37 protein-coding genes (2 of these 37 only partly in view) are annotated in these 57671 nt (G+C 74.0%); 23 read left to right on the forward strand and 14 right to left on the reverse strand.

All coding sequences use genetic code 11. The features are described 5' to 3' along the window. Nucleotides 1-332, reverse strand: the beginning of a protein-coding gene (locus BSL84_RS13940; protein WP_075970446.1) for an MFS transporter. It extends 1207 nt beyond the left edge of the window; the window shows 332 of its 1539 coding nt (coding positions 1-332); the start codon lies at nt 330-332; its stop codon lies beyond the left edge, outside the window. A 62-nt stretch (nt 333-394) separates the two neighbouring features. Next, a complete protein-coding gene (locus tag BSL84_RS13945; protein WP_079273189.1) occupies nt 395-1093 on the reverse strand; it encodes a TetR/AcrR family transcriptional regulator in 699 nt (232 codons plus the stop codon). 292 nt (nt 1094-1385) lie between these two features. On the opposite strand from BSL84_RS13945, the gene BSL84_RS13950 reads away from it, so the two are divergent. Together BSL84_RS13950 and BSL84_RS13955 are read left to right on the forward strand one after the other, a co-directional pair. Beyond that, nucleotides 1386-2663: a M6 family metalloprotease domain-containing protein gene (locus tag BSL84_RS13950; protein WP_030037127.1), complete on the forward strand. Its 1278-nt coding sequence runs from the start codon at nt 1386-1388 to the stop codon at nt 2661-2663. A 237-nt stretch (nt 2664-2900) separates the two neighbouring features. Continuing rightward, nucleotides 2901-3437, forward strand: a complete 537-nt coding sequence (locus tag BSL84_RS13955) for a hypothetical protein (protein ID WP_030037129.1) — start codon at nt 2901-2903, stop codon at nt 3435-3437. 72 nt (nt 3438-3509) lie between these two features. Here the strand turns inward: BSL84_RS13955 and BSL84_RS13960 are convergent, their stop codons facing one another. From BSL84_RS13960 to BSL84_RS13990, 7 genes are all read right to left on the reverse strand, one after another. Beyond that, a complete protein-coding gene (locus BSL84_RS13960) occupies nt 3510-5705 on the reverse strand; it encodes an FAD/NAD(P)-binding protein (RefSeq protein WP_075970447.1) in 2196 nt (731 codons plus the stop codon). Nucleotides 5706-5764: 59 nt separating this feature from the next. Then, nucleotides 5765-6880, reverse strand: coding sequence for a 2-aminoethylphosphonate aminotransferase (locus BSL84_RS13965; RefSeq protein ID WP_075970448.1), 1116 nt, complete (start codon nt 6878-6880; stop codon nt 5765-5767). Then, complete coding sequence (gene aepY / locus BSL84_RS13970) at nt 6877-8001, reverse strand: phosphonopyruvate decarboxylase (RefSeq protein WP_045321446.1); 1125 nt, start codon at nt 7999-8001, stop codon at nt 6877-6879. Before aepY ends, BSL84_RS13965 begins: the two co-directional genes overlap by 4 nt. After that, nucleotides 7998-9593, reverse strand: coding sequence for an isocitrate lyase/phosphoenolpyruvate mutase family protein (locus BSL84_RS36505; protein ID WP_075970449.1), 1596 nt, complete (start codon nt 9591-9593; stop codon nt 7998-8000). The genes aepY and BSL84_RS36505 overlap by 4 nt, the downstream gene beginning before the upstream one ends. A gap of 142 nt (nt 9594-9735) precedes the next feature. Further along, nucleotides 9736-10410, reverse strand: coding sequence for a 4'-phosphopantetheinyl transferase family protein (locus BSL84_RS13980; RefSeq protein WP_030032501.1), 675 nt, complete (start codon nt 10408-10410; stop codon nt 9736-9738). After that, a complete protein-coding gene (locus BSL84_RS13985; protein ID WP_075970450.1) occupies nt 10407-12011 on the reverse strand; it encodes an MFS transporter in 1605 nt (534 codons plus the stop codon). The genes BSL84_RS13980 and BSL84_RS13985 overlap by 4 nt, the downstream gene beginning before the upstream one ends. Next, nucleotides 12008-12961, reverse strand: a complete 954-nt coding sequence (locus BSL84_RS13990) for a sterol desaturase family protein (protein ID WP_045321443.1) — start codon at nt 12959-12961, stop codon at nt 12008-12010. The genes BSL84_RS13985 and BSL84_RS13990 overlap by 4 nt, the downstream gene beginning before the upstream one ends. A gap of 236 nt (nt 12962-13197) precedes the next feature. On the opposite strand from BSL84_RS13990, the gene BSL84_RS13995 reads away from it, so the two are divergent. The 10 genes from BSL84_RS13995 (at nt 13198) to BSL84_RS14040 (ending at nt 28592) form a co-directional block, all read left to right on the forward strand. After that, nucleotides 13198-14001, forward strand: a complete 804-nt coding sequence (locus BSL84_RS13995) for an alpha/beta fold hydrolase (protein WP_079273190.1) — start codon at nt 13198-13200, stop codon at nt 13999-14001. A 3-nt stretch (nt 14002-14004) separates the two neighbouring features. Beyond that, the gene (locus tag BSL84_RS14000) at nt 14005-15213 is read left to right on the forward strand and encodes a beta-ketoacyl-[acyl-carrier-protein] synthase family protein (RefSeq protein ID WP_045321442.1); all 1209 of its coding nucleotides are present in this window, start codon (nt 14005-14007) and stop codon (nt 15211-15213) included. Nucleotides 15214-15227: 14 nt separating this feature from the next. Continuing rightward, on the forward strand, nt 15228-16199 hold the full coding sequence (locus tag BSL84_RS14005; RefSeq protein ID WP_159393520.1) for a beta-ketoacyl synthase N-terminal-like domain-containing protein: 972 nt from the start codon (nt 15228-15230) through the stop codon (nt 16197-16199). A 9-nt stretch (nt 16200-16208) separates the two neighbouring features. Further along, nucleotides 16209-17003: an SDR family oxidoreductase gene (locus BSL84_RS14010; RefSeq protein WP_030032568.1), complete on the forward strand. Its 795-nt coding sequence runs from the start codon at nt 16209-16211 to the stop codon at nt 17001-17003. Nucleotides 17004-17047: 44 nt separating this feature from the next. Next, the gene (locus BSL84_RS14015) at nt 17048-17311 is read left to right on the forward strand and encodes an acyl carrier protein (RefSeq protein ID WP_030032567.1); all 264 of its coding nucleotides are present in this window, start codon (nt 17048-17050) and stop codon (nt 17309-17311) included. Continuing rightward, nucleotides 17311-18057: a 3-oxoacyl-ACP reductase FabG gene (gene fabG / locus BSL84_RS14020; RefSeq protein ID WP_030032566.1), complete on the forward strand. Its 747-nt coding sequence runs from the start codon at nt 17311-17313 to the stop codon at nt 18055-18057. The genes BSL84_RS14015 and fabG overlap by 1 nt, the downstream gene beginning before the upstream one ends. A 12-nt stretch (nt 18058-18069) precedes the next feature. Continuing rightward, entirely contained in the window at nt 18070-19293 is a 1224-nt protein-coding gene (locus BSL84_RS14025; RefSeq protein WP_045321441.1) for a beta-ketoacyl-[acyl-carrier-protein] synthase family protein, read from the forward strand. Further along, on the forward strand, nt 19290-20474 hold the full coding sequence (locus tag BSL84_RS14030) for a beta-ketoacyl synthase N-terminal-like domain-containing protein (RefSeq protein ID WP_075970452.1): 1185 nt from the start codon (nt 19290-19292) through the stop codon (nt 20472-20474). The genes BSL84_RS14025 and BSL84_RS14030 overlap by 4 nt, the downstream gene beginning before the upstream one ends. A gap of 121 nt (nt 20475-20595) precedes the next feature. Then, on the forward strand, nt 20596-26841 hold the full coding sequence (locus BSL84_RS14035) for a type I polyketide synthase (protein WP_107484795.1): 6246 nt from the start codon (nt 20596-20598) through the stop codon (nt 26839-26841). 2 nt (nt 26842-26843) lie between these two features. Beyond that, nucleotides 26844-28592 carry a beta-ketoacyl synthase N-terminal-like domain-containing protein gene (locus BSL84_RS14040; RefSeq protein ID WP_234308356.1) on the forward strand — a complete coding sequence of 583 codons (1749 nt, stop codon included), beginning with the start codon at nt 26844-26846 and terminating at the stop codon, nt 28590-28592. A 100-nt stretch (nt 28593-28692) separates the two neighbouring features. Here the strand turns inward: BSL84_RS14040 and BSL84_RS14045 are convergent, their stop codons facing one another. Further along, nucleotides 28693-28944, reverse strand: coding sequence for an acyl carrier protein (locus BSL84_RS14045; protein ID WP_075970453.1), 252 nt, complete (start codon nt 28942-28944; stop codon nt 28693-28695). 188 nt (nt 28945-29132) lie between these two features. On the opposite strand from BSL84_RS14045, the gene BSL84_RS14050 reads away from it, so the two are divergent. From BSL84_RS14050 to BSL84_RS14100, 11 genes are all read left to right on the forward strand, one after another. After that, a complete protein-coding gene (locus BSL84_RS14050; protein WP_075970454.1) occupies nt 29133-29843 on the forward strand; it encodes a lysophospholipid acyltransferase family protein in 711 nt (236 codons plus the stop codon). A 65-nt stretch (nt 29844-29908) separates the two neighbouring features. Further along, a complete protein-coding gene (gene scoE, locus BSL84_RS14055) occupies nt 29909-30799 on the forward strand; it encodes a TauD/TfdA dioxygenase family protein (protein WP_030027876.1) in 891 nt (296 codons plus the stop codon). A 39-nt stretch (nt 30800-30838) separates the two neighbouring features. Continuing rightward, nucleotides 30839-32038, forward strand: coding sequence for a cytochrome P450 family protein (locus tag BSL84_RS14060; protein WP_075970455.1), 1200 nt, complete (start codon nt 30839-30841; stop codon nt 32036-32038). A gap of 20 nt (nt 32039-32058) precedes the next feature. Next, on the forward strand, nt 32059-33297 hold the full coding sequence (locus BSL84_RS14065) for a cytochrome P450 family protein (protein ID WP_158879868.1): 1239 nt from the start codon (nt 32059-32061) through the stop codon (nt 33295-33297). A gap of 21 nt (nt 33298-33318) precedes the next feature. Then, entirely contained in the window at nt 33319-33903 is a 585-nt protein-coding gene (locus BSL84_RS14070; protein ID WP_199816123.1) for an FcoT family thioesterase, read from the forward strand. Then, nucleotides 33900-34295: an acyl carrier protein gene (locus BSL84_RS14075; protein WP_075970456.1), complete on the forward strand. Its 396-nt coding sequence runs from the start codon at nt 33900-33902 to the stop codon at nt 34293-34295. The genes BSL84_RS14070 and BSL84_RS14075 overlap by 4 nt, the downstream gene beginning before the upstream one ends. A gap of 52 nt (nt 34296-34347) precedes the next feature. Next, nucleotides 34348-40806 carry a type I polyketide synthase gene (locus BSL84_RS14080; RefSeq protein ID WP_199838722.1) on the forward strand — a complete coding sequence of 2153 codons (6459 nt, stop codon included), beginning with the start codon at nt 34348-34350 and terminating at the stop codon, nt 40804-40806. A gap of 4 nt (nt 40807-40810) precedes the next feature. Next, nucleotides 40811-42262 (forward strand): polyketide synthase, encoded by a 1452-nt coding sequence (locus BSL84_RS14085; protein WP_075970457.1) that lies wholly within the window; start codon nt 40811-40813, stop codon nt 42260-42262. A gap of 17 nt (nt 42263-42279) precedes the next feature. Then, complete coding sequence (locus BSL84_RS14090; protein WP_030028434.1) at nt 42280-43851, forward strand: long-chain-fatty-acid--CoA ligase; 1572 nt, start codon at nt 42280-42282, stop codon at nt 43849-43851. 73 nt (nt 43852-43924) lie between these two features. After that, a complete protein-coding gene (locus tag BSL84_RS14095) occupies nt 43925-44764 on the forward strand; it encodes an alpha/beta fold hydrolase (protein ID WP_030028436.1) in 840 nt (279 codons plus the stop codon). A 92-nt stretch (nt 44765-44856) separates the two neighbouring features. After that, the gene (locus BSL84_RS14100) at nt 44857-53265 is read left to right on the forward strand and encodes a type I polyketide synthase (protein ID WP_075970458.1); all 8409 of its coding nucleotides are present in this window, start codon (nt 44857-44859) and stop codon (nt 53263-53265) included. Between the two features lie 87 nt (nt 53266-53352). Here BSL84_RS14100 and BSL84_RS14105 read toward each other — a convergent pair whose 3' ends face one another. From BSL84_RS14105 to BSL84_RS14120, 4 genes are all read right to left on the reverse strand, one after another. Beyond that, nucleotides 53353-54129 carry a thioesterase II family protein gene (locus tag BSL84_RS14105; RefSeq protein WP_075970459.1) on the reverse strand — a complete coding sequence of 259 codons (777 nt, stop codon included), beginning with the start codon at nt 54127-54129 and terminating at the stop codon, nt 53353-53355. After that, nucleotides 54126-55064 (reverse strand): beta-ketoacyl-ACP synthase III, encoded by a 939-nt coding sequence (locus tag BSL84_RS14110; RefSeq protein ID WP_075970460.1) that lies wholly within the window; start codon nt 55062-55064, stop codon nt 54126-54128. The genes BSL84_RS14105 and BSL84_RS14110 overlap by 4 nt, the downstream gene beginning before the upstream one ends. An 81-nt stretch (nt 55065-55145) precedes the next feature. Then, nucleotides 55146-55946 carry an AfsR/SARP family transcriptional regulator gene (locus tag BSL84_RS14115; protein WP_045321436.1) on the reverse strand — a complete coding sequence of 267 codons (801 nt, stop codon included), beginning with the start codon at nt 55944-55946 and terminating at the stop codon, nt 55146-55148. 515 nt (nt 55947-56461) lie between these two features. Further along, nucleotides 56462-57671: the 3' portion of an acyltransferase family protein gene (locus tag BSL84_RS14120; RefSeq protein WP_075970461.1), read on the reverse strand. 167 nt of this gene lie beyond the right edge of the window; only the last 1210 of its 1377 coding nucleotides appear in the window; its start codon lies beyond the right edge, outside the window — the gene reads right to left on this strand; its stop codon occupies nt 56462-56464.

Genomic DNA, 57671 nt, shown 5'->3' on the forward strand with positions numbered 1-57671 from the left:
CCGAGCATCATGGCCTCGCCGGTCGCGGCGCCGCCGAGCGCGGAGGCCAGGGCGAAGCCGACGAGGCCGACGACGAAGGCGTTCTTGCGGCCCCACTTGTCGGCGATGCGGCCGCCGAAGAGGAGCAGTCCGCCGAAGGCCAGCGCGTACGCGGTGATGACCCACTGCCGGTTGCCGTCGGAGATGCCGAGGTCGGTCTGGGCGGAGGGGAGGGCGATGTTCACGATCGTCGCGTCCAGGACGACCATCAGCTGGGCCAGGGCTATGAAGACGAGCGCCTTCCAGCGGCTGGGATCGGCAGCCGACTCGGGTGTCGCGGCTGTTTTCGGCATGGGGATACCCACTTCACTGTGCGGAATGACTGGAAAATGCTAGTTCGTAAGCTTCTGCGGTGTCACATGGTTTTAAGCGTCAGGTCTTCCAACGTGGCTGCGGAGCCGGGCAGTTGGGAGCACGCCGGGGCTCGCAGCCCGTCCAGGAAGAGCTGGAGGTGGCGGTGGGCGAAGCTGTCGGTGTCGAAGCAGGCGGTGCCCGGGAGGGGGCGGCTGAGCTGGGAAAGGGCGACCATCAGGTCGCCGGCGCCGATGTCCGCGCGGACCAGTCCGGCCTCCTGCCCGGCGGTCAGCAGGGTCTCGACGGCCGCCGCCAGGGCGGTGCGCGCCGCGAGGAGTTCGGGGTGGTCGCGGTCGAAGCCGTCGGCGAGCATCGGGCACAGGGCGCCGATCCGCTCGTCGGCGGCGGTGTGCGTGAAGCGGCACAGCGCGGCGAAGGCGTCGGGCTCCTCGGCGAGGGAGGCCTCGGCCGAGGCCGTGACCCGCTCGGTGGTGAAGAGCACGACGTTTTGGACGAGGGTGTCGCGGTCGGGGAAGTGCCGGTAGAGGGTGGCGTTGCCGATGCCCGCCCGGCGGGCCACCTCGTCGAGGGGGGCCGCGGAGCCGAATTCGACGAAGGCCTCGCGGGCCGCCGCCAGGATCCGCTCACGGTTGCGGACCGCGTCGGCGCGCGGCCGCGGTACGGCACCCTCGCGGACGGCACGGGCGGCGCGGGCGCGGCCGGACCGCGGGGCCACGGCGGTCGTGGTGGGGCTCTGCATCGCGCGGCCTTCCTGGGGCGGTGACGGGCGGATCGGGTGTACGGGGGCGGCTCGCCGAACGGGTCGGCTCCCCAAACGGGGAGCTGTTCCCCGCTTGGCGGGACTCACGTACAAACGGGGAACAGCTCCCCGGTTATTTCACTCCTCCGTGTGAGCCGGGTCACGCGGGCGAGGGTCGCCCGTCACCGTTTGGCCTCTCCCGGCGCGCGGGCGCGGCGCGCCCGGCGGAGGGTGAGCGCACAGGGCGCAGACCGGACAGGGCCGGCTGCCGCGGGACCCGAAGGCGATCTCCATGACGCAGACCCGCCACCGGATACGCAGACCGCGCCTCGCCGGCGCGTACATCGGCCTGACCGCGCTGGCGATCGGCGTCGGCGCGACCGCGAGCACGGAGATGTCGGGCCGCGGCCAGTCCGCTGCCGGACCGGTGGCCACGACCGTCGAGTCGGCGCTCGCGCCGTGCCGGATCGCCGGGACGATGGGCGTGCAGATGTCCGAGGGCCTGCCGACCCCGCCCGGGTACTCGCGCTCGACGGGAGAGGTCCGGGCACTGAACCTGATGATCGACTTCCCTGACGCCAAGGGCGAGGGCACGGCCCTGGACCGGCTGGCGGAGTTCTTCCCCCAGACCTCCGACTGGTTCCGCACCAGCTCCTACGGCCGCATGACCTACCGGGCCGAGGCGCCGATACGGACCTGGCTGCGGATGCCGATGCCCTTCGCGGCGTACGGGATCGAGCGCGGCTCCTCGTACGAGCCGGGCTACCGCCAGCTCGTCGAGCACATCGCGAAGGCCGCCGACGACGAGGTGGACTTCAGCCGGTACGACCTGATCAACATCCTGGTCACGCCGAACGCCGGGCCGTCCGCCCTGGACACCGTCCTGTCGGTGACCTTCTCCGGCAACGGCGAGGCCCCGATGGCCGACGGGGTCCCGCTGTCCAACACGTCCTTCGTCTACAGCCGGCAGGACGACGGCTCGGGGACCTACCGGGAGACCGGCTACCGGGTGCTCCCGCACGAGAACGGCCACGTCTTCGGGCTGCCCGACCTCTACACCTCCGACGGCGGGAACACGGTCGGGCACTGGGACATCATGAGCGAGGACTGGGGTGCCAACAACGACCTCATGGGCTGGCACAAGTGGAAGCTGGGCTGGCTGGACAGCACGCAGATCTCCTGCGCGTCCAAGCCGGGTACCAGCGACCACGTCCTGACCCCGCTGGCGGCGGAGGGCGGTATGAAGCTGGCCTTCGTCCCTCTGTCGGAGAGCGTCGGATACGCCGTGGAGGTGCGGACCCGCGCGGGCAACGACGAGGCCGTCTGCCGGCCCGGGGTCCTCATCTACAAGGTGGACTCCGACGTGGACACCGGACACGGGCCGGTGACCGTGTCGGACAGCTCCGACGCGAGCGGCGGCTGCACCCGCCGGCCCAACGTGCACGCCGAGCTGTCGGACGCGCCGTTCCGGCCGGGCGAGACCTTCACCGACGAGAAGGCCGGCATCAGCGTCTCGGTGGTGGGGGAGCTGCGCGACGGCAGCTACCAGGTCCGCGTCACCCGCCCTTAGCGACGGATCAGGGCCGGGCCCGCGCAACTAAGGTTCGGCTAAAGCCGGTTCGTGCACGCCGGTTAAGCCCCCGGCCGCCCGACGACGGTATGCCTGCTATGCGGGCACCCTTCCGGAATCGGCGTTGGTAGCTTCCCCTGAGCGATCGTCGGGGGAGGCCGGCTGTCCCGGTCGTACGGCGGACCGCTCCTCCTGGCACGCACCACTTACGGGACGTTCATGAGGAGGGACCACCCCATGTCGACGAAGACCGCCCTGCGCCTCACCGTGGCCGCCGCGACCGCGTTCGCGGCGCTGGGCATCGCCCCGCAGGCCGCCGTGGCCGACACCCCCGGCCGCCATTTCACCGTCGCGCCCCAGGCCTCGGCCTCGACCGCGAGCCTGGTGGCGGCGAACCGGCAGGCCGCCGCCCTGGCCGGCAACGTCTGCGGCTCCGGCTACACCCAGATCCTCCTGGCGGAGCGGCTGCCGAGCGCCACCACCCGCTACGCCACGGTGTACGTCTACACCAACGGCAAGGAGACCGGTCCGCTGATCTACGACCAGCCGACCTGTGCCGTGCTCCACAACGACACCGGCTCGGCCCAGTACATGGGCGTGCGCCTGAAGGACAACTACACCTCCACCCCGGACACCGAGGACTTCGGCACCTTCAGCTCCTACGCCGGCCCCGTCTACCAGAACAAGGGCTACTGCGGCCACGTGTACGCGTACATGAAGAAGTCAGGCAAGGTCGTCGTCGACCACCTGCGTGGCGTCGGCTCCTGCAACTGACCGTGGCGGAAGGCGCCGGCGGGCCCCGCGGTGTGCGGGGCCCGCCGGTTTTCCCCGGGCCGCCGGGAGGGGTCAGCGGCCCGTGGCTCGGGGCCAGAAGGCGTCCAGCCATACGAGGGTGTCCCGCATGACGTAGTGGTCGGCGTTCGGGCGGAGCGCGGAGAGCAGGAAGGAGCGGGCGCCCTCGGAGGGCACCCCGAGGACGGTGAGGCGGGGGTCGGGGGCGCCCTCGGCGCCGACGGGGTGGAAGTCCGGGGTGAGGTCGAGGCCGCCCGGCTGGAAGACCTCGCCGTCGGCGGACTCGTTGCGCCACAGCCGCACCAGGCCCCGGCCGAGGAGGTTGCGGTAGAGCGGGAGGGCGTCGAGGCGCGGGTCGAAGCCGTGCATACGGGCCTCGACCAGGACGTCGACGGGCCGGGACAGACCGGTGTGCGGGCCGGTGACCACGGTCTTGCCCGTGGCCTCGTCGTAGCGGGCGCGTGCTCCCGGTCCGGCGCCGACGTCGACCAGTCCGCAGTCGACGAGGGCGGCCATCTTCGCCATGATCTCGGCGGCGGCGCCGTTCGCCAGCCGGTTGTGGTGGCGTACGTAGGTGCTTAGGAAGCGGCGCTGGGAGGCGGGGGTCAGGCCCGCGTGGTCCACGGCGTAGGAGATGACCTGGCGCAGGTCGCGCCACACGCCGTCGGCGGCGGCCTTGTGGGGGTTCCGCAGGTTGCCCTGCCGGGCCCACAGCTGGTCGCGGGCCATGAACGCGGCGACCGACGCGCGGAACTCCTCGGGAGAGGCGGCGGGCGGGACCGGGGAGACGGCGCGGTGCCAGTCGAAGCGGTTGCCGTGGAGGTAGGTCTCCAGGCCCCATGCGGAGTCGAGGGGGTCGGTGACCTGGCCGGGCGGAAGCGACCGGTCGACGCACCGGCGGACCCCGGCCTCGGCCGAGGGCCCGTACACGGTCCTCGTCCAGTGCAGCAGCACGTCGCGGACCGGCCAGGACACGGCGGCCTGGGCCCCGAACAGGGCGCACTTGCCGCGCAGTACGCCCTCCAGGACGTCGGCGATCTCGTCCACGGCGCGTTCCAGCGGGGCGGTCAGGGCGCCGGGTCCGCCGGCGGGCGTGCCGGTCACGAAGGCCAGGTATCCGGGGAGTGCGCGCTGGGTCAGCAGCAGCGCCGCGGCGGGGCCGAAGAGGGTGGTGTAGTGCAGGTGGGCCATCTCCAGGACGACCAGCGGCAGGAGGTCGCGTTCGAAGTCCAGCTGCCGGCGCCCGGTGCCGTCGCCGCCCGGCGGGCGGCCGACGTGGGCGCGCAGCTGGTCGACGGCCTCCCGCGTCAGGAAGGTGCCGGGGTGGTCGCCGCCGCCGTCGCTGGGCTTGTGGTTGTCGGGGCGGGCGAAGGTGAACAGCCCGGAGCCGCTGAACGCCACGACGGCGGCCGGTTCCCGGCCGGAGGGCCGGTAGACCAGGCGCGGGCCGTCCTGGTGGAAGGTGCCGCCGCGGCCCTCGGTGAGGTGCAGGATCGTGTCGATGGCGGTGAGGCCCATGCCGGCGCAGCCGACGACCGTGTCCGGTCCGCAGCTGTCGGCGTCGAGCTGCTCCTCCAGGGGGTACGGGTGCGGTACGTGGCGGGTCGCGCCGGCGGCGGCAAGGCGGTCGGCGGAGCGGTCCGGGTCGTGGTGCGAGTGGCCCGTCAGCAGGAGCACCTCGTCGGCGGTGCGGCGGTCGCCGTCGGCGGTGACGACCTCCAGGCGGTTGCCGCCGGCGGGGGCGATGTCCACGACCTCGGCGTGGTGCAGGTGGAGTTCGGCGCCGGGGTGGCGGCGCAGGTCCGCGGCGAAGGCGTCGAACATGTCGCGCAGGGCCAGCCCGTGGACGTAGCGCTTGGGCCAGTCCTCGGGGCCGAGGTCGAAGTCCGGGTCGCCGGTCTCCTCGTGGCGTCGGCGGCACCACTCGTGCAGGGTGGGGCGCTCGGCGGGCGGACGCAGCGGTCCGGCGCCGGTCACCGTCTCGTCGGCGGCGAAGCCCACCTGGGCGCCGATGCGGTTGAGGTAGCTGGTGCGTGCCTGGTCGGGTGCGTGCGCGCGGCCCGCGCCGAACGCTCCGGTGCGTTCGTAGAGGTGGACCTCCAGGCGGTGGGCCTCCCCCAGCCGGTCGATCGTCGCCGACAGCCGCTCCAGGGCGTACGTGGCCCTGGGCCCGCCACCCACCACGGCGAGCCGGTAGGGCTCGGGCGTCGCCGCGGGTGGGCCGGATGCGTCAGCTCGGGGCGTGGTCACGGGCACCTCATTCGGGGGTCGGGAGAAGATCTGCCGGGGCGCGGCGGCCGGTCGGTCCGTCAGCGGCGGGCCGGCAGGATGCCGGCGAGCGCGGTGAGGAAGCGGTCGATGTCCTGCTCCGTCATCTGGCCCATCGTGGAGAGCCGGAAGAAGTCGGCCGCCAGCTGTTCCTGGGCGCTGTAGATGACGAAGCCCTCCGCGCGCAGGCCGCGGTGCAGTTCGGCGTAGCCGCAGCCGTCGGGGATGCGGACCGCGGTCAGGGAGGCGGCCCGCTGCCCGGGCGGGAGCAGGATCTCCAGGCCGAGTGCTTCCAGGCCGTCGCGCAGCCGCCGCGCGAGGGCGGTGTAGCGGGCGTGGCGGGCCTCCCAGCCCTCGGTGAGGGCCAGGTCGAGGGCGGCGTCGAAGGCGTAGAAGCCGGGGATGGCCGGGGTGAAGGCGGGGGCGTGGGCCTTCTCCTGGGCGGCGTAGTGCCGGTGCAGGTCGAGGTAGTAGCCGCGCCGGGGGTGCCCGGCCAGGGCTTCGAAGGAGGCCCGGGCGGCGCTGACGAAGCCGAGGCCGGGGGCGCCTTCGAGGCATTTGTTGGCGGAGCCGGCCAGCCAGTCGACGCCGTCGGCCGCGAGGGAGAGGCGTTCCGCGCCGATGCTGCTGACGGCGTCGACGACGACCTCGCGGCCGTGGGCGTGGGCGATCCGGGTCACGGCGGCGACGTCGTTGAGCATGCCGCTGCTGGTCTCGTGGTGGACCACGCCGACGTGGGTCAGGCCGGGGTCCGCGGCCAGGGCGCGGTCGACGGCGGCGAGGTCCACGGGGGTGGCCCAGCCCAGTTCGAGCCGGTGGGAGCGGATGCCGTGGGCGTCGGCGATGTGCCGGAACCGTTCTCCGTAGTGCCCGTTGTCGATGACCAGCAGGCCGCCGCCGTGCGGTACGGCCGAGCTGACGGCGGCCTCGACGGCGGCGGTACCGGAGCCGGTGAGGACGACGGAGGCGTGCCGGTCGTCGCCGCCCGCGGCGAGGGTGGTCTTGTGGCGGACGCGGGTGAGGAGGTCGGAGAACTCCGGCTCGCGGTGGCACATGTCGGGTCCGGCGAGCGCGGTGCGTACCCGGTCGTCGGTGATGACGGGGCCGGGGTTCATCAGGACGAGGCGCTGCGGGCGCGCCGGCGTGCTGTCGTTCATCGGGCGATCGCTTCCTTGAATCGGGCTGCCGAGGCGGGCGGGGCGAGGGCCGGGCGGCCGAGGTTCGGGTCCGATCCGGGGGCGATGCGGACGCGGACCAGGTGGGCTCCGCCGTCCTGTTGGGCGTGCAGGACGGCGGCGCGCAGGGCGTCGGCGTCGCGTACGTCGTGGGTGGCGCGGTAGCCGCAGGCGGCGGCGATCGCCGCGAAGTCGACGCCGGCGGAGGCGGTGGGCTGCCCGCCGGTGGACTCGTAGGACTCGTTGTCCAGCAGCAGGTGGCACAGGTCGGTGCCGGAGTGGCGGCCGATGGTGGCCATGGCCTCCAGCCGCATCAGGGCCGCGCCGTCGCCGTCGAGTACGGCGACCCGGCGGTCGGGGGTGTGCAGGGCGACGCCGAGGGCCACGCTGGAGGCGCAGCCCATGGAGCCGACGACGTACAGGTTCTGCGGGCGGTCCCAGTCCCGTTCCAGTTCCCGGGCGGTCTTGCCGGTGGTGGCGACGAGCAGGGTGTCGGGGTCCATGGCGGTGACGATGTGGCCGATCGCCTCGGCCCGCCTCATCAGGGGCGGGCCGGCGGCCGGGGCTGGGGCCGCGGGGGCGGCCTGGTAGGGGGCGACGGCTCCCTTGGGCACGATGAACGCGAAGGGCAGTCCGGTGGTGTCCATGTGCTCGGCGGCCACCCCGAGGCGTTCGGCGAGGAGGGCGGGTTCGTCGGGGAGGACCTCGTTGCGCACGCCCATGGAGGTCAGCATGTCCTGGGTGATCCGGCCCATCAGCTCGTGCTGGGGTTCGTCGGGGCGGCCGGGGCGGCCGCGCCAGGTGACGAGGAGCAGGACCGGCAGGCGCAGGGTGTGGCAGAGGGAGGTCAGCGGGTTGACGGTGTTGCCGAGGCCGGAGTTCTGGAGGATGACCACCGGGCGGCGGCCGGCGAGGACGGCGCCGGCGGCCAGGGCCACCGCCTCGCCCTCGTTGGCGGCGATGACGTACTCCTGCGGGTGCTCGGCCTCCAGGCAGGAGATGACGGGGCCGAGGAAGGAGCAGGGCACGCCGGTGAACGGGCCGTGCCCCTGCTGCCGGAGCAGTTCGACCAGGGTGCGCGCCTGGAGGGCTCCGGCGGTCACTGGCCGCCCTCCCGGGTGGCGAACAGCTCGGCGGCGCGGGCGATGTCGGCCGCGGTCCGCAGCTCCAGCCAGCCGGATCCGATCTCGACCGCGCCGACCCGGTGCCCGGCGGCGAGCAGGTCGGTGAGCAGGTCCGCCAGGGTGCCCTCGGCGCCGTCGGCTCGGCGCTTCTCGGCGACCTGGCGCAGTGCGGCGAAGCCCTGGGCGGAGAAGGCCGCGGCGCCGGCGAACTCGCCGTCCGCCTCGGAGCCGGCGACGGCCAGGACCTCGCTGCCGGAGGCGCCGGTCAGGCGGCGGCCGCCGCGGGCCGTGCAGTCCAGGGTCAGCGGGAGGGCGTCGGGGCGGCGCTCGGCGCCGGGGCCGGCGGACACGTCGACGAGCACGGCGATGTCGCCGCCGGCGGCGACGAGGCGGCGCAGCGGCTCGCCCTCGACGAAGACGTCGCCGGAGATCAGGACGGTGCCGCTGAGGGCGTCGTCGTCCAGGGCGAGTACGGCGCCGGTGGCGTCGGCCTGGGCGGGCAGGACGGTGACGTCCTGCGGGGCGTGCCCGGTGTCGGCGCCCGCGGTCGCGGACACCGACTCGATGTCGGCGCGGCGCAGTGCGGCGCTCTGCTCGGCGAGCAGGCCGGCGGCCGGGGCGGTGGGCCGGCCGGGGACGACGACGGCCCGGGCGCGGCCGGCGTACGGGGTGATGAACTCGGCCTCGTGGCGCTTCTGCAGGGGCATGCCCTGGAGGTCGAACACGGTGGACAGGGGCGCGATGCGGTCCTCGATGCCGGTGGTGCGGTCGTCCCGCAGGATCGAGGCGAAGGTCTCGGTGACGGCGGCGATGCCGGCGCGCAGGCCGTGGTTGGCGTAGATGACCATCTTGGCGCCGGCGTCGGCCAGTTCGGTGGCGGTGATGGTGTGGTAGGTGGTGGGGACGACGACCACGGGGGTGGGCAGGGTCCAGCGTTCGAGGAAGCGCAGGACCGGCTCCGGGGAGCTGCCCTTGGCGTGGATCAGTACGGCGTCCGCGCCGGCCGCCGCGTAGGCCTCGCCGCGGCGCAGTGCCTCGTCCATGCCCCAGCCCGCGATGAGGGCTTCGATGCGGGCGATGACCATGAGGTCCGGGGAGGTCTGGGCGGCCTTGGCGGCGCGCAGCTTGCCGCAGAACTCGGCGATGGAGGCCAGTTCCTGACGGCCCGGTATGAAGCTGTTGACCTTCGGGAAGCGCTTGTCCTCGATGGACACGCCGGCGATCCCGGCCGCCTCGTAGCGGCGGATCATGTTCATGACGTTGTGGGCGTTGCCGTAGCCGGCGTCGCAGTCGGCGACGACGGGGACGTCGACGGCGGCCGCCAACGAGGTCGCGGTGGCGAGGAGTTCGCTCATGGTCAGGATGTCGGTGTCGGGCACGCCCTGGGAGGCGGACACCTCCAGGCCGCTCGACCAGACGCCGTCGAAGCCGGCCCGTTCGGCGAGGCGGGCGCCGAGCGGGTTGTGCGCGCCGATGATGCGTACGGTGCCCGGGCGGGCGAAGAGGTCGCGGAGCTGCCGGGCTCCGGTCGTCCTGTGGTCCCCGCGTGCCTCTGTCGTCCCAGTAGTCATGCCGATTCTCCTGTTTTCCGCATTCGTGCGTGAGGGGGCGCAGCATCATCGGGGCGGCCCACATAATGCAATTGCCGGTGATTCGAATTGGTCGGGGTGGATGGAGGGGCTGGATGTGCGGCCCGCGGCCCGCGGCCGGAGGTCATACGGTGACGGCCGTGAATACCAGGCCGTCGGCCACCAGCCATCGGCCGTCGAAATGCCGGACGGTACGGCCGGCCACTTCCGGGCCGTCCACGAGCAGGCGTGCGTGGAACACGCCGTCGGTGGTGGCCGGGCCCGGTTCCGGGTGGAAGCGCAGTTCCGCCTGGGTGAAGTCGAGCCAGCGCCCGGTGAGCGGGAACCACGTCTTGTAGACGGACTCCTTGGCGCTGAAGAGGACCGTGTCCCAGTGCAGGCCGGGCCTGGACCGGGCCAGGGTCCGCAGCCGGACGCGCTCGTGCGGGAGCGCCACGGCCTCCAGGACTCCCGGGGGCAGCGGGACGTGCGGTTCGGCGTCGATGCCGATGCCCGTCAGGTCGGTGGACCGGGCGGCGGCTGCCGCCCGGTAGCCGTCGCAGTGGGTGATGGCGCCGGCCACCCCCGCGGGCCACAGCGGTTCTCCGGAGCCGCCCACGGGCAGGGGCCCGGCGGGCACTCCCAGGCGGTCCAGGGCGCGGCGGGCGCAGAGCCGTCCGGTGGCGAAGGTCCGCCGGCGCCCTTCCGAGGCGCGCGCCACGGCCGCCCGCTCCTGCGGGTGGAGGCGGGATACGGCTTCGGGTGGGTCGGTGTACTGCGCCGCGGCGGCGACGTACGCGGGCAGGATCCGCTCGATCACTTGGTGCGCCCCCTGCCCGGGTGCTCCGCGCCCGCCCGGCCGGGGCCGGCGAACAGGCCGGCCACCGCGCCGAGGGCGGCGACCGCCGCGGTGGCGAGCAGGGCGTGCTGCATGCCCTCCAGGAACACGGTCCGGGAGATGTCCGTGAGGGCGGCGTGCGCCATGTCCACGGTCCCCGGCTCCGGCGCGAGGCCCACGGCCACCGCGCGTACGGCCGTGTCCAGGGCGCCGGGGGCGATCCGGGCGCCCTCCGCGGCGAGGGCCGCGGGCAGGGCGGAAGCGGCGTGGGCGGCGACGAGGGCGCCCGCGGTGGCGGTGCCCAGGCTGCCGCCCACCTGCATGGCCGTCTGCTGCATGCCGCCGGCGACTCCGGACAGTTCGACCGGTGCGCTGGTGATGACGAGCTTGGTGGCGCCGACCATGACCGGGCTGAAGCCGAGTCCGAGCAGCAGGAAGCACAGCGTCGTCTCCGCCGTGCCGGACTGCGCGTCGAGGCGGGACAGGGCGCACATGGCCGCCGCGGTCACCAGCAGTCCGGCGACCACCGGGGCGCGGGGCCCGGACCTGCTGATCCACATCGCGGCGAAGGGCGCGCCCACGATCATCAGCAGGGTCAGCCCCAGGACGCGGACGCCGGACTCGGCCGGGGCCAGCCCGAGCACGTTCTGCAGGTAGAAGATCAGGACGAACGGCGCGCCGAACATCACGAAGGACATGGCGAGCATGGCAAGGACGCCGACGCTGAAGCGGACCGAGCGGAACAACCGCGGCGGTACCAGCGGGTCGGGGGTGCGTCGCTCCCACCAGGTGAAGAAGGCGCCGAGGAGCAGCGCGGCGGCCAGCAGGGCGAGGGTGCGGCCGTCGGGGCGGCCCTGGTCGGCGACCGTGGCCAGGCCTGCGACGAACAGGCACAGCGCGGCGCCCAGTACGGCCATGCCGGTCAGGTCCAGGCGGCCGGGCGGCCGTTCGGCGCGTACGTCGCGCAGGACGGTGGCGCCGAGGGCCAGGGCGATCGCGCCGAGCGGTACGTTCAGGAAGAACACCCAGCTCCATGAGGCGTGTTCGACGAGCAGGCCGCCGACGACGGGGCCGGCCGCGGTGGACGCGGCGATGACGGCGCTGCGCACGGCGATCGGCATGTTGAGCCGCTCGGCCGGGAAGGCGGTGCGCAGCAGGCCGAGGGTGGCGGGCTGCATCAGCGCGCCGAAGACGCCCTGCAGGACGCGCAGCGTGATGACCCAGCCGAGGCTGCCGGAGGCGCCGATGGCCACCGAGGCGGCCGTGAAGCCGGCGGCGCCGACGAGGAAGACGGTGCGGTGGCCGTAGCGGTCCCCGAGCCGGCCGGCGGCGATGAGCAGGGCGGCGACGGCGAGCAGGTAGCCGTTCGTCACCCACTGGATGCCGGTCAGGCTCGCGTCGAGGTCGGCCTGCATGGCGGGCTGGGCGACGGTGACGATGGTGCCGTCGAGCGAGACCATCATGGCCCCGACCGACAGGGTCAGCAGGGTCAGCCAGGGGTGGCCCCGTACCCCGCGGCGCGGCTGGGAGGGCGGGCCGCCCTGCCCCTCCGCGGCCGCGGTGTGTCCGGTCGCCCTGCTCATGTCAGGAGCTCACCCGGCTGTCCGGGGGCGGCCGCGGCGGTCGTCCGGCCGGAGCCGTCGCGCTTGCCGGCGCCGTCGCGGCCGCCGGCGCCGTCCTCGGCGGGCTTCCAGCCGGGCGGGCCGAAGACGTAGCCGAGCTTGTGGCGCATCGTGCGCGCGCCGCGCACGTCGCGGAACATGTTGGCGAACTCGTGGACCTGGATCTTCCAGATGGAGAAGGTCTCGATCTGCTTGGTCAGGCCGTAGGTGGGGCGCTGCACCTCGGGCTGGAAGGTGCCGAAGATGCGGTCCCAGAGGATGAGGATGCTGCCGAAGTTCTTGTCCAGGTATTCCGGGTCGTTGCCGTGGTGCACGCGGTGGTGCGAGGGCGTGACGAAGACGTACTCGAACCAGCGCGGCATCTTGCCGATCTTCTCGGTGTGCGCGAAGAGCCCGTACACGAGGTGGGCCGAGTGCATCGTGAAGACCAGCGCCGGGTGCACGCCGAGCAGCGGGAGCGGCAGCCAGATCATCTTCTCGAACCACTGGGCCCACTTGCGGCGCAGCGCGGTGGAGAGGTTGAAGTACTGGCTGGAGTGGTGGACCTGGTGTCCGGCCCAGATGAGCCGGATGCCGTGCGCGGCGCGGTGGTACCAGTAGAGGAGGAACTCCACGCCGAAGAAGAGGACGACCCAGGTGGTCCAGGACGAGGACGACAGGTGCCAGGGCGCCACGTACTCGTACACGAGCAGGTAGAGCGCGAGCGCCACGGTCCGCAGCATGGTGGACGAGAACAGGGCGCCGAAGCCCGTGAGGATGCTCGCCCGGTGGTCCCGCAGGTCGTATCCGGGCCGCTCGTCGTGGTCGTCGCCGAACTTGATCGCCAGCATCTCGATCACGATCAGCAACGCCATGGCGGGCAGGGCGTAGACCGCTGGATCGTGCAGCCGGTCTATGACCTTATCGAGCATCGCTCTCTCCTCGTTTCGACTTCCGCAAAAGCCTAAACACGCTCCCTAAAAAGCCCCCTAAAGCCCGCCTTAACTTCCGCCTACACCCGCACAACTCCCCTGCCGGCCGAACTGTTTAGTGGCGTTTTAGCATCCCCCGGGTACGCTCGCCGTCGGCTTGGCAGGGAAATCGCAATTTCCGGATCGTCGCCACTTTTTCGAGGAACTGGCCGCAATGATCCAGGAACGGGGTGCGAATGGGCGGGAACGGTCTCGCGGTCCGCATGGAGCGGCCGGCCCGCGGCTCCGGCCCGGTGCGGGTGCTCGCCCTGCACGGGCTGGCCGCCAGCGCGACCACCTGGCGGGCCTTCGGCGAACACGCCGCGGACGACGTGGAGTTGTGGACGGCGGAACTGCCGTGGGGAGTCGGCGGGCCGACCTCGTGGAGCCACCGCGGCGAGAGCGCCGAGTGGATCGGCCGCGCCCTGGACGCGGTGCCCGGCGGCGCCGACGTCCTCGTCGCGCACTCCTTCTCCGCCGTCCTCGCGGTCGAGCACCTCGCCCGCGCCCCGCGCGCCGGACGGCCCCGCGCCCTGGTCGCCGTGTCGCCCTTCCACCGCCGGGACCCCGCCGACTTCCGCTGGGACGACGCCGGCCACTACCTCGGCATCTTCCAGGAGGTCTTCGAGGAGGCGCTGGGCGCAGCCTCGGCGCGGCGGCTGTCCCCGCAGACCCGCCGGGACATGGCGCTGCTCGTGCGGGACCGGGTCGGCCCCTACGGCTGGACGCGCTTCTGGGAGAGCTACCTGCGCAGCCCCTTCGTGGACGTCGGCGGCCTCGACCTGCCGGTGCTCGTCGTGGCCGGGGAGCAGGACCGCTTCGCGCCGCCGCGGGAGGCCGGTCTGCTGGCGGCCGCGCTGCCGCAGGGCCGGCTCGAACTGATGGGGGACTGCGGGCACTTCCCGATGACCGAGCGGCCGCGGCCGTTCGCCGACGCCGTACACCGGCTGATCGCCGGGTCGGTCGCGCAGCCGTACGCGGCTCCCACGAGAGTGAGTTGACCTTTGCGCCCCTCTGCCACCCCCGAGGTCCTCGTGACCGGAATCGGCGCCGTCAGCTGCCTCGGCGCCACCGCCGGCGAGTTCTGGACCGGACTGAAGGCCACCGCCTCGCGGCCCGCTCCCGTACCGGGCCTGACCGAGCACGTGCCCGACGTACTCGCCTACCAGGTGTCCGACGGCGGGCCCCGTACGCCGGACGCGTCGCCCGGCGCCCTGGGCCGTGCCGCGCGCTTCGCACTGACCGCCGCCCGCGAGGCGGTCGCCGACGCCGGCCTGACCGCGGCCGAGGTCGCGGAAGCCGCCGTGGTGATCGGCACGGCCGTCGGCGAGAGCGGCGGCCGCGAGGGCCGCCACGACGGCGGGGGCCCGTCGGACGGAACTCCCCCGTCGGCGGCGGGCACGTGGGAGCCCATGTTCTCCGTCGCCTCCGCGGTCGGCGCCGAACTCGCCACCTTCGGGCCGAACATCAGCGTGAGCAACGCCTGCGCCGCGAGCGGCTACGCGCTGTCCGTCGCCGTGGACCTGATCCGCCGCGGCGAGGCCGACACCGTGCTGCTCGGGGGTGCGGAGGGCATCGCCCGGGTGCCCCTGGCGAGCTTCAGCCGGCTGGGCGCCGCCGACCCGGAGGCCTGCCGGCCCTTCGACGCCGACCGCCGGGGCACCGTCTTCGGCGAGGGCGCCGCCGTGCTGGTGCTGCAGTCCGCCCGGGCCGCGGCCGGCCGCCCCGTCTACGGCAGGGTGCTGGGAACCGCCTGGAGCTGCGACGCCCACCATCCCACCGCGCCCGATCCCGGCGGGGAGCAGCTGGTACGGGTGGCCCGGGCCGCCCTGGAGGAAGCCGGGCGCGGTCCCGGCGACGTCGGCTGCGTCATCCCGCACGGCACCGGCACCCGGCAGAACGACGTGGTCGAGTACCAGGTCCTGCGGGAGGTCCTCGGCGAGCGCGCCGCGCACACCCCGCTGTTCAGCCTGAAGGCGTTCATCGGGCACACGGCGGGTGCCGCCGCCGCCTTCGCCGCCGTGTCCGCGGCGCTGATGGCCCGGCACGGGGAGATCCCGGCGAACATCGCGCTCGGCCGGCAGGACCCGCAGTGCCCGGTCTGGCTGCCACAGGACGGCCCGACCGCGCTGCGGCAGCCGAACGTCCTGGTCAACGCGTACGCGTTCGGCGGGAGCAACTTCTCGATGGTGTTCGGGGGCGGGGCACTGTGACGCGGGGTGTCGTGGTGGCCGAGTCCGTCGTCCACGGTGCGGGAGTGGTCCTGCCTCCGGAGGGGACCGGACCGGCGGAGAGCTGGTTCGACCACCGGGCGCGGCTCGGCCGCGGCTACAAGTACCTGCCGCCCGCCTGCCAGTACCTGCTCGCGGCCGCCCGGACGGCGCTGGAGGCCTCCGGCCGGGGGCCGGACCCGCACGCCCCGGACACGGTCACGGCCGCGGCGCCGGAGCTGCGCGGCGCCGTCGTCGGCACCAACAGCGCCGTGGCGGCCCTGCACGAGGCGATCGACGACACCGTCCGCCGCGAGGGGGCGTCGGCGCTGAGCCCGATGACCGTGCCGTACTTCTCGGTGAACCTCGTCGCCGGCCGCCTGTCCACCGAGCACCTGCTCAAGGGCTTCAACCTGACCGTGACCTCGCCGCGGGTGGCCGGGGTGGAGGCCCTGCACCTGGCCGCCCTGGAACTGGCCGCGGGCCGCGCCGCCGTGACCCTTGCGGGGGCTGCGGAGGCACCCGACCCGCGGGCCGGCGACGCCGAACCGGAGGCGGGCGCGGCGCTGTTCGTGCTCCGTCCGGGCGGCGGGCCCGTACCCGCCGGCGGCGCGGTGCTGCGGACCGTACTGCGCTTCGTCCCCCCGTCGGCGCCGGCCGCCGCGGAGGGCCGCCGCCGCGCCCTGGACTCCGTACGGCAGGCCCTGGACGCCCTGCGCGCCGACGGGCCGGCGCCGGACGAGGTCGAGCTGCTGGCGGACCCCTCGCCCGTCGGCGACGCCGTCGCCGACGCGCTGCGCTCCTGGTGCGCCGACCTCGCCCCGGTGTCCGTGCGCCGGTCCGGGGCGCGGGCCGGCGCCCTGGCCCCGGTGGTCCGGCTGGCGGCGCGCCCCCTCGCGGCGGGCGCCGGCCGCCGGCTCGTCGTCACCGCCTCCCGCGCGGGCAACCTCGCGTTCGCCACGGCGCACACCCCTGAACACACCGACTGAGAGGTACGCATGCTGACTTCCCTCAAGGGCTCCTGGTGCCTGATCCTGGGCGCCTCCAGCGGCATGGGGCGGGCCACCGCCCTGGCCATGGCCAGGGAGGGCGCCAACGTCTTCGGCGTCCACTTCGGCACGGCCGCCCAGCAGGAGGAGGCCGACGAGCTGGTGGCCGAGCTGCGCGCCACGGGCGTCCAGGTGTCCTTCCACAACTGCAACGCCGCGAGCAGGCAGACCCGCGCCGAACTGGTGCCCCTCCTGGCGGAACTGGCCGGGCCGGGCGGCGTACGGGTGCTGCTGCACTCCCTCGCCTTCGGCAGCCTGCTGCCCTTCCTCCCGCAGGAGGGGCAGGAGGACGTCATCACCCCCCGCCAGATGGACATGACCGTCGACGTCATGGGCCACAGCCTCGTGTACTGGGTGCGCGACCTGTACACGGCCGGGCTGCTGCCGCGCGGCGCGAAGGTGTTCGCCCTCACCAGCCGCGGCGACGGCCGGGTGATGCCCAGCTACGGCGCCGTGTCCGCCGCCAAGTCCGCCCTGGCCTCGCACGTCCGCCAGCTCGCCGTCGAACTGGCGCCCTCCGGCGTCGCGGTGAACGCCCTGCGCGCCGGCCTGACCCTGACCCCGGCGCTCCAGCGCATCCCCGGCAGCGACGGCCTGGCCCGCTACGCCGAGGGAGCCAACCCGCACGGCCGCCTGACCGTGCCCGAGGACGTCGCCGAGGCCGTCGTCATGCTCTCGGCCTCCGACTCGTCGTGGATGACCGGCAACGTCATCGACGTCGACGGCGGCGAAGGCCTCGTCTGACCCTCCCCGTACCGCCCGCACACCCACCCCAGGAGACAACGACCATGCCCGAGCAGACCACCAGCGCCGCCGTACTGGACACCGAGGACCTCCGCTCCACCATCGCGGAGATCCTCGACGTCGATCCCTCCGAGGTGACCGACACCGCCGACTTCAAGGAGGACCTCGACGTCGACTCCCTGCTGGCGCTGGAGATCCTCGTCACCCTGGAGCGCAAGTACCAGGTGAAGATGGAGGAGTCGAACCTCCAGCTGATGCGGTCCTTCAAGGTCGTCCACGACCTGCTGGCCGAGAAGCTCGCCGCCTGATGCCGCAGGACACGCGCAGGGTCGCGGTCGTCACCGGCGGGTCCCGCGGCATCGGCCGGGCCGTCGTGGAGCGGTTCCTGTCCGACGGCTACGACGTCGGCTACTGCTACCGCTCCCGGCCCGCCGACGCCGACGCGGTCGAGCGCCTCGCCGCCGAGCACGGCGGCCGGGTCTTCGACGCGTCCGTGGACGTGACCGACCCCGACGCCGTACGCGGCTTCCTGGAGGGGACGCAGGAGCGGCTGGGGGCGATCGACGCACTCGTCACCAACGCGGGCATCGTCCGTGACGGGCCGCTGGTGACGATGGGCCAGGACGCCTGGACCAGCGTCATCGACACCAACCTGACCGGCACCTACAACGTGTGCCGGGCCGCCGTCTTCGCCCTCATGAAGCAGGGCCGGGGAAGCATCGTCACCGTGTCGTCCGTGGCGGGCGTCAGCGGCAGCGCCACACAGGCCAACTACGCGGCCTCCAAGGCCGGGATCATCGGCTTCACCCGGTCGCTGGCCAAGGAGGTGGCCCGCTTCGGGGTCCGCGCCAACGTGGTGGCGCCGGGCCTGATCGCGACGGACATGACGGACGGCATGACGGCGAAGGCCCGCGACGGCGTCATCGCCTCGATCCCGCTGCGCCGGATCGGCACCGCGTGGGAGGTGGCCGACACCGTGGCGTTCCTCGCCTCGGACCGCGCCGCCTACATCACGGGACAGGTGATCCGGGTCGACGGCGGCATCGGCGACTGAGGGAGTGCGGTGATGGCAGCGATGGCAGCGCAGACGGGGCCCGTACGGGTCGTCGTGACCGGGCTCGGCGTGCTCACGCCGATCGGCACGACCGTGGCGGGCTTCTGGGACGCCGCGGTCCGCGGGGTGGTGGGCACGGGCCCGCTGACCCGCCCCGACGCGGCCGACTTCCCGGCCGCGCTGGCCGGCGAGGTCGCCGGCTTCGACGCGCCGCGGGCCGGCGGGCGGCGCAGCCTGGCGCTCGCCGGGGCCGCGGCCGACGCGGCCGCCGCCGACGCCGGGATCTCCCGGTGGGCCGGCGACCCGTACCGGGCCGGCGTCTGCCTGGGCACCCTCCTCGGCAGCCGCGCCGGGCTCGAACCGGCCGTGACCGGCTTCCACCGAGGCGACGGCACCGGCCAGGCGCCCGGCCCGGGGCCGGCGCCGGACCTCACCGACGCGGTGGCCCGCCGACTGGGCTTCCGCGGACCGGGCCTGGCCGTCGCCACGGCCTGCGCCTCGGGCAACAGCGCGCTCGCCCACGCCGCGGACACCATCCGGGCGGGACGCGCGGACGTGATGATCGCCGGCGGCGTCGACGAACTGTCCAGCGGCATCATGATGATGTTCTCCAGCCTGCGCTCGCTGGCCCCCGACTTCCTGCGGCCCTTCGACCGCGACCGCGCGGGGCTCATCGTCTCCGAGGGGGCGGCCGCCCTGGTCCTGGAGTCGTACGAGCACGCCCGCCGGCGCGGCGCGCACGTCCACGCCGAACTCGCGGGCTGGGCCTCGGCGTCGGACGCCCACCACATGACTGCCCCGCACCCGCAGGGCAGCGGCGCCCGCCGCTCCATGCTGCGGGCCCTGAAGTCCGCCGGGATCTCCCCCGACCGCGTCGACCACGTCAGCGCCCACGGCACCGGCACCCCCTCCAACGACCGCGTCGAGGCACAGGCCCTGCGGGACGTCTTCGGCCCCCGCACACCGGCCGTGACCTCGCTGAAGGGGGCCCTCGGGCACACCCAGGGCGCGGCCAGCGCCATCGAGGCGGTGGCCTGCGTCCTGGCGCTGCGCGACGGGGTGGTCCCGCCCACGGCCAACCTGGTCGACCTGGACCCCGAGTGCGATGTCGACGTCGTCCGCGGCCAGGCGCGCGAGACGCCGGTGCGGGTCGCCGTCAACAACGCGTTCGGCTTCGGCGGCAACACCGCCTGCACCGTCTTCACCCGCATGAGCACAGCAGGGAGCGCACGATGAGCCCCACGGCCGCCGTCACCGGCATCGCCCTGGCCTGCCCGCTCGGCGGCGGCCTCGACGCGACCTGGGAGGCGCTGCTGGCCGGGCGGACCGGCCTCACACCGGCCGCCGCCACCGACGGCCTGTACCCGGGCGCGGTGAAGGCGACGGCCGGCGCGCTCGCCGACGACCTGCCGGACGTACCGGCCTTCGGCCGCAAGCGGCTGCGCGCGCTCAGCCGCGAGTCCCTGCTGGTCTCCCGGGTCGGGATGCTCGCCTGGCAGGACGCCGGATTCGGACCGGACACGGCCCCGGACCCGGAGGAGACCGCCGTCGTCCTGGGCACGGCCGCCGGCGGCCTGACGGGCTACCTCCGGGTGATGCGCGACGGCCTGACCCTCGGACCGGAGCTGGTCAGCCCGTACGCCGGCCCGCAGGGCAGCCTGAACGCCGCGGCCTCGGACCTGTCCATCGCCGCCGGCGCCCAGGGCAGCATCGTCACCGTCACGGCCGGCCGCTGCTCCGGGGCGCACGCGCTGACCGTCGCCGCCGACCAGGTCCGTACGGGGCAGGCGCAGGCCGTGCTCGTCGCGGCCGTGGACGTACTGGACCCGCTGCGGCTGGCCGCCGGTGAACGGGCGGGCACGCCCCGGCCGTTCGGCACGGACCGGGCCGGCGCCCCTCCCGGCGAGGCCGCCGTCGTACTCGTCGTCGAGGACGTCGCGCGGGCCCGGGCCCGGGGCGCGCGGGTGCACGCCGAGATCGCGGGCGTGAGCACCCTGCGCGGCGGCGCCGACGGCGCGAGCGCGGCCGCCCCCGCCGTCGCCGCGGCCCTGCGCGAGGCCGGCGTCGCGGCCGGGGACCTCTCCCTGGTCTGCTGCTCCGCCGCCGGCGACCCGTACGTCGACCGCGCCGAGGCCTTCGCCGTGCACGGGGCCGTCGGCGCCGCCACTCCCGTCCACAGCCCCTTCGGCGCCCTCGGGGACTGCGCGGGCGCCACCGCCCTGCTCCAGGTCGCGCTGACCGCGAGGGCCCTCGCCGACCGGTGCGCCCCGCCCACCGCGAACTGGGGCGGCCCCGATCCGGACCTGCCGGCCGTCGCCGCCTCGGACGGGCCGCGCGACCTGGCGGGCGGGCCCGCGCTGGTCCTGACGGCCGACGCGGACGGCCAGGCCTCGGCCGTGGTGCTGCGCACCCCGTAGGCCCGCGGGCCTCGTCCGCCGGCCCGCCCGGCTCACCCGGCCCGCCCGGCCCGCGTACCAGAAGCCATGAACGAACCAGGGAGATCCGGACCTCCGGCCCCCTGCCGTACGGAGGTAGGAAGTGCATCACGACCCGGCTGAGCTGATCGCCATCGTGGGAATGGCGGGGCGATTCCCCGAGGCTCCCGACACGGACCGGTTCTGGGACCTGCTCATGGACGGCGGTGACGCGATCCGCCCGATTCCGTCGGCCCGGTGGAGGACCGACGAGCCCCTGGACCCGGAGAAGGAGATCCAGGGCCACGGCGGCTTCCTCGAAGGCATCGACGAGTTCGACGCCGCCTTCTTCGGGGTCTCACCGCGCGAGGCGGAGGTCCTCGACCCGCAGCAGCGGCTGATGCTGGAGACGAGCTGGCTGGCGCTGGAGGACGCCGGAGTGCCCACCGCGAGCCTGAGCGGCACCCGGACCGGCGTCTACTTCGGCGGCCTGTGGCAGGACTACGAGCGGCTGCGCGAGGACCGCGGCGCCCGCCCGACCCAGCACTCCATATCCGGCAACGCCCTCGACATGCTGTCCGCCCGCATCTCCTACTTCCTCGGCCTCACGGGACCGAGCCTGACCCTGGAGACCGGCTGCTCCTCCTCCCTCGTCGCCCTGCACCTGGCCTGCCAGGCGATCCGGGCCGGCGACGTGGACGGCGCGCTGGTCGGCGCCGCCAACCTGATGCTGACCCCGGACGTGACCATCGGCCTCACCCACTTCGGCGGCCTGTCCCCCAAGGGCCGGTGCAGCGCCTTCGGCGCCGGCGCGGACGGCTTCGTACGCGGCGAGGGCGTGGCCGCCGTCTACCTCAAGACCCTGGAGCGGGCCCGCCGGGACGGGGACCGGGTGCACGCCGTGATCGTGCGCACCGCCTCGAACAACGACGGCGGCGGCACCAGCCTGGTGACGCCCAGCCTGGCCGGCCAGGAGGACCTGCTGCGCCGCGTGTACACCGACTCGGGGATCCCCGTCGACCGGGTCGCCTACGTGGAGGCGCACGGCACCGGCACCCGGGCGGGCGACCCGGTCGAGGCGACCGCCCTGGGCAGGGTGCTGGGGCAGGCCCCGGAACGGGCGGGCCGACCGCTCGGCATCGGGTCGGTGAAGACGAACATCGGGCACCTCGAACCGGTGGCCGCGCTCGCCGGGCTGTTCAAGGCGGTGCTCTCGCTGAAGAACGGCGTCGTGCCGCCCAGCCTGCACTCCGCCGAGCTCAACCCGGACATCCCCTTCGGCGAACTGGGCCTGGAGGTCGTACGGAAGCCGCTGCCGCTGCCCGCGGACGGCGCTCCGGTCTACCTGGGCGTCAGCTCCTTCGGCTGGGGCGGCACCAACGCCCACGCCGTGATCACCGCCGCCCCGCCGGGCGGCGCGCCGGGCTCCGCCGCGGCGGACGGGGCCGCGCCGCCGGACCGCGGCCGGGGGCCCTTCGTCCTGCCGCTGAGCGGCCACAGCCAGGCGGCGCTGGTCCAGCGCGCCCGCGACGTGCGCGGGGCCCTGGACGCCCCCGGCGCCGATCCGCGGGAGATCGCCGCCACCCTGGGCTGGCAGCGCGACCAGTTCCCCTTCCGGGCGGGCCTCGTCGCCACCGACGGCGACGGCCTGCGCGCCGCGCTCGACGCCTACACCGCCGACCCGGAGGCCACCGCGACCGGCACCGCCGCCGGCCGGGCCCGCGACCGCGGCCGTACCGCCTTCGTCTTCCCCGGCCAGGGCTCGCAGTGGGCCGCCATGGGCGCCCGGCTGTACGCCGAGGACCCGGCGTTCGCCGCGGTGGTCGACCGGTGTGCCGAAGCGCTCGCCCCGCACACCGACTGGTCCCTGACCGAGGTGCTGACCGGCCGCGACGGCGACGCCTGGATGGGCCGCGTCGACATCGTCCAGCCGGTGCTGTGGGCGGTCTCCGTCGCCTTGGCCGCCGCCTGGCGCACGGCCGGCGTGGAACCGGACGTCGTCGTCGGCCACAGCCAGGGCGAGATCGCCGCCGCCACCGTGGCCGGGATCCTCTCCCTGGAGGACGCCGCCCTCGTCGTGGCCCGGCGCAGCGCCGTCCTGCTGCGCACCGCGGCGGGCACCGGCCGGATGCTCGCCGTCGACCTCGACGCCGACGCGGCCGCCGCGGCCCTGGAGGGCTTCGAGGACTGTGTGGCGCTCGCCGTGCACAACGGCCCCAGCTCCTGCGTGCTCTCCGGCGACGGCGACTCGGTGCTGCTGCTGAAGGAGCTCCTGGAGGCGGACGGCACGTACTGCCGCCTGATCAACGTGGACTACGCCTCCCACAGCCCGCTCATGCTGGACCTGACCGGTGAGCTGCACGACGTGCTGGCCCCGGTCCGGCCCCGCGAGGGCTCGGTCCCCCTCATGTCCACGGTGCGCGCCGCGGAACTGGCGGGCCCGGAGATGGACGGGGCGTACTGGGTGGAGAACCTGTGCCGCCCGGTGCGCTTCGCGCAGGCGATGGACGCGCTCCTCGACGAGGGCGTCACCCACGTCGTGGAGGTCAGCGCGCACCCCGTCCTGGTGCCGGCGCTGGAGCAGATCGGCGCGCTGCGCAAGGAGCCGCCGGCCGTGCTGGGCACCCTGCACCGCGACCGCGGCGCCCCCGAGGACCTGGCCGAGAGCTTCGCCCAGGCCCATGTCGCGGGCCTGACGGCGTACGGGCCGCGCCCGAGGTCGCGGGACGCGGGAGTGCCCGCGTACCCGTGGCAGCGCGAGAGCTACTGGGTCGGTGCGCCGCAGCGCGGAGCGGGCCGGTCGGCCGCCTTCGCCTTCCCGCTCGCCCCGCTGCCGACCGAGGCGGGCACCTGGCACGGCACCACCGAGATCGGCACCGGATCCCATCCCTGGCTCGCCGACCACCAGGTGCACGACGCCGTCGTCGTGCCCGCCGCGGCCTCCATCGAGCTGTGCCTGGGCACGGCGGCCGCACGCACCGGCGGTGTCCCGCAGTCGCTGCGCGGCCTGTCCTTCCTCAGCGACATGACCCTCGCGGACGGCGGCCTGCACCTGGGCGGCGTCTGGCGGGAGGACGCCGGCGAGGGCGCCGGCCTGGAGGTGCTGTCGCTGCCCGACGGCGGCGACGGCTGGACGCGGCACATGACGGCGCACGCCTCCTACCGCGCCGAGCAGGCCGCCCCGCCGGTCTTCCCCGCCGGCCTGGTGCGGGAACCGGCCGTCGACGGGGCCGCGTTCTACCGCTCCTGCACCGCCCGCGGCCTGCGGTACGGCCCGGCCTTCCAGGGCGTACGCGAACTGCGCGTGCACGGCGGCGAGGCGCTGGGCCGGGTGGCCCTGGCCGAGCAGTGCCGGCCCGGCGCCCGCCGGTTCGTGCTGCACCCGGCCCTGTGGGACGGGGCGTTCCAGGTCTCCCTCGCGCTGTGCGGGCACGAGGACACCGTGGTGCCCGTCGCGATCGAACGGCTCGCGCTGCTGCCGGGGCGGCCCTCGGAGCTGACGGAGCTGTGGGTGCACGCGGTGCGCCGCCCCGACGGGCTCTTCGACCTGGCCCTGTACGGGCCGGACCGCCAGCCGGTGGCCCGCGTGAGCGGGCTGGAGCTGCGCCGCCTGCGCACGGGCGAGCGGTCCGGGCCGGCTCCCGAGCGCGTGCACCGGTTCGGCTTCCACGAACGCCCGTACGCCGGCCCGGCGCAGGGCGCCGAGCAGGGGCCGTGGCTGGTCTGCGGCCCGGAGGCGGCCCGCGCCGCCGTCGCCGAACTGGCCGGTGCGCTGGGCGGCACCGCCGTGACGCTGCCACGGGCCGGGGCCGACGGGACGCGGGCGTGGGCCGAGGCGCTGCGGGCCGCCGACGGCGGGGAGGTCGTGTTCGCCGCCCCGGACCGGTCGGCGGGCGAGGAGGAGCAGCGGGCGGGCCTGGAGGCCCTCGGCGCGCTCGCCGCGGCCTGCGCGGACCGGCCGGTGGCGCCCCGCCTGACGGTGCTGACCACGCGGGCGCAGGCCGCGTCGGCCACCGAGGCTCCCGATCCCGGAGCGGCCCTGTACTGGGGCTTCGTACGGGTACTGCAGGGCGAGCACCCGGGGCTCGCGGCGCGGCTGGTGGACACCGCGGGCGGCGAGGGGTGGACGGCCGGCGTCGTACGGGAGCTGCTGGACGCCGAGCGCGAGGACCAGGTCCTCAGCCGCGGGGAGCGGCGCCTGGCCGGCCGGCTGGAGCGCGGCGGGCACCGCCCGGACGACCCGGACGCGCCGCTGCCGTACACCGGCCGCCAGCCGTTCCGGCTGCACCCGGGCCCGCGGCCCGGGCTGTGGGAGTCCCTGCGCTACCTGCCGCTGGTGCGCCGCAGGCCCGGGCCGGGCGAGATCGAGATCGAGGTGGAGGCGGCCTCCCTCAACTTCATCGACGTGATGAAGGCCGTCGGCACCTACCCCGACGAGGCCGGCGGCAAGGACCTGCTCGGCGGGGACTGCTCGGGCCGGGTCGTCTCGGTGGGCCCCGGTACGACCGGGTTCCGGGTCGGCGACCGGGTGGTGGCCTGCGTCTTCGGCGCGATCGTCTCGCACGTGACCGTCCGCGCCGACCACGCGCGGCCGGTGCCCGGGGAGATGTCGCAGGAGGACGCCGCCGCGCTGCCGCTGGTCCTGGCCACCGCCTGGTACGCGTTGCACGACCTGGCCCGCACGGAGCCGGGCGAGACCGTCCTGGTCCACTCGGCGGCCGGCGGTCTGGGTCTGGCCGCCGTCCAGGTGGCGCGGATGCTGGGCGCCGAGGTCATCGCGACGGCGGGCAGCGCCGCCAAGCGCGCCTACCTGCGGGAACTGGGCGTCGAGCACGTCTTCGACTCGCGTGACCTGTCGTGGGCGGACGCCGTGCTGGAGCGCACCGGCGGCCGCGGCGTCGACGTCGTCCTCAACTCGCTGACCGGCGCCGCCATCGCGCGCGGCCTGGAGGTCCTCGCCGAGGACGGCCGGTTCGTCGAGGTCGGCAAGAAGGACATCCACGGCGAGCGGACACTGGGCCTCGCCCCCTTCCGCAAGGGCGTCAGCTTCGCGGCCGTGGACCTGGAGGGGCTCGTCATGCGGCGGCCCCAGCGGTTCGCGCGTCTGTTCCGCGCGGTCTGGGACGAGGTGGAGGCCGGCCGGCTCACGGCGCTGCCCGTCACGCAGTACACCTTCGACAACGCGGCGGAGGCGCTGCGCGCCATGTCGCACGGCGACCACATCGGCAAGTTCGTGCTGTACGGCCCGCAGACGGTCGAGCGGGTGGTCGCGGACCCGCTGCCGTACGGCCGCTTCCGCGCCGACGGCACCTACCTGATCACCGGCGGCCTGGGGGACCTGGGGATGTCCCTGGCCGAGCACCTGGTGGAGCGCGGGGCCACCGCCCTGGCCCTGCTGGGCCGTTCGGAGCCCTCCGCGCGGGCGGCGGAGCGTGTCGCGGCGCTGCGCGCGGCCGGCGCCCGGGTCGCGATCGTGCACGCGGACGTCGCCGACGCCACCTCCCTGGACCTGGCGCTCGCCCAGGTGCGGGCCGAACTTCCGGTGCTGCGCGGTGTGTTCCACGCGGCGGGCGTCCTCTCCGACGCCGTCGTACGCAACCTCGACCCGGCGGGCGTGGCCCGGGTGCTGGCGCCGAAGGCCGACGGCGCCGCCGCACTGGACCGGCTGACGGCGGACGATCCGCTGGACCTGTTCGTGCTGTTCTCTTCCGCGGCGGGGCTCGTCGGCAACGTCGGCCAGTCCGCCTACGCCGCGGCCAACACGTACATGGACGCGTTGGCCGCCGCCCGGCGGGCCGCGGGCCGGCCCGCGCTCAGCGTCCAGTGGGGCACCTTCGACGGCATCGGCCTGGCGGCCCGGTCCGCCGAGCGCGGCGAGCGGCTGGCGGACCGCGGCATGGACGGCTTCGAGGCCGCCGAGGCCTGGCGGGCGCTGGAGTCCTTCCTCGCGGAGGGCGAGAGCGTCGTGGGGTACGTGGCCCTGGACCCGCGCCGCTGGTTCGAGACGTACCCGGCGGCGGCGGGGCTGCCGAGCTGGAGCCCGCTGCGTACGGCGAGGGAGCCGGGCGCCGGGTCGGGCGGCGACTTCCGCCAGCTGCTGGGCGGCTGCACCGAGGAGGAGCGGCACGCGGTGGTCGAGGAGCGCGTACGGCAGCTCGCCGGCCGGGTGCTGCGGCTGTCCGCGGACTCCATCGACCGCGAGACGCCCCTGAAGTCGCTCGGCCTGGACTCGCTGATGAGCCTGGAGCTGCGCAACCGGCTGGAGGCCGATCTGGGGCTGCGGCTGTCGCCGACGCTCCTGTGGACGTACGGGGCGCTGCGGCCGCTGGCCGGCGCGCTGGTGGAACGGCTCGCGGAACAGGAGGCCTGACGGTGGGACAGGACAGCGGCAAGGCGGCGGGCGCGGTCCGCGCGACGCCGGTCAGCCGGGCGATGGAGACGATCCGCGCGCTGCGGGAGGAACTGGCGGCGCTGCGGGGCGACCGGTCGGTCGCCGTGGTCGGCGTGGGCCTGCGGGCCCCCGGCGGCATCGAGGACCTGGACGGCTACTGGTCGGCGCTGGTGTCGGGGACGGACGCGGTGCGCCCGATCCCGCAGGCGCGCCGGGCGCCCTTCGGGGAGGCCTGGGACGAGGTGCCGCACCGGGGCGGATTCCTGGACGAGGTGCTGGAGTTCGACGGCCCGTTCTTCGGTGTCGCGCCCCGCGAGGGGCGCTCTCTGGACCCGCAGCACCGGATGCTCCTCGAAGTGGTGTGGGAGGCCCTGGACGACGCCGGCATCCCCGCCGGCCGGGCGGCGGCCGCCGCGACCGGCCTGTACGTGGGCATCACCGGCCAGGACTACCGGGAGTGGATGCGCGAGGGGCCCGACTCGTACTGGGCGACCGGCAACGGGCACTGCTTCGCCGCCGGGCGCCTCGCGCACACGCTGGGCCTGACCGGCCCGGCCATGGCCGTGGACACGGCCTGCTCCTCCTCGCTGGTGGCGGTGCACCTGGCGCGGCAGGCGCTGCGCAGCGGCGAGTGCGACATCGCGGTGGCGGGCGGGGTGAACCTGGTGCTGTCACCGCACGGGACCGCGCTCGCGGCTCGCACGGGCGCCCTGTCCCCGGACGGGGTGTGCCGTCCGTTCGACGCGCGGGCCAACGGCTTCACCCGGTCCGAGGGCTGCGGCATCGTGGTCCTCAAGCGGCTGGCGGACGCGGTGCGCGACGGCGACCGGGTGCACGCGGTCATCCACGGTTCGGCGGTCAACCACGACGGGCGGGCCTCGGGCTTCACCGCGCCCAACGTGCTGGCGCAGACCCGGCTGGTGGAGCGGGCTCTGGCGGAGGCGGGCCTCGGTCCGGCCGACATCGGCCATGTGGAGGCCCACGGCACCGGTACCCCGCTGGGTGATCCGATCGAGGTGGAGGCGCTGGCGGCGGCTCTGGGCCGGCCGGGCGGCACGGGCGCGCCGGTCCTGCTCGGCTCGGCCAAGGCGAACCTCGGCCACACCGAGTCGGCGGCGGGTGTGCTGGGCCTGATCAAGGCGATGCTGAGCCTGCGGCACCGGGCGGTGCCGCCCGTACCGCACTTCACCACCCTGAACCCGCGCATCGACCTGTCGGGGACGGGCCTGCGCGTCCCGACCGAGCTGGAGCCGTGGCCCGCCGGCGCCGGCGCGTACGCGGGCGTCAGCTCCTTCGGCATGAGCGGCACCAACGCCCACGTCGTACTCGGCGCACCGGAGCCGGACCCGGCCCCGGGTGCCGCAGTCCCCGTGGCCGGCTTCGAGGTGTCGGCCCGGACGCCGGCCGCGCTGCGCTCGTACGCGGGGCGGCTGGCCGCGCGGCTGGCCGGCATCAAGGACGAGGAGTACGCCGCCTTCGCCTACACCGTCACGCACGGCCGTACGCCCCTGGCCGCCCGGATCAGGGTCGAGGCGTCCGACCGGCACCGGGCGGCGGCCGCCCTGGCCGCCGTCGCCGAGGGCCTGGCGCCGCCGGAGGTGAGGGAGGTCGCGGCGGACGCGGCCCCCGGGTTCGCGGACCTGCCCCGCCGGGTCGTCGACCTGCCCGCGTACCCGTGGGAGCGGCGGCGCTACGCCCCGTTCGACGCGGAGCACCCGCCCGCGGGCTGACCGCGCCGCCGCACGGCCGCGCCGCGGGTACGCGCGAGGGCCGCTCCCGGACGGTGATCCGGGACCGGCCCTCGCGTGTACCCGCGGCGCGGCCGTGCGGTCAGGCCGCTGCCGCGTCCTGGATCAGGGCGACGACGGCGGCGACCGTGAGGTCCTTGGTCAGCGCTTCGAGGGGGACGTCGACGCCGAACTCGCGCTTGACGGACGCGGTGAGCTCGACGACGCCGAGCGAGTCGATCTCCAGCTCGTCCAGCCTGGCCTGGTCCGTGATCGCGTCGGGCTCCGCCCCGAAGTCGACGAGTTCGCGCTCGACGAAGGCACGGACGGAAGCAAGATCGGCGGGCTGGGGCACGACATCCTCGTCTCTGGATCCTGAGCAGTGAAACGCGCAGCAGCCTAACAACAGGCGCACTACGCGCGGCTAAAGCGCTCCTTTCATCCGGCTGATCGCGGCACTAAACCCGTCTTGCCCGCCCCGGCGCTCGCTCCTATATTCCCGGTGAACGCTCGGCCGAGACGTTCAGAGATGGAGACCTGCACATGCTCCGGATGCTGCTGAGGCGGCTCCTCCTCATTCCGCTTCGGCTCGTCCTGCGGCCCCGTGTCAGCGGTGTCGGGAACCTGCCGAGGTCCGGCCCCTTCATCGTCGCGGCGAACCACCTGTCCTTTTTCGACTCGATATTCATCGCGCTGTTGGTCCCGCGGCACCTGTATTTCGTGGGTAAGCAGGGCTGGCTTGAGATGCCCGGTCTGAAGGGGCGGCTGCAGGGCCTGTTCTTCCGTTCCGTCGGGATGATCTCCGTGGACGGCACGAGCGGCTCCGCGACCATGGCGGGGCTGGAGACCTCCCTGCGGATCATGCGCGAGGGCCACGGGGTGGGCGTGCACGTCGAGGGCACCCGGTCGCCCGACGGCCGCCTGTACAAGGGCAACACGGGCACGGCGTGGATCGCGATGCGGAGCGGGGCGCCGGTGGTCCCCTGCGGGCTGATCGGCACGGAGCGGGTGCACCCGGCCGGCGCCAGACGCCTCTACGTATCCCGCTTCGACGTCCGCTTCGGCACCCCCATGACCTTCCCCGAGTACGCCGGACGGGAGGCCGACCGCAGCGCGCGCCGCGAGGTCACGAACCGGATCACCCGGGAGATATCCGCCCTGACCGGCCAGGAATACGTGGACACCTATGCCGCGACCGTCAAGAGCCGGGCGGCTGCGGAATCCGCGGCCACGGCGGCGACAAGCACGGAATAAGAAGGGCTTTAGCCCCCGCCGATACCCTCGTTCCGAGCGCGACTTGACCACCGAGAGAGGTTCTCGTGAAGATTTCCCGCCAGGAAGACAAGAAGTTCGGCGTAACCGTCGAGGGATTCGATCTCAACACCGCCGCGGACGCGGATTTCGAGGAGATCAAGAACCGCGTCTACAGTGACAAGATCGTCGTGCTGCGCAACCAGCACCTGTCCTCCCCGGAATTCGCCGAGCTCGGCCGCCGCCTCGGCACCGTGGAGACGTACTACGAGCCCATGTACCAGCACCCTGAGGTCTCCGAGATCTTCGTGTCCTCGAACGTGGCGAGCGCGGACGGCACCCAGGTGGGCGTCCCGAAGACCGGCAAGTTCTGGCACGCGGACTACCAGTTCATGCCGAACCCCTTCGGTCTGACCCTCATCTACCCGCAGGTCGTGCCCAAGAAGAACCGCGGCACCTTCTTCATCGACATGGGCCGCGCCTACGAGGGCCTGTCGGACGAGCTGAAGCACGCCGTCGAGGGCACCCGCGCGGTGCAGAACGTCAGCCGCTACTTCAAGATCCGCCCCGAGGACGTCTACCGCCCGGTCGGCGAGCTGGTCGACGAGATCCAGGCCAAGACGCCCCCGTCGCCGCACCCGACCGCCTTCAAGCACCCCGCCACCGGCGAGACCGTCCTCTACATCAGCGAGGGCTTCACCACCGGCCTGCTGGACGCGGACGGCAACGCGCTGGACAAGTCCCTGCTGACGGCCCTGCTGGAGTCCAGCGGCCAGCTCGACGACACCTTCGAGCACGAGAACATCCACCTGCAGACCTTCGAGCAGGGCGACCTGCTGGTCTGGGACAACCGCAGCCTCGTCCACCGGGCCCTGCACACCGCCACCCCGGAGCCGGCCGTCTCGCACCGCGTGACCGTGTACGACCAGTACCCCTTCTACGAGGGCATCGGCGCCTGACCCCCACCGTCTGCACCCACCCCGAACAACGAGGTAGTCATGACCATCGGATGTCCCGTCACCGGTCACAAGAACCCCTTCGACGAGGAGTTCTTCGCCGACCCCTACCCGGTGTACGCGCAGATGCACGAGGAAGCGCCCGTACACCGGGTGCGTCTCCCCGAGGGGACGCTCGTCTGGCTCGTCACCAAGTACGAGGAAGCCAGCGAGGCGCTCAAGGACCGCCGTCTGGTCCGCAACCGCCGCTACGCGGGCGAGGACTACGAGAACGAGATCCTTCCGGAGATCGTGCGCTCCGGAAACCTCCACATGGAGGACGGCCCCCTGCACACCCGCCTGCGGCGGTTCATGAACTTCGCCTTCACCCCGAAGCGGATCGCGGCCATGGAGCCGCGCATCCACGAGGTCACCGCCGCCCTTCTCGACCGCATCGAGGCGGACGGCGGCGGCGACATCATGGACCTGCTCGCCGCCCCGCTGCCCATCACGATGACCAGCGACATCCTCGGCGTCCCGGAGGACAGCCGGAGCAACTTCCGCGAGTGGAGCGACACCCTGCTCGGCGGTGAGCCGGTGGCCGCCAAGCAGGCCGCCGTCAGCCTGCTGGGCTTCGTCACGGAGCTCATCGCCGACAAGCGCAAGAACCTCACCGACGACCTCATCTCGTACTGGATCACCGCCCAGGACAACGACGGCCAGCCGCTGACCGATCAGGAAATGATCGGCATGACGTTCTTCCTCCTGCTCGGCGGATACGACACCACCGTCGGCCAGATCGGCGCGTCCACCCTCGCCCTGCTCAACAACCCGGACAAGGCCGCGCTGATGCGCGACAACCCGGCGATCATCCCGGACGCGGTCGAGGAGCTGATGCGCTGGGACGGCTCCACGCACAGCGGCATCCGCCGCTTCGCCGCCGAGGACATGAACATCGGCGGCGTGGACATCGCCAAGGGCGACTGCGTGCTCATCTCGCTCGGCGCGGCAAACCGCTGCCCGGTGCGCTTCGAGGACCCCGAGGTCATGGACTTCGGGCGCGAGGAGAACTGGCAGCTGGCCTTCGGCCGCGGCCCGCACCACTGCCCCGGCAAGGAGCTGGCCCGCAAGGAACTCCAGATCGCCCTCGGCGAGCTCGTGCGCCGCTTCCCGAACATGCGCCTCACCAACCCCGAGGAAGAGGTCGTCTGGCGGCCCTCCTACATCATCCGGGTCCCCCAGTCCCTGCACATCACGGTCTGATGCACAGCGAGGAGACGAAGTTGGAGCGCAGTCAGGACCTGGCGGAGGACACCGTGCAGGTCAGCGCCGCCCGGTGCCCCGTGGGGCCGCTCGGCACACCGTTCGACGCCCAGTTCTTCGCCGACCCCTACGCCACCTACCGCCGGCTGCACACCGAGGGTCCGGTGCACCACATCAGGACACCGGACGGCGTGGAGGCCTGGCTGGTCACGCGCTTCGCCGAGGTCCGCCAGGGGCTGGGTGACCACCGGCTCGTACGCCACGTGCGGCACGCCAAGGACACCTACCACCGGTTCCCGCTGCCGGTGGAGTTCACCAAGTCGCTCGTACGGGAGGACCCGCCCGAGCACACCCGCCTGCGCCGCTTCATGAACATGGCGTTCGCGCCCAAGCGGGTCCGCCTGCTGCGGCCGCGGATCGTCGAGGTCGCCGAACGTCTCGTCGACGAGCTCGGCGAGCACGGCGAGACCGAACTGATGTCCTCGTACGCCGCCGCGCTCCCCATCGAGATCATCGCGGACATGCTCGACATCGCCCAGGAGGACCGCACGAGCTTCCGGCGGTGGGCGGACGTGATCCTCGGCATCGACCCGGAGGAGATGCGCGAGGGCGGCGTCGGGATGCTGAAGGTCCTCACCGACCTGATCGAACGCAAGCGGGCCGAGCCGGGCGACGACATCTGGACCGAGTGGATCGAAGGCAAGGACGACCAAGGCGGAAGCCTCGACCAGCACGAGCTGATCGGCATGGGCTTCATGGTCCTGCTGGGGGGCTACGACCCCACCGCGGGTGTCATCGGCTGCGCCATCCACACGCTCCTGCAGGACCCCGCCCTCGCCGAGCGGCTGCGCAAGGAGCCGGAGCTCATGGCGGACGCCGTCGAGGAGTTCCTGCGGATGTTCGGGTCGAACCACACCGCTGCCAGGAGGTTCGCCGCCGAGGACGTCGAGCTCGGGGGCGTCACCATCCCCGCCGGCGACACCGTGCTGCTCTCCCTCGGCGCCGCCGACCGCGACGCCCTGCAGTTCGACGAGCCCGACACCTTCGACATGGCACGGCCCAACAACCGCCACGTCGCCTTCGGTTTCGGGCCGCACTACTGCCCCGGTACCGAACTCGCGCGCATCCAGATCGCGGTCGCACTCGAAGTGGTCCTGCGGCGCCTGCCGGATCTCAAGCTCACGATCCCGGCCGAGGACGTCCGGCTGCGGCCGGCCTACTTCATCCGTTCACCCGTCGCACTGCCCGTCTCCTACTGAGTGCGGGCTCTGGAGAGACACGTGACGCAGACAAGGACTCCACCGGCCGGGTCCCGCCCCGGCCGGCTCGGCACCGACACCGGCCTGCTGGCGCAGGTGCTGGTGCCCTACCGGGAGCACTGCCAGTACCTGAAGTCGTGCGAGGTGGCGGTAGGGGGCGACGGGCCGGCCGGGCTGGTCTCGGCCCGCTGCGAGTTCGAGATACCGGAGTCGTGCTACATCGACGACACCGGGCACTTCAACTCGGTGGAGTTCAACATCTGTTACAACCAGATGCTGTACTACGTCATCGCGAAGTCGGTGCAGGACGGACTCCTGGAGTCCTTCGCGCACTGGTCCATGGAGGACTACTGGCAGCGCCAGCTGGCCGACTTCCTCATCACCGACTTCCGCAGCACCTTCAAAAGGGCCATGCGCGGCCGCCACTTCTCCGGCGAGATCCAGATCCTGGACGTCGTGGAGTGGGAGGGCAGCGACATCCGCGAGCCGCTGCTCGTCGTCCACACCGCCTGCCGGTACTGGGACGCGAGCGGCGGCAACTGCCACGGCGAAGTGAAGATCGCCATCACCCACCCGACGACTGCGACGACTGGGGTGCAGCCATGACCATCGACCCCCGTGCGGCCGACCGCTTCCGGCGGCTTCCCCGGTCGGAGTGGCGGACGGAGCTGGAGGCCGTCGTGGTCCGGGAGTTCCGTACGGCCCTGCTGATGACGGGGGCCGAAACCGTTCCGCTCGACCAGAACTACTTCGACCTGGGCCTGACCTCACTGCGCGCCACCGAGATCAAGCAGCGGCTGGAGGCCGGTCTCGGCGTCACCATCGACACGTCCGTGCTCTTCGGCAGCCCGACGGTCGACCGGCTCCTGGACCACCTGCTCACGCAGCCCCTGGACGGCAGGCCCGCGCCCGACCCGGCGGCACCCGCCGGGCCGGGCGCACCCGACCTGCGCAAGTCCCTGGTCGACGACCTGCTGAGCGACCTCTACCAGGCCTGACCACGTCTCTCCGGCAGGGCCCCGCGGCCCTGCCGGATCTGGAGGAAAGACCGTGCCCAACACGCCCGCGCGTGAGCAGGATGAGCTGGAGGCGTCCCGTGAGGCACTCCGGCAGCACAAGCAGCTCCTCAAGGAGCTGATGCTGGAGAAGTACGAGCCCATCGCCATCGTCGGCGCCGGAATCCGCTTCCCGGGCGGCAACGACACCCCCGAGGGCTTCACCGAGTTCCTGCGCGCCGGCGGTGTCGGGACCGGCCCCATCCCCGAATCCCGCTGGAACGTCGCGGAGTTCGCGTCCGGCGGCGAGAACGCCAAGGGCCGGATCCTGCCGCACAGCGGCGGCTTCCTCGACGGCATCGACCGGTTCGACCCCCGCTTCTTCAACATCTCCCCCAAGGAGGCCCAGTACATCGACCCGCAGCAGCGGCTCGTACTGGAGACCGCCTGGGAGGCGCTGGAACACGCGAACATCGACCCGACCGCCCTGCGCGGCGGCAACGGCGGCGTCTACGTCGGCATCAGCTGCGTCGACTACACCATCGAGATCGACGACCTCGCCTACGACGAGCTGGACGCCAACGTGGGCACCGGTACGGCCCACAGCGTCGCGGCCGGCCGCATCTCCTACTTCCTCGGCATGCGCGGCCCGAGCATGGCCATCGACACCGCCTGCTCCTCCTCGCTGGTCGCCCTGCACCTCGCGGTCGAGGGGCTGCGGCGCGGCGAGTGCGAGATCGCGCTGTGCGGCGGCGTCAACGCCATCCACCACCCGCGCAACCACATCGTCTTCTCCCAGGCGGGCATGCTCTCGCCCGACGGGATGTGCAAGACCTTCGACGACTCGGCCGACGGCTACAGCCGCGCCGAGGGCTGCGGCATGGTCGTCCTCAAGCGGCTGTCGGACGCACTGCGCGACGGCGACCGGGTGGTCGCCCTGGTCCGCGGCACGGCCGTGCGCCAGGACGGCGAGAGCGGCGGCCTGACCGTCCCCAACGGCTCCGCGCAGGAGCAGGTGATGCGGGCCGCGCTGGCCGCGGCGATGCTGGAGCCCGGCGACGTCTCCTACGTGGAGGCGCACGGCACCGGGACCTCGCTCGGCGACCCCATCGAGATGGGCGCCATCAGCGGGGTCTTCTCCCGGTCCCACACCGCGGACACGCCGCTCGTCGTCGGCTCGCTCAAGAGCAACATCGGCCACATGGAGGCGGCCGCCGGCATCGGCGGTGTCGTCAAGGCCGCGCTCCAGCTGCAGAACGGCGAGATCTACCCGCACCTGCACGTGGACAAGCCCTCCTCGCACATCCCGTGGGCGGACATGCCCGTCGAGGTGCCGAACGAGGGCCGCGCCTGGACCGCGCCGGTCCGCCGCGCACTGATCAACTCCTTCGGCTTCCAGGGCACCATCGCCTCCGCCGTGCTGGAGCAGCCGCCCGCACCCGCCGGCGGCGCGCAGCCCGACCAGGAGCAGCAGCCGGAAGCCGCGGGGCACGTCTTCACCCTCTCCGCCAAGGGCGAGAAGGCCCTGGCCCTCCAGACCCGGAACTACCGGGCCTTCCTCGCCGAGAACCCGGACGCCGACCTCGCCGACCTCTGCTACACCGGCAACGTCGGCCGCGCCCACTTCGGGACCCGCCTGACGGGTGTCGTCCGCGACCGCGCCGAGCTGGAGGCGCTCCTGGACAAGGTGCCCGCGGCCGCCTCCGACCTGCGCAGGGTCGCGCTGCTCTTCACCGGGCAGGGCTCCCAGTACCCGGGGATGGGCCGATCCCTGTACGAGGCGTACCCGGTGTTCCGGGAGCACCTGGACACCTGCGACCGGCTGTTCGCGCAGGGCCTCGGCCGGTCGGTGAAGGACCTCGTCCTGGGCACCGCCGAGGACGCCGAGGTGATCCACGAGACCCGCTTCACCCAGCCGGCGCTGTTCGCCTTGGAGTACGCCACCGCGAAGCTCTGGCTGAGCTGGGGCATCGAACCGAGCGTCCTGATCGGCCACAGCATCGGCGAGGTCGTCGCCGCCGCGATCGGCGGGCTGTTCTCGCTGGAGGACGCCGTACGCCTGGTCACGGCCCGCGCCCGGTTGATGCAGTCGGTGACCGCGCCCGGCGGCATGGTCGCCGTGACGGCGGCCGCCGAGGAGGTGGCGCCGCTGCTGGAGTCCTACGCGGACGTGTCCTTCGCCGCGTTCAACGCCCCCGGCCAGTGCGTCGTCTCGGGCGGCACCGCCTCCCTCGCCGAGATCACCGCCGTGCTCGCCGGCCGCGGGGTGAAGACGAAGGCGCTGCCGGTCTCGCACGCCTTCCACTCGCCGCTGATGCACGAGGTGTTCGACGCGTTCCGCGAGGTCGTCGCCACGATCGACTTCCGGGTGCCCGAGCTGACCCTGGTCTCCAACCTGACCGGCCGGGTCGCCGACCCGGCCGAGCTGGCCACCCCCGAGTACTGGGTGCGCCACATCGGCGAGCCGGTCGACTTCAGCGCGGGCATGGCCACGATCGGCGCCCGCGGCCGCCACGTCTTCATCGAGGTCGGGCCCGCCGCGACGCTGCTCGGGCTGGGCCGGCGCATCCTCGACGCCCGCGACCACGTGTGGGTGGCGAGCACCGGCACCCAGGACAGCGCCGGCGCCACGGCCCGCAAGGCGCTCACCGACGTCTACGCCGCGGGCCTGCACGTCGACTGGGCCGGCTACCACGCGGGCCGCCCGCGCCGCCGCGTCCCGCTGCCGCGCACGGTCTTCGACCGCAAGCGCTACTGGCTCCCGATCAACGGCGTCCGGCACTCCAAGGAACTGGTGGCCGACGCCTCGCGCGTCCACCACCCGCTGCTGGGCGAGGAGATCACCGACCCCGCGGGCCGGGAGCGGGGCGTGCGCGAGTTCGCCGCGACCATCGCCCCCGACCGTCCGGCACAGCTCGCCGACCACGTGGTCATGGGCCAGGTGGTGTTCCCCGGAGCGGGCTACGTCGAGATCCTGCTGGCGCTCCAGGACGCCGTGTACGGCGAGACGGGCCGGCCGCTGGAGGGCGTGCACATCCTCGAACCGCTGATCCTCACCGAGGACCAGCCCACCGAGGTCCGCACCCGCCTGACGCCGCTGCCGGACGGCGGCGCCGAGGTGGAGATCGTCAGCCGGGTCGACGGCTCCGGCCGGGCCATCGAGCGGCGGCACGCCGTCGCCCGGATAGCCGCCGGCTGGACCCTCCTGCCCGAGCTGGAGCGGGCGGCGGCGGAACTGACCGCACGGGCCGCCGCCGACACCGGCGCGACGTCCCCGGCCCCGCGCCGCGCGGACGACCTGTACGCCGACTTCGCCGACCTCGGCCTGGAGTACGGCCCTGAGTTCCGGCGCATCGAGCTGCTGTCCCGCGAGGGCGACGGCGTGGCCGTCGCGCAGCTCCTCGGCCGCCCGGCCGGCGCGGTGGAGCACATGCCGCCGTCCGTCCTCGACAACGTCATCCAGTCCCTCGCGGCCGTCCTCGACAACGGCCACACCTACCTCCCGGTCGCCTTCGGCACCTTCCAGCTGCTGAAGAAGCCCAAGCAGGGCGCCCTGCGCAGCCTGGCGCGGATCACCGGCGAGGAGAGCGCCGACGGCGAACTCACCGCCGACCTGCTGCTGCTGGAGGGCGACCGGCCGCTGTTCGTCGTACGCGACCTGGGCTTCAAGCGGGTCGCCAACACCGCCGGCGGGCCCCGCCGCAGGTTCTTCCACACCCCGCGCTGGACCAAGCGCTCGCTGGTGCGGCGCGCCGCGGAGGGCGCCGCCCGCCGGATCCTGGTGGTCGGCCGGGACGGGGACGCCCTCGCGGGGGCGGTGCCCGAGCTGACGGCGGCCGACGCCGCCCTGGCGTTCGCCCCGGACGCCGCGTCGGCGGCCCGCGCCGCCGAGTCCCTGTCCGGCCGGCCCACCGATGTGGCCTGGTTCTGGCGTGACCGGCCGGGCCCGGTCACCGAGGAGCGGCTGCGCGCCGAGTCCGAGGCCAACTACCGGGACCTGCTGGCGCTGCTGGCCTCGCTGGAGCAGCAGGGCTTCGGCCGCGAACAGCGGCTGTGGCTGGTCACCGAGGGCGCCCAGCGGCTGCCGGGCGACGTGCCCGCCCCGGGTGCCGGCGCCGTGCCGGCCTCCTCCCTGTGGGGCTTCGGCCTGTCCCTGTGGAGTGAGTACCCGACGTACAAGGTCACCCTCGTCGACCTGCCGGACGGCGGCGACGCCCGGTCGCTGGCCGACGAGTGGCTGGCCGCGGAGGCCGAGGAGTTCCAGATCGGCTACCGGGCGGGCAACCGCCACGTGCGCCGGCTGCGCCCGGTGGAGCCGGCCGCCGCGGACGACGGCAACTTCGAGCTCACGGTGACGGAGTACGGCGAGTTCGCCCACATCAAGCCGGTGCCGCTGGCCGACACCGCCCCCCAGGGCGACGAGGTGCAGGTCCAGGTGCACGCCGCGGGCCTCAACTTCAAGGACGTCCTCAACGCCCTCGGCCTGCTCAAGCAGCACGCCGAGGACACCGGGGTGCCCTACCAGCCTCTGCCCCTCGGTTTCGAGGGCTCCGGCACGGTCCTCGCGGCCGGACCGGACGCCGAGTTCGCGCCGGGCGACGAGGTCGTCCTCAGCCACCTCGGGTGCATGAAGCGCCGGGTGACGGTGCCGTCGGCCATGGCGGTGCGCAAGCCCGCCAACATCGGCTTCGCCGAGGCGGCCGGTCTGGCCACCGCGTACGTGACCGCGTACTACGCCCTGCACGACCTGGCCGGCATCAAGGCCGGCGACAAGGTGCTGGTGCACGCCGCCGCGGGCGGGGTGGGGCAGGCCGCGGTGCAGCTGGCGCAGCTCGCCGGGGCGGAGGTCATCGCCACGGCCAGCCCGCGCAAGCAGGCCCTGCTGCACGCCCAGGGCGTCGAGCACGTCCTGAACTCCCGCTCCCCGCAGTTCGCCGACCGGATCCTGGAGATCACCGGCGGCGCGGGCGTCGACATCGTCCTCAACAGCCTGAACAAGGAGTACATCGCCGAGGGCATGCGGGCGCTGGGCCGCGGCGGGCGCTTCGTGGAGCTCGGCAAGATCGGCATCTGGTCCGCGGAGCAGGCCCGCGAGGCGCGTCCGGACGTGGCCTACCACAACTTCGACCTCAGCGAGTTCCCCGAGGACGAGCTGCGCTCGGTGAACAAGCAGATCCTGGAGACCGTCGCCGGCCTGCTGGAGCGCGAGGAGATCCGGCCGATCCCGACGACCTCGTACTCCCTGGAGGAGATCGAGGAGGCGTTCGGGGTCCTCAGCCGGGGTGCGAACATCGGCAAGCTCGTCCTCGACCTGACCGCGTCGGGCGACCGGCCGGCCCGGCCGGTGGAGATCGCCGCCGACCGCACCTACCTGATCACGGGCGGTCTGGGCGCCATCGGCACCGTCACCGCCGAACGCCTTGTCGCCCTGGGCGCCCGGCACATCGCGCTGGTCAGCCGCCGCGCCGTGTCCGCCGAGCGGACCGCGGCCATCGCGGCCGGCCTCGGCGAGGGCGTCTCGGTGACCGCCTACCAGGGCGACATCGCCCGCGCCGAGGACGTGCGGCGCATCGCCGAGGACCTGAAGGCGACCGGCCGGCCGCTCGCGGGCGTCTTCCACGGCGCGGGCGTCCTGGCCGACATGCCGGTCTCGGCGATGGACTGGGAGAGCATCGAGAAGGTCTTCGAGGCCAAGGTGTTCGGCACCTGGCAGCTCGACCAGGTCCTGCGGACCTTCCCCGAGGAGCCGTTCCTGGTGGGCTACTCCTCGGTGGCCTCGGTGCTGGGGCCGGTGGCGCAGGGCAACTACGCGGCCGGCAACGCCTTCGTCGACGCGGTGATGCGGTGGCGCTCCGCGGCCGGCCTGCCGGGGCTCAGCATCGGCTGGGGGCCGTGGGCCGAGGTCGGCATGGCCGCGAACCTCAGCGCCGACCTGATCCGCGGCATCGAGGGCCAGGGCATGCGGTTCCTGAAGCCGACGGACGGCGCACGGTGCCTGTTCAAGGCGCTGGGCGGCAGCGAGTCGCACGTCACCGTCGGTGAGTTCGACTGGGACCGGTACGCGTCCGGGCGCCCGGCGGTCAGCGCGCTCTACCGCGAGGTGGCGCGGGCGTCGGCCGCGGCGGTGCGCAAGGTCGACCTGGAGGCGCTGCGGGCCCTGCCCCGGGCCGAGCGCCGGGCCACCGTCAACGAGCTGATCCGGGAGCGGATCGCCGTGCTCCTCCACTTCGAGGGCGCGGACGACGTCCCCGCGGACGCGAAGTTCACCGAGCTGGGACTGGACTCCCTGGTGGCCGTCGAGCTGAAGAACGCCCTGGAGGCGGGCTTCCAGGTGCCGCTGCCGACGTCGATCGTGTTCGACTACCCGTCGATCCTGCTGCTGGCCGAGTACCTGGACCAGGAGATCGCCCCGCCGGCCGCCGACGAGGCGTCCGCGGGCCGGGCGCCGAAGGACGTCCGGGAGCTGTCCGAGGCGGACGCCGACGCCGAACTCGCCGACCTGATGGACCTGTGACGCGGTGAGGGAGTACATCGAGTCCCTGTCGGGGCTCTCCCACAAGCAGCTGGTCCTGATGCTGGCACGGCAGCGGCTGCGCGAGAGCGAGGGCATCGCCGTCACCGGCCTCGCCTGCCGCCTGCCGGGCGGCCTGGACAGCCCCCGGCAGTACTGGGAGGCGCTGCGGGACGGCCGTGTGGTGGCCGGCGGCGGCGGGATACCCGTCGACTCCGCCGGCCGCCCCCGGTGGAACGTGGCCGCGCCCGACCTGGCACCCCTGGCCGAACTGCTCGGCCAGGGCTCCTACCTGGCGGACATCGACGTCTTCGACGCCGAGCGGTTCGGCATCGGCGAGGAGGAGGCGGCCTTCATGGACCCGCAGCAGCGGCTGCTGCTGACCGTGGCGGCCGAAGCACTGCAGGACGCGGGGGCGGCGCCCGGCACCGACGCCCGGGTCGGGGTGTTCGCCGGGGTGAGCACCGTCGAGTACAACTACGCCTGCCTGCGCAACGGGGTCGGACCCGAGGGCCTGTCCCCGTACATGGGCACCGGCGGCGCGCTGAGCGCCGCCGCCGCCCGCGTCGCCACCGGGCTGCGCCTGGGCGGCCCGGTGCTCACCGTCGACACGGCCTGCTCCTCGGCGCTGACCGCGCTGCACCTGGCCTCGCACGCGCTGCGCGCCCGCGAGTGCGACCTCGCCGTCGTGGGCGCCTGCCACCTGCTGCTGGCGCCGTTCACGACGGCGGTGTTCGCCCAGGCCGGCATGGTCTCGCCGACGGGCCGCAGCCGGCCCTTCGACGCGGCGGCCGACGGGCACGTGCGGGGCGAGGGCTGCGGGGTGCTCGTCCTGAAACGGCAGTCCGACGCCAAGGCGGACGGGGACACCCCGTACGCCGTGGTCCGCGGCAGCGGCATCCACCAGCACGGCGACCGGCCCGCGATGGCCGCGGCGTCCGCGCTGGGCCAGCGCCGGGTCATCGCGGACACGCTGCGCTCCGCCGGGATCGACCCGCACGAGGTGGGCTACGTCGAGGCGCAGGCCAACGGCTCCAAGCTGGGCGGGGTCATCGAGGCGGAAACCCTCGCCGGCGTCTACGGCCGGGACTCCGCGGACGCCCCCGAACTGCTCGTCGGCTCCGCCAAGGGCACCCTCGGCTACCTGGAGACGGCGTCCGGCGCGGCCGGCCTGATCAAGGCCGTGCTGGCGGTGAACCACCGCACGGTCCCGGTGCAGCCCGGCTTCGACGTGCCGGACCCGGCGATCCCGTGGCGGCGCATGGCGCTGCGGGTGCCGACGGCCTCGCAGCCGTGGCCGGAGGGGCCGCGGCGGCTGGCCGGGGTGAGTGCGTTCGGCTTCACCGGAACCAACGCGCACGTCCTGATGGAGGGCGTGGACGGGCCCCCGCGGCAGCCGCCCGGGCCGGCGCCCGTACGCGGCCGCCGGTACTGGCCCGAGGGCAACCAGTGGACTTGAGGAGCGAGGAGCCGGACATGTACCACCCGCAGTTGCAGACCCTGGACCGTACGGCGGCCTTCCACGCCGCCGAGCGCCCCGACCGGACGGCCGTGGTCTGCGAGGGCCGCGAGGTCGGCTACGGGGAGCTGCACCGGCGCAGCAACCGGACGGCCCGCGCGCTGCACGCGGCCGGGGCGGTGCGCGGCTCCCGGGTGGCGTACCTGGGCAAGGAGTCGGAGCACTACTACGACATCCTCTTCGGCTGTGCGAAGGCCGGCACGGTCCTCGTGCCCATCAACTGGCGGCTGACGGCCTCCGAGGTGGACCACATCCTGCGGGACTCGGGGACGGCGCTGCTCTTCGTCGAGGACGAGTTCCTGGACGTCGCGCACAAGGCGGCCGCCGAACTGCCCTCGCCGGTGCTGGTCGTCCCGCTCGACGGGCCGGACGGGCCCGGCAGCGCCTTCACCGCCTGGCAGGCGGGGCACTCGGACGCCGACCCGGAGACGTCCGCCTCCCCCGACGACCCGATCGCCCAGATCTACACGAGCGGCACCACGGGCCTGCCCAAGGGCGTGGTGCTCGCGCACCGCAGCTTCTTCAAGGTGCGCGACGCCCTCGCGTCCGAGGGACTGCGGTGGATCGACTGGCGTGAGGACGACGTCAGCCTCATCGGCATCCCCGGCTTCCACATCGGCGGCCTCTGGTGGGCGACGCAGGGCTTCAACGCGGGGGTCACCAATGTCGCCATGCGGATGTTCGTCAGCGGCGAGGCGGTGCGGCTGATCCGCGAGCACGGGGTGAGCACCACCTGCCTGGTCCCGGCGATGCTCCAGATGATGCTGGCCGAACCGGGCGCCGTCAGCGCCGACTTCGAGACCCTCCGCAAGGTCGTCTACGGCGGTTCGCCCATCTCCGAGAGCCTGCTCCAGGAGTGCCTGGAGCGGATCGGCTGCGAGTTCGCGCAGATCTACGGGCTCACCGAGACCGGGAACACCGCGGTCTGCCTGCCGCCGCACGAGCACGTGCCCGGCGGGGCCCGGCTGAAGGCCGCGGGGCGGCCCTATCCGGGCTTCGAGGCCAAGATCGTCGACCGGGCGGGCCGGGAGCTGCCCACGGGCGCGATCGGGGAGGTGTGCCTGCGCACGCCGTCGCGGATGCTGTCGTACTGGGGGCTGCCCGAGGCCACCGCGGACACCCTCGTGGACGGCTGGATCCACACCGGGGACGCCGGCTATCTCGACGCCGGCGGCTACGTGTTCATCTGCGACCGGATCAAGGACACGGTCATCGTGGCCGGGGAGAACGTGTATCCGGCCGAGATCGAGAACGCGCTCGCCCGGCACGAGGCAGTGGTGGAGGCTGCGGTCGTGGGTGTCCCGGACGAGCGCTGGGGCGAGGCCATCCACGCGTTCGTCGTGGTCAGGCCCGGTCACGAGGTCACTCCGCGGCAGCTGGTGCTCTCCCTCAAGGGCACGATCGCCGACTTCAAGATTCCGTCCGGTTTCGAGTTCATCGAGACCCTGCCGCGCAACCCGAGTGGAAAGATCCTCCGGCGGGAACTGCGCGACCGCTTCTGGAAAGACCGGGAGCGTCAGGTCAACTGATGTCCACGGGCGTCGTGTTGTCGCCTGTTCCCCCCACTTCCCGTTCCGTCCCAGCGAGAAAGCAGGCAGCCGGATGGCTTCCCTCAGCACCATACGCAACGTCGTCAACGCCGTGTCGTACGTCTCCGTCAAGGCGGCCGGAGCCCCGGCCTGGAAGCTGTTCCTCGGCGCACCGCCGCGCACCCCGGTCCGGCCCGAGCAGCGGGAGGTCCACGACCGCGCCGAGCAGGAGACCCTCAACGTCGGCGGGCGTGACATCCGCACCTACCGCTGGGGCAGCGGTGAGAAGCCCGTCCTGCTGGTGCACGGCGTCAGCGGGCGGGCGGCGAACTTCGCCGGCTTCGTCGCGGGCATCGAAGCCCTCGGTCTGACCGCCGTCGCCTACGACGCCCCCGGCCACGGCTCGTCGGGCGGTTCGACCTGCACCATCCTGGAGCACGGCGCCGTCATGACGGCGATGCAGGAGCGGTACGGCGACTTCCACGCGGTCGTCGGGCACTCCTTCGGCGGCACCTCCGCCTACCTGGCGGCCCGCCGCGGCCTGGCCACCGAGCGGATCGTCTCCATCTCCTCCGTGGCGGACTTCGGCTCGCTCCCGGACACCTTCTGCGGCCAGCTCGGGCTGCGGCCCGCCCTCGTCGGCGAACTGCGCCGGCGCTCCGAGCTGTTCTTCGAGCCCGAGCGGGACATCTGGAACCGCTTCTCCGCCGACCACCGCCCGGAGGAGATCACGGCGCGGATCCTCGTCGTCCACGACGAGAACGACCGCGAGGTCGGCGTCGACCAGGGCCGACGGCTCGCCGCGAGCTACGGCGACCGGGCGGAGCTGATGATCACGAGCAAGCTCGGGCACCGCCGGATCCTGGGCGACCCCGAGGTCATCGGCAGGGTCCTGGACTTCCTCAAGGACTGAACCGGCGGCGGGCGGCACACGCGGCGGGCCGGCACAAGCGGCGGGCCGGCGGGCGGAATCGACGAGCGCGGACGATGGGACGGAAGAGAGCGATGAGCAGCAAGCCTGGGACCACAGCCGGCCACCCGGAGCGGCACGCGCCGGCCGAACCGATCGCCGTCATCGCCATGGCCTGCCGCCTGCCGGGCGCGGCCGGCCCGCGGGACCTCTGGCGCCTCCTGCGGGACGGGGCGAGCGGCGTCGGGGACGTCCCCGCCGACCGCTGGAACGCCGAGGAGTTCTACGACCGGGAGGCGCGGCGGCCGGGCAGCGTGAACACGCGGCGCGGCGGCTTCCTCGACGACGTCGCCGGCTTCGACGCGGAGTTCTTCGGCATCTCCCCGCTGGAGGCCGAGGCGATGGACCCGCAGCAGCGGCTGGTGCTGGAGCTGGGCTGGGAGGCCTTCGAGAACGCAGGCCTGCGCCCCTCGGAGGTCCGGGGCACTGCCGCGGGTGTCTTCGTCGGCTCCATCGCCGCCGACTACGAGGCGCTGCTCGCGCAGCAGGGCCCCGAGGCGATCGGCCCGTACGCCTTCACCGGTCTGCAGCGGGCGCTCGTCGCCAACCGCCTCTCCCACACCTTCGGCCTGACCGGGCCCAGCATGACGGTGGACACCGGACAGTCGTCCTCCCTGGTCGCCGTGCACCTGGCCTGCGAGAGCCTGCGCCGCGGCGAGTCCGAACTCGCGCTCGCCGGCGGTGTGCACCTCAACCTCATCCCCGAGAGCGCGGTGCGCGCCTCGCAGTTCGGCGTGCTGTCCCCGGACGGCGAGTGCCACACCTTCGATGCCCGCGCCAACGGTTTCGTACGCGGCGAGGGCGCCGCCGTCGTCCTGCTCAAGCCGCTGGCCCGGGCGCTCGCCGACGAGGACGAGATCGTCTGCGTCGTCCACGGCAGCGCGGTCAACAACGACGGCCGCGGCGAAGGGCTCGGCGTGCCGAACCCCGACGCGCAGGGCGACGTCATCCGCGCCGCCCTGCGCCAGGCGGGTGTCGCGGCCCGCGACATCGGCTACGTCGAGCTGCACGGCACCGGCACCCCGGTGGGCGACCGGCTGGAGGCCGAGGCGCTGGGCGGTGTCTTCGCGGCCGGCCGCGAGGACGTCGGCCCGCTGCGGGTCGGCTCGGTGAAGACGAACATCGGCCACCTGGAGGGCGCGGCGGGCATCGCCGGGCTGCTCAAGGCGGCCCTCAGCGTCCGGCACGGGGAGATACCCCGCAGCCTCAACTTCGAGCGGCCGAGCGACCTCGTCCCCCTGGACCGGCTGGGGCTCACCGTCCAGCGCGACCACGGCACGTGGCCCGGCGGCAGCCGCCCCCGGCTGGCCGGGGTCAGCTCGTTCGGTGTGGGCGGCACCAACTGCCATGTGGTCATCGGCCAGGCACCGCCGCGACCGGCGGCCGCCCCGGCCGGCGAGAGGGCCGCGGGCGCCGTCGTGCCGTGGGTGCTCTCCGCCCGCAGCACCGCCGCGCTGCGCGACCAGGCCCGGGCGCTCGGCGAGCGGTTCGCCGCCGACCTGGGGCTGACGCCCGCCGACGTGTCCTACGCGCTGGCCGCGACCCGCGACCCGATGGAACACCGGGCCGTGCTCGTGGCGGGAGCGCGGGAGGGCTTCCTGGCCGGGCTGGAGGCACTGGCCGAGGGGCGCCCCGCGCCGGGCCTCTTCCGCGGACGGGTCCGCCGCCCGGCCCGTACCGTCTTCGTCTTCCCCGGCCAGGGCTCGCAGTGGGAGGGCATGGCCCTTCAGCTGATGGAGGCCTCGGATGTCTTCCGCGCGTCCATCGAGGAGTGTGCGCAAGCCCTCGCCCCCCACACCGACTGGTCGTTGACGGACGTCCTGCGGGGCGCGCCCGGGGCGCCGGGCCTGGACCGGGTGGACGTGGTCCAGCCCGTGCTGTTCTCGGTGATGGTGTCGCTGGCCGCCCTGTGGCGCGCGCACGGCGTGGAACCGGACGCGGTGGTCGGCCACTCGCAGGGGGAGATCGCCGCCGCCTGCGTGTCGGGGGCGCTGTCGCTGGCGGACGCCGCCCGGGTCGTCGCCCTGCGCAGCCGCGCCATCGTCCGCCTCGCGGGCACCGGCGGCATGATGTCGGTGGCGCTGTCCCCGCATGACCTGGAGCCGCTGCTCGCCCGGCACCCGGGCGAGCTGGCCCTGGCCGTGGTCAACGGCCCGTCGTCGGCCGTGGCCGGAGGCTCCCCGCAGGCCCTCGCCGCCCTGCGCGCGAAGTGCGAGGAGACCGGCGTCCGTACGCACACCCTCCCCGTCGACTACGCCTCGCACTCCCCGCAGGTCGAGGCCGTCGCCGACGAGGTACGCACGGCCCTGGACGGCATCCGGCCGCGCACGGCCCGGATCCCCTACTGCTCCAGCACCACCGGGGAGTTCCTGGACACCCTGGCGCTCGACGGCGGCTACTGGTACCGCAACCTGCGCGACACGGTGCGCTTCGACCGCTCCACGCGGACCCTGCTCGACGCCGGCTTCGACCTGTTCGTCGAGGTCAGCCCGCACGCCGTACTGGCCGCCGGACTCGCCGACACCCTGGAGTCCCGCCCGGCCGGGGGCGACCGCGACGTCCGTGTGGTGGGCACCCTCGCCCGCGACGAGGGCGGCCTGGACCGCTTCCTGCTGTCCCTGGCCGAGGCCCACGCGGGCGGCGCCGCGGCGGACCTGGCCGAGGTGGCCCGGGCCGCCGGGGGCCGCCGGGTGCCGCTGCCCACCTACCCCTTCCAGCGGCGCCGGCACTGGCTGCGCACCCGGCCGCGCCCCGCGGCCGCGGCCCCGGCCGGGCCGGCCGATCCGGTCGAGCAGACCGGGCAGGCCGAACCGGTGCCCGCGGCGGCAGCGTCCGCCGAGGTGTCCGGCGCGGACGCGCTGGACCTCGTACTGGGGCACGCGGCCGCGCTGCTCGGGTACGCGGACCCGGCGGACGTCGACCCGCACGGCGCCTTCCGCGACCTGGGCTTCAACTCCCTGACCCTGGTGCAGTTGCGGCGGCGCCTCGCCGAGGCCACCGGCCTGCGGCTGCCCGCCACCCTGTTCTTCGACTTCCCCACGCCCGACGCCACGGCGCGGCGGCTGCGGGAGCTGGACGGCGGCCGGGCGGACGGCCCCGCGGACGCGCCCGCCGTGCCGTCCGCGGCCGGCGCGCCGCAGGACGGCGATCCGGTCGTCATCGTGTCGATGGCCTGCCGCTACCCCGGCGGCGTCGGCTCCCCCGAGGACCTGTGGCGGCTCGTCACCGAGGGCGGCGACGCCATGTCGGACTTCCCCGCCGACCGCGGCTGGGACCTGGACGCCCTCCACGACCCCGATCCCGCCCGCCCGGGCACCACGTACGCGCGCCGGGCCGGCTTCCTCTCCGACGCGGCCCGCTTCGACGCCACCCTGTTCGGCATCAGTCCGCGCGAGGCCCTGGCCATGGACCCGCAGCAGCGGATCATGCTGGAACTGGCCTGGGAGACCTTCGAACGGGCGGGCATCGACCCGCGGTCCGTCCGCGGCCACCGCACCGGCGTGTTCGTCGGCGCCATGCCCTCCGGCTACGGCCCCCCGCTGCACGAAGCCCCCCGCAACGCCGAGGGCCACCTGCTGACGGGATCCGCGCCCAGCGTCATATCCGGCCGGATCAGCTACGTCCTCGGACTCCAGGGCCCCGCCCTGACCGTGGACACCGCCTGCTCGTCCTCGCTGGTCTCCCTGCACCTGGCCGCGCAGGCCGTCGAGCGCGGCGAGTGCGACGCGGCGCTCGCCGGAGGCGTCACCGTCATGGCCAACCCGGGCATGTTCACCGAGTTCAGCCGCCAGCGCGGACTGGCGGCCGACGGCCTGTGCAAGGCGTACTCCGCCGACGCCGACGGCACCGGCTGGAGCGAGGGCGCCGGCCTGCTGCTGCTGGAACGCCTCTCCGACGCGCGCCGCCACGGCCACCCGGTCCTCGCGGTCGTCAAGGGCACCGCCACCAACCAGGACGGCGCCAGCAACGGGCTGACCGCCCCGCACGGCCCCTCCCAGGAGCGGGTCATCCGCGCGGCCCTCGACGCCGCCGGGCTCGCCCCGCACGAGGTGGACGCGGTCGAGGGCCACGGCACGGGCACCGTGCTCGGCGACCCGATCGAGGCCGCGGCGCTGCTGGCCACCTACGGCCGGGACCGGCCGGGCGACTCCCCGCTGTGGCTGGGCTCCCTCAAGTCCAACATCGGCCACACCCAGGCGGCGGCCGGGGTCGGCGGTGTGATCAAGACCGTCCTCGCGATGCGCCACGGCCTGCTGCCGCGCACCCTGCACGCCGAGTCCCCCTCACCGCACGTCGACTGGTCGTCGGGCGCCGTACGGCTGTTGCAGGAGCACCGGCCCTGGCCGGCGGCGGCCGCCCCGCGCCGGGCCGCGGTCTCCTCCTTCGGCATCAGCGGCACCAACGCGCACGTGGTCGTCGAGGAGCCGCCCGCCCCGGCGGCCGCGGCCGAACCGGCGGCCGCCCCGGCACCGGTCGGCGGACCCGTCGCCTGGCCGCTGTCGGCCGCCGACGAGGACGCGCTGCGCGCCACCGCGGCCCGACTGCGGGACGCGGTGGCCGGCGGACAGCCGCCCGCGCCGGCCGACATCGGCCACTCCCTGGCCACCGGACGCGCCGACCTGGCGCACCGCGCGGTCGTCCTCGCGACCGGCCACGAGGAGTTCACCGAGGCGCTGACCGCCCTCGCGGACGGCACGGCGACCCCGTCCGTCCACCGGGGCACCGCCGCCTCGGCACCCGGCCGGCTCGCCTTCCTCTTCACCGGGCAGGGCAGCCAGCGCCCCGGGATGGGCCGCGAACTGTACGGGGCGTTCCCGGTGTTCGCCCGTGCGCTCGACGAGGTGTGCCGACACCTCGACGGCCTGCTCGAAGGCTCCCTGCGCACCGTGATGTTCGCCCCCGAGGGCACCGCCGAGGCCGCCCTGCTGGACCGTACCCAGTGGACGCAGCCGGCCCTGTTCGCCTTCGAGGTCGCCCTCTTCCGGCTGGTCGAGGCGTGGGGCCTGCGCCCCGACCGGCTGCTCGGGCACTCCGTCGGCGAGCTCGCCGCCGCCCACGTGGCGGGGGTGCTGTCCCTGCCCGACGCCTGCGCGCTGGTCGCGGCCCGGGCCCGGCTGATGGGTGCGCTGCCGGAGGGCGGGGCCATGGCCGCGCTGCACGCGCCGGAGGAGGAGGTGCTCGGCCTGCTCGCCGGGCACGAGGACGTCGCGGGCGTCGCCGCCGTCAACGGCCCCCGCTCGGTCGTGGTGTCCGGGGCCGAGGACGTCGTACGGGAGATCCTGGACCGCTGCCGGGAGTCGGGCCGGCGCGGCAGGCTCCTCAACGTCAGCCACGCCTTCCACTCGCCGCTCATGGAGCCGATGCTGGAGCGGTTCGCCGCCGTCGCCCGGTCGGTGGCCTACCGGGCGCCGCGGATCCCCGTGGTGTCGTACCGCACCGGGCGGCCGGTGTCCGCCGCCGAGCTGTGCACCGCCGAGTACTGGGTGGAGCACGTCCGCCTGCCGGTGCGCTTCCTCGACGGGATGACCGCGCTCGCCGGGGACGGCGTACGGGCCTGCCTGGAACTGGGTCCCGACGGCGTGCTCGGCGCGATGGCCCGCGCGTGCCTGGCCGAGCCGGGGGCGACCGTACTGGCCGCGGCGGCCCGGCGGGGACGGCCGGAGCCGGACACGCTCCTCGGCGCGCTCGCCGAACTGCACGTGCGCGGCACGACGGTGGCCTGGGACCGGGTACTGGCCGGGCGCGGGGCGCGCCGGGTGGACCTGCCGGCCTATCCCTTCCGGGGTTCCGCGTACTGGCTGCCGCTGCCCGGTCCGGCCGGCGGCGGCCTGGCCGCGGCGGGCATCGGGCGCAGCGGCCACCCGCTGCTCGGCGCGGAGATCGAACTGCCGGGACAGGACGGCCTGTTGTTCACCTCGCGGCTGTCGACGGAGAGCCACCCGTGGCTCGCGGACCACGTCGTGCAGGGGACGGTCCTGGCGCCCGGTACCGCCTTCGTCGAGATCGCCCTGCAGGCCGGGGCCGCCGTCGGCGCCGCGGGAATCGCCGAGCTGGTGCTGCGGCGCCCGCTCGCGCTGGGCGCGGGCACCGCGGTGGACTTGCGCTGCCAGGTCGGGGCCGCCGGCCCGGACGGCACGCGCAGCGTCACGGTGCACTCCCGTCCGGCCGGTGCGGACCGCGGGGAGCCGTGGACCGACCACGCCGGCGGCCTGCTGCTGGGGCCGGAGGAGCCCGCGGCGCGGGAGGAGCGGGTGACCGTTCCGGCGGCGCCGGTGGACGCGGGCGAGGGGCACGGGCTCCCGGACGGCACGTACGAGCGGCTGGCCGGCCTGGGGTTCGCCTACGGGCCGGGCTTCCGGGGGCTGCGGTCGATGGGGCGCACCGGCGGAGCGCTGTGGGCCGAGGTGGCGCTGCCCGAAGGGCAGCGGCATGCGGCGGCCGCCTTCGCGGCGCACCCGGCGCTGCTGGACGCCGCGCTGCACCCCTTCCTGGTGGACGGTCTGGACTCGGGCGGCGGGGAGGTCCTGCTGCCCTTCGTGTGGCGCGGTGTACGGGTGCACAGCCCCGGAGCCGGGGCGGCCCGGGTGCGGCTGGAGCCGGGACCGGGTGCGGGCACGTTCGCGCTGGAGCTGGCGGACGGCGGGGGCCGGCCGGTCCTGACGGCGGAGTCCGTGGTGTTCCGCGCCCGTCCGGCCGGGAACGACCCGGCGGCGGCCCTGCTCGTACCCGACTGGTCGCCGGCGTCGGAGCCGGTGTCGGGGTCGGAGGCGGAGTCGGGGTCGGAGCCTGCGGTGGGCGGGCGGTGGGCGGTGCTGGGATCCGACAGCCTGGGGCTGGCCACGGCGTTCAAGGCACGGGACGTCGCGGTGACCACGTTCGTGGACCTGCTCGCCCTGGACGGCGGGCTGGGCGCGGCGCGGGAGGTCCCGGACGTCGTGTTCGTCACCGCCCGCGGTGAGGCCCCGGACACCGCGGACGCGACCCGCTCCGCCGCCCAGCGCACCCTGCTGCTGCTCCAGGAGTGGCTGACCGACACCCGCCTCGGCGACAGCAGGCTGGTCTTCGTCACCTCCGGCGCCGTCGCCGCGACGGCCGCGGACGAGGTCTGCGACCTGGCCGGCGCCGCCCTGTGGGGGCTGGTGCGCAGCGCGCAGACCGAGCACCCCGGCCGGTTCGTCCTGGTCGACGTGGCCGCGGACGAGGACGTCGACGGGCGGGCCCTGGCCTCGGTGGTGGCATCCGGGGCGCCGCAGTCCGCGATCCGGGCGGGCACCGTACTGCACCCGGCCCTCACCCGGGCCGTCGCCGTCGCCGGCGGTGGCACCGGTGGTGGCGGACTGGAGGCGGCCGGAACGGCCTGGGGCGGGCACGGCACGGTGCTGGTCACCGGCGGCACCGGCGCCCTCGGCGCCCTGCTGGCCGAGCACCTGGTGCGCCGTCACGGCGTACGGGACCTGCTGCTGCTCAGCCGGAGCGGGCCGCAGGCTCCGGGCGCGGGGCGGCTCGTCGCCGCTCTGGCGGAGCTGGGGGCGTCGGCCACCGTCGTGGCCTGCGACGCCTCGGACGCGGAGGCGCTGGCAGCCGTACTGGCCGGTGTACCGGCCGACCGGCCGCTGACGGCCGTGGTGCACGCGGCGGGGATCACCGACGACTCGACGGTCGCGGGGCTCACGCCGCGCCGGCTGGAGCGGGTGCTGGAGGCCAAGTCCGCGGCCGCGCTGAACCTGCACCGGCTGACGGAGGGTGCGCCGCTGCGGGCGTTCGTGCTGTTCTCCTCCGTCATGGGCCTGCTGGGCGGCGCCGGACAGGCCAACTATGCGGCCGCCAATGCCCAGTTGGACGCGCTCGCCCGGCACCGGCGGGATCTCGGCCTGCCGGGTCTGTCCCTGGCCTGGGGGCTGTGGGGCGGCGCGGGGATGGGGGGCCGGCTCGGGGCGGCGGACCTGGCCCGTATGGCCCGGACGGGCCTGGCGCCGCTCTCGGCGGAGCAGGGCCTGGAGCTGTTCGACGCGGCCTGCGCGGGCGACGAGGCGGTCGTCGCGCCGGTCGCCCTGGCACCCCAGGCGCTGCGGGGTGACGGGCGCCGGCTTCCGGCGCTGCTGCGGGGCCTCGCCCGGGGCGGCGGGGCCCCGGCGGGGACCGCGGCGGCGGGGGCGGATTCCCCGCGTGAGGCGCTGCGCGGGCTGCCGCCGGCGGAGCGGCGGGCGGAACTCGTGGAGGTGGTGCGCCGCCTGGTCGCCGAGGTCCTGGGGCACGCCGGCGCGGAGGCGGTGGCCGCGGACCGCGACTTCTGGGAGCTGGGCCTGGACTCGCTCACCGCGCTGGAGCTGACCGGCAGGCTCGGTTCCGAGGCGGGGGTGCGACTGGGCGCGACGGCTGCCTTCGACCACCCGACGGCCCTGGCCCTGGCCGACCACCTGGGCGCCGAGATGGACGGGGCCTGAGAGACGGGCCGGTTCGACGGGGCCTGACAGACGGCCGCCGCCGTGGGGGTGTCCCCCGCGGCGGCGGCCGGTGCGGCGTGCGGGGGGTCAGTGCGCGAGGGCCTCGCGCAGGGTGTCCACGACCGCGCCGCGGTGTGCGTCGGCGAGGAGGAAGAAGTGGTCCCCGTCGAAGCGGCGGACCCGGCAGGGCCCGGTGGTGTGGTCGGCCCAGCCGTCCAGGGGCTCGTGCGGGACGAGCGGATCGGCCGTGCCGCCCAGGACGTACAGGGGCACGTCGAGGCGTATGTCCTCGAACCCTGCGGCCGCTTCCCGGCTGAGGTCGATGTCGGCGCGCAGGACGCGCGTGACGTGGGCGAGCATCTCCGGGTCCTGCATGACCCACTCGGGTGTGCCCCCGCCGTCGCGCAGCAGCCGTACCGCGTCCTCCTCGGTGCTGGTGGCGTGCGCCCGGCGCGTGGTCCGGCCGGGTACCTGCCCGCTGACGACGGCGGCGCGGCAGTGCGGGCCGAGGAGGTGCGCGGCGCGGGTGGCCAGGAGCGCCCCGAGGCTGTGGCCGAAGACCACGGTGGGCAGCGGGTCCCGGCCCAGCACCTCGTCGGTGACGGAGTCGACGACCTCGCCGAGGCGGCAGCCGGGGGTCTCGCCGAAGCGGCGCTCCCTCCCGGGCAGCGACAGCCCGAGCACTTCGACGTCGTCGGGGAGTGGTTCGACGAGGGGGAAGAGGGTGTTGGGGCCGGCTCCGGAGTGTGGGAACACCAGCAGGCGCAGCCGGGGCGCGACTGCCGCCTCCTGCAGCCGCAGCAGCGGCCACCAGGGGGCGGTGGAGGAGGACTTCACGGTGGTCACGTCGTCCGTCCCGGTCACGGGCAGTGGATGATCTGGCCGGCGTAGGACAGGCCGCCGCCGAACGCGAAGAGCAGTACGGGTGATCCCTTCTCGATCTCGCCGCGCTCGACGAGCTTGGAGAGCGCGAGCGGGATGCTGGCGGCGGAGGTGTTGCCCGAGTCCACGACGTCCTTGGCGACGACGGCGTTGACGGCGCCGATCTTGCGGGCCAGCGGTTCGATGATCCGCAGGTTGGCCTGGTGCAGGACGACGCCGCCCAGGTCCTCGGGCTTGATCCCGGCCCGCTCGCACACCTGGAGCGCGACCTTCGGCAGGGCGGTGGTGGCCCAGCGGTACACCGACTGCCCTTCCTGGGAGAAGGTGTGGGTCGGCGCCTCGATGCGCACGGCGTGCCCCATCTCGGGTACGGATCCCCACACGACCGGGCTGATGAGGGGCTCCTCGGAGGCGGCCACGACGGCCGCTCCGGCTCCGTCGCCGACGAGCACGCAGGTGGTGCGGTCGGTCCAGTCGGCGAAGTCCGTGAGCTTCTCCACACCGATGACCAGGGCCTTGGTGGCGGAGCCGGTCCGGATGCTCTGGTCCGCCAGCGCCATTGCGTGTGGAAATCCCGAACAGGCCGTGTTCACGTCGATCGCGGCCGGGGCCTTCGCGCCGACGGCCGCGGCGACGCGGGCCGCCATGTTGGGAGAGCGGTCCTGCGCCGTGCAGGTGGCGACGATGACGAAATCTATGTCCGCTCCGGTCAGGCCCGCATTAGCCAGGGCGTTTGCAGCGGCCTTTGCTGCCATGTCCGAAACCGACTCGTCATCGGCGGCCACCCGGCGGGTCTTGATCCCGACCCGGCTCTGAATCCACTCGTCACTGGTCTCGACCATCTGCTCCAGATCGGCGTTGGTCAAAACTTTTGACGGCTGATAGTGCCCGAAGGAAAGGACGCGGGACCCGACCATCAGTGATTCTCCTCGTTCCGTGGACCCTGACCCGGATCCGGATTGCCCAACGGTCACCCTATGCAGCGGGCCGACCGCACCTCATGCGGCGTTCACGCCCACCAGCTGATCCGCGCCACAGTCGTCCAGGGACGGGGCATGGGTCAAGATCGCGTGCTGAAGTCGCTGCAGGCGGGGGGCGGGCTCGATGCCGTGGTCCTCGACCAGGTTCCGCCTGACCCTGCTGTACGTCGCCAGCGCCTCGGCGGTCCGCCCGCTGCGGTACAGCGCCACCATCAGGTAGGCGAACAGGTTCTCCCACGTCGACCGGTCGTCGAGCAGCGCGTATATCTCGCCGACGAGGGCCTTGTGGTTTCCGAGTTCGAGTTCGAGCTCGAAACGCTGCTCGTACGCGAAGGAACGGCGCTCGTCGAGCCGGCGCCCGAGGGATTCGAATGCCGGAATTCCGCGCAGATCCTCCAGGGCCTGCCCGCGCCACAACGAAATGGCCTGCTCGAATGTTTTCGAAGCCTTTTCCCGCTCGCCCTGCCTGCGGAATTCCCGGGCCGACGCGAGCAGCCGGTCGAATTCATAGACGTCGAGATCGCATCCGACGAGGCGGAGTTTGTATCCGGGCGGCTGCGTGGTGATGAGGGCGGCTGCGTCGAGGTCGAGGCTCTGGAGGTGCTTGCGCAGCTTGGACACGTAGACGTGCAGGGCGGTGGAGGCGGTCTGCGGAGGCGCACCCGACCACAGGGCCTCGATGAGCCGGCCGGAGGACACGGCCTCGCCGTGGTGGGCGCAGAGATAGGCGAGCAGGGAGCGGAGCTTGAGCGCTCTCGGCGAAACCTGAACCCCTTCCGCTGTCTCTATCTCAACCGGTCCGAGCACTTGGAACTTCACGGTATTCCCCCTGGTAGATCTCTGCGCCACGAAGGGGATGCGAACAACCGGCCTGCATGTGCAGCCCCCCTCCGCACCCCTAGATCTTTCATGGGGTACCTAGATCGAGTCAAGCAGCTCATCTCTCTTCTGAGCAACCTTTGAGGTGTCGAGAGGGAATCTCCGCATTGCGAACGCTCCACACGAATCGGTCACATTTCACACTCATCCGAGATGACCTGATTCCGTTTCTCCGCCACCCCGGAACAGCCATTTCCCGCCACTCGAACCAAGCATTCAAGCCAAATACAAACGGCTCGAAAGCGACCTGCCGCGTGACCTCCATACCGCCACAAAACGGGCATCCGATGCCACGGCTACCTCACCGCCGCCCCAGATCCCGCCACGTCCGACCGAGCGCGTAACACCTCGGCCACGCCGACGCCGGGTTCACCCCGCGCACCGACCCGGCTGCCCAGCACTCCGCCCCGACCCCCACACGGGGGCCGGGGCGGAGTGGCGTACGTCCGTACGGCTCAGGTGCGCCCGGCGCCGGTGAGGGTGGCCTCCGCCTCGGCCTCGGCCGGAGCGCCCGACCGCGGGCCGGGGACGGGGGCCGGGCTCACCGGACGGCGGCGCTCCACCGCCTTCTGTACGCGACGGCCGAGCCGCTGCATCGGCATCTCGACCAGTCGGTACATCAGGTGGCTGACGGCCACCACGACACCGAGGAAGATCGCCGTCCAGGCGATCTTGCCGAGGGTCGAGGACGGCTGCGGCGGAATCCCCAGCAGCGGTTCGATGGTGCGCAGCAGCGGGATGTGCAGCAGGTACACGGAGAAGCTGATCGCGCCGAGCCAGGTCAGCACCTTCGGGAAGCGCCGCTCCCGCAGGAGGAAGCCGACGCCGAAGAGCGCCCAGGCGGCGAGGTAGGCGACGGACCAGGCCTTCCAGCCGGAGGACCAGGTCAGGTCCAGAACCGCGCCGTGGTTGTACAGCCGGCCCACCAGAGCACCGGCGACGATCACGAACCCGCAGGCGAGGAGGGCCGGAATCCGGGCGAGCTGCCCGTGCTGGGCGCGGTAGACGACGGTCCCGGCGAACATGGTCGCGAAGATCATCCAGGTCTCGAAGGCGGGGGCCCTGCTGTTCAGCGTGACCAGCACCAGACCGACCGCGCCGAGCAGCAGGGCGCCTGCCCCGGTCAGCCTGCGGTTGCCGCTGAGCACTCCGGCGAGTCCCGCGAGCACGAGCGGCGTCACGATGAGGAGGAGCTTGCGGGTCGAGCCGAGTTCCGTGTTCAGGATGTGGGTTCCGACGGCCGTACCGGCCAGCAGCGCCACACCGGCCAGGCCCACGGAGATCGGGCCGCTGTGCCGGTGGAGGCCCCGGGTGAACAGGGCGGTGACGAGGAAGTAGAAGACCATCTCGTAGCAGAGCGTCCAGGTGACGTTCATGCCGTTGATCACGCCGAGCAGGTCCTGGAGCATCAGGCCGTTCGCCACCAGCGAGGCCGGGTTGTCGCCGGTGCGCAGCAGCTCGACCGAGTCGTCGCCGTCCGGAAGCATCATCATCGAGAGGACGAAGGCGGCGATCAGGGCCGGGTAGATCCGGAAGATCCGCCCGATCCAGAAGGCACGGACGTCGCCCCGCCGCTCCAGGGAGGCCGGGATGATGTAGCCGCTGACGATGAAGAAGAGCATGACGCCGAACAGGCCCATGTCGAAGCTCCGCCAGATCGCGCCC

Origin of the sequence: Streptomyces sp. TN58 (genome assembly GCF_001941845.1) — a bacterium.
GTDB lineage: Bacteria > Actinomycetota > Actinomycetes > Streptomycetales > Streptomycetaceae > Streptomyces.

Bases quoted from the DNA above. Each gene is read 5' to 3' on its own strand.
- BSL84_RS13945 (WP_079273189.1), bottom strand. From the start codon at position 1,093: ATGCAGAGCCCCACCACGACCGCCGTGGCCCCGCGGTCCGGCCGCGCC.
- BSL84_RS13965 (WP_075970448.1), bottom strand. From the start codon at position 6,880: ATGAACGACAGCACGCCGGCGCGCCCGCAGCGCCTCGTCCTGATGAAC.
- BSL84_RS14015 (WP_030032567.1), top strand. From the start codon at position 17,048: ATGCCCGAGCAGACCACCAGCGCCGCCGTACTGGACACCGAGGACCTC.
- BSL84_RS13950 (WP_030037127.1), top strand. From the start codon at position 1,386: ATGACGCAGACCCGCCACCGGATACGCAGACCGCGCCTCGCCGGCGCG.
- fabG (WP_030032566.1), top strand. From the start codon at position 17,311: ATGCCGCAGGACACGCGCAGGGTCGCGGTCGTCACCGGCGGGTCCCGC.
- BSL84_RS13995 (WP_079273190.1), top strand. From the start codon at position 13,198: ATGGGCGGGAACGGTCTCGCGGTCCGCATGGAGCGGCCGGCCCGCGGC.
- BSL84_RS14050 (WP_075970454.1), top strand. From the start codon at position 29,133: ATGCTCCGGATGCTGCTGAGGCGGCTCCTCCTCATTCCGCTTCGGCTC.
- BSL84_RS14090 (WP_030028434.1), top strand. From the start codon at position 42,280: ATGTACCACCCGCAGTTGCAGACCCTGGACCGTACGGCGGCCTTCCAC.
- BSL84_RS14100 (WP_075970458.1), top strand. From the start codon at position 44,857: ATGAGCAGCAAGCCTGGGACCACAGCCGGCCACCCGGAGCGGCACGCG.
- BSL84_RS14095 (WP_030028436.1), top strand. From the start codon at position 43,925: ATGGCTTCCCTCAGCACCATACGCAACGTCGTCAACGCCGTGTCGTAC.
- BSL84_RS13985 (WP_075970450.1), bottom strand. From the start codon at position 12,011: ATGAGCAGGGCGACCGGACACACCGCGGCCGCGGAGGGGCAGGGCGGC.
- BSL84_RS14060 (WP_075970455.1), top strand. From the start codon at position 30,839: ATGACCATCGGATGTCCCGTCACCGGTCACAAGAACCCCTTCGACGAG.
- BSL84_RS14110 (WP_075970460.1), bottom strand. From the start codon at position 55,064: ATGGTCGGGTCCCGCGTCCTTTCCTTCGGGCACTATCAGCCGTCAAAA.
- BSL84_RS14075 (WP_075970456.1), top strand. From the start codon at position 33,900: ATGACCATCGACCCCCGTGCGGCCGACCGCTTCCGGCGGCTTCCCCGG.
- BSL84_RS36505 (WP_075970449.1), bottom strand. From the start codon at position 9,593: ATGACTACTGGGACGACAGAGGCACGCGGGGACCACAGGACGACCGGA.
- BSL84_RS14025 (WP_045321441.1), top strand. From the start codon at position 18,070: ATGGCAGCGATGGCAGCGCAGACGGGGCCCGTACGGGTCGTCGTGACC.
- BSL84_RS14030 (WP_075970452.1), top strand. From the start codon at position 19,290: ATGAGCCCCACGGCCGCCGTCACCGGCATCGCCCTGGCCTGCCCGCTC.
- BSL84_RS13955 (WP_030037129.1), top strand. From the start codon at position 2,901: ATGTCGACGAAGACCGCCCTGCGCCTCACCGTGGCCGCCGCGACCGCG.
- BSL84_RS13990 (WP_045321443.1), bottom strand. From the start codon at position 12,961: ATGCTCGATAAGGTCATAGACCGGCTGCACGATCCAGCGGTCTACGCC.
- BSL84_RS14010 (WP_030032568.1), top strand. From the start codon at position 16,209: ATGCTGACTTCCCTCAAGGGCTCCTGGTGCCTGATCCTGGGCGCCTCC.